The 57,671-nt window shown below is 40.9% G+C and carries 45 protein-coding genes (2 of these 45 running past the window's edge); 16 read left to right on the top strand and 29 right to left on the bottom strand.

The window, feature by feature from the left end:
- From VK179_15200 to VK179_15145, 12 genes are all read right to left on the bottom strand, one after another.
- A protein-coding gene (locus VK179_15200) for a glycosyltransferase (GenBank protein ID HLO60094.1) crosses the window boundary here: on the bottom strand, positions 1 to 399 show its start. It extends 573 nt beyond the left edge of the window; only the first 399 of its 972 coding nucleotides appear in the window; its start codon is at positions 397 to 399; the stop codon falls past the left edge of the window.
- Positions 400 to 438: 39 nt separating this feature from the next.
- A complete protein-coding gene (locus VK179_15195) occupies positions 439 to 1,920 on the bottom strand; it encodes an O-antigen translocase (protein HLO60093.1) in 1,482 nt (493 codons plus the stop codon).
- 2 nt (positions 1,921 to 1,922) lie between these two features.
- Positions 1,923 to 3,050 (bottom strand): DegT/DnrJ/EryC1/StrS family aminotransferase, encoded by a 1,128-nt coding sequence (locus tag VK179_15190; protein ID HLO60092.1) that lies wholly within the window; start codon positions 3,048 to 3,050, stop codon positions 1,923 to 1,925.
- Entirely contained in the window at positions 3,043 to 4,284 is a 1,242-nt protein-coding gene (locus VK179_15185; protein HLO60091.1) for a DapH/DapD/GlmU-related protein, read from the bottom strand. Before VK179_15185 ends, VK179_15190 begins: the two co-directional genes overlap by 8 nt.
- 4 nt (positions 4,285 to 4,288) lie before the next feature.
- The gene (locus VK179_15180) at positions 4,289 to 5,203 is read right to left on the bottom strand and encodes a DegT/DnrJ/EryC1/StrS family aminotransferase (protein HLO60090.1); all 915 of its coding nucleotides are present in this window, start codon (positions 5,201 to 5,203) and stop codon (positions 4,289 to 4,291) included.
- Positions 5,204 to 6,136 (bottom strand): hypothetical protein, encoded by a 933-nt coding sequence (locus VK179_15175; GenBank protein HLO60089.1) that lies wholly within the window; start codon positions 6,134 to 6,136, stop codon positions 5,204 to 5,206. It abuts the gene before it with no gap.
- Between the two features lies 1 nt (position 6,137).
- A complete protein-coding gene (locus VK179_15170) occupies positions 6,138 to 6,551 on the bottom strand; it encodes an FdtA/QdtA family cupin domain-containing protein (GenBank protein ID HLO60088.1) in 414 nt (137 codons plus the stop codon).
- Positions 6,544 to 6,960, bottom strand: coding sequence for an FdtA/QdtA family cupin domain-containing protein (locus VK179_15165; protein ID HLO60087.1), 417 nt, complete (start codon positions 6,958 to 6,960; stop codon positions 6,544 to 6,546). Before VK179_15165 ends, VK179_15170 begins: the two co-directional genes overlap by 8 nt.
- An 83-nt stretch (positions 6,961 to 7,043) precedes the next feature.
- A complete protein-coding gene (locus VK179_15160) occupies positions 7,044 to 7,589 on the bottom strand; it encodes a UpxY family transcription antiterminator (GenBank protein ID HLO60086.1) in 546 nt (181 codons plus the stop codon).
- Positions 7,590 to 7,593: 4 nt separating this feature from the next.
- Entirely contained in the window at positions 7,594 to 9,996 is a 2,403-nt protein-coding gene (locus VK179_15155; GenBank protein HLO60085.1) for a polysaccharide biosynthesis tyrosine autokinase, read from the bottom strand.
- A gap of 16 nt (positions 9,997 to 10,012) precedes the next feature.
- Positions 10,013 to 10,804 (bottom strand): polysaccharide biosynthesis/export family protein, encoded by a 792-nt coding sequence (locus VK179_15150; protein HLO60084.1) that lies wholly within the window; start codon positions 10,802 to 10,804, stop codon positions 10,013 to 10,015.
- Positions 10,805 to 10,913: 109 nt separating this feature from the next.
- Positions 10,914 to 11,348 carry a VOC family protein gene (locus VK179_15145; GenBank protein ID HLO60083.1) on the bottom strand — a complete coding sequence of 145 codons (435 nt, stop codon included), beginning with the start codon at positions 11,346 to 11,348 and terminating at the stop codon, positions 10,914 to 10,916.
- A gap of 219 nt (positions 11,349 to 11,567) precedes the next feature.
- On the opposite strand from VK179_15145, the gene VK179_15140 reads away from it, so the two are divergent.
- Complete coding sequence (locus VK179_15140; GenBank protein HLO60082.1) at positions 11,568 to 12,503, top strand: SPASM domain-containing protein; 936 nt, start codon at positions 11,568 to 11,570, stop codon at positions 12,501 to 12,503.
- Between the two features lie 5 nt (positions 12,504 to 12,508).
- Here VK179_15140 and VK179_15135 read toward each other — a convergent pair whose 3' ends face one another.
- The 6 genes from VK179_15135 to VK179_15110 form a co-directional block, all read right to left on the bottom strand.
- Complete coding sequence (locus VK179_15135) at positions 12,509 to 13,975, bottom strand: class I adenylate-forming enzyme family protein (protein HLO60081.1); 1,467 nt, start codon at positions 13,973 to 13,975, stop codon at positions 12,509 to 12,511.
- Positions 13,976 to 14,001: 26 nt separating this feature from the next.
- Positions 14,002 to 14,985, bottom strand: a complete 984-nt coding sequence (gene nadE, locus VK179_15130) for an NAD(+) synthase (protein HLO60080.1) — start codon at positions 14,983 to 14,985, stop codon at positions 14,002 to 14,004.
- A 12-nt stretch (positions 14,986 to 14,997) separates the two neighbouring features.
- Positions 14,998 to 16,992, bottom strand: a complete 1,995-nt coding sequence (gene asnB, locus VK179_15125) for an asparagine synthase (glutamine-hydrolyzing) (protein HLO60079.1) — start codon at positions 16,990 to 16,992, stop codon at positions 14,998 to 15,000.
- A gap of 24 nt (positions 16,993 to 17,016) precedes the next feature.
- Entirely contained in the window at positions 17,017 to 17,283 is a 267-nt protein-coding gene (locus VK179_15120) for an acyl carrier protein (GenBank protein ID HLO60078.1), read from the bottom strand.
- Between the two features lie 145 nt (positions 17,284 to 17,428).
- Complete coding sequence (locus VK179_15115; protein ID HLO60077.1) at positions 17,429 to 18,484, bottom strand: NAD-dependent epimerase; 1,056 nt, start codon at positions 18,482 to 18,484, stop codon at positions 17,429 to 17,431.
- A gap of 17 nt (positions 18,485 to 18,501) precedes the next feature.
- Complete coding sequence (locus VK179_15110; protein HLO60076.1) at positions 18,502 to 18,696, bottom strand: hypothetical protein; 195 nt, start codon at positions 18,694 to 18,696, stop codon at positions 18,502 to 18,504.
- Between the two features lie 128 nt (positions 18,697 to 18,824).
- On the opposite strand from VK179_15110, the gene VK179_15105 reads away from it, so the two are divergent.
- The 3 genes from VK179_15105 to VK179_15095 are packed head-to-tail and all read left to right on the top strand — an operon-like array spanning position 18,825 to position 23,199.
- Positions 18,825 to 19,319 carry a DUF6702 family protein gene (locus VK179_15105; GenBank protein ID HLO60075.1) on the top strand — a complete coding sequence of 165 codons (495 nt, stop codon included), beginning with the start codon at positions 18,825 to 18,827 and terminating at the stop codon, positions 19,317 to 19,319.
- Positions 19,320 to 19,355: 36 nt separating this feature from the next.
- A complete protein-coding gene (locus tag VK179_15100) occupies positions 19,356 to 21,983 on the top strand; it encodes a gliding motility-associated C-terminal domain-containing protein (GenBank protein HLO60074.1) in 2,628 nt (875 codons plus the stop codon).
- Positions 21,892 to 23,199 (top strand): tetratricopeptide repeat protein, encoded by a 1,308-nt coding sequence (locus VK179_15095; protein ID HLO60073.1) that lies wholly within the window; start codon positions 21,892 to 21,894, stop codon positions 23,197 to 23,199. The genes VK179_15100 and VK179_15095 overlap by 92 nt, the downstream gene beginning before the upstream one ends.
- A gap of 220 nt (positions 23,200 to 23,419) precedes the next feature.
- Here the strand turns inward: VK179_15095 and VK179_15090 are convergent, their stop codons facing one another.
- The 6 genes from VK179_15090 to VK179_15065 form a co-directional block, all read right to left on the bottom strand.
- Positions 23,420 to 24,193 (bottom strand): prephenate dehydrogenase/arogenate dehydrogenase family protein, encoded by a 774-nt coding sequence (locus tag VK179_15090; GenBank protein HLO60072.1) that lies wholly within the window; start codon positions 24,191 to 24,193, stop codon positions 23,420 to 23,422.
- 125 nt (positions 24,194 to 24,318) lie between these two features.
- On the bottom strand, positions 24,319 to 25,320 hold the full coding sequence (locus VK179_15085; GenBank protein HLO60071.1) for a chorismate synthase: 1,002 nt from the start codon (positions 25,318 to 25,320) through the stop codon (positions 24,319 to 24,321).
- Positions 25,321 to 25,324: 4 nt separating this feature from the next.
- Complete coding sequence (locus VK179_15080) at positions 25,325 to 25,963, bottom strand: type I 3-dehydroquinate dehydratase (protein HLO60070.1); 639 nt, start codon at positions 25,961 to 25,963, stop codon at positions 25,325 to 25,327.
- Positions 25,960 to 26,979, bottom strand: a complete 1,020-nt coding sequence (aroB, locus tag VK179_15075; protein HLO60069.1) for a 3-dehydroquinate synthase — start codon at positions 26,977 to 26,979, stop codon at positions 25,960 to 25,962. The genes VK179_15080 and aroB overlap by 4 nt, the downstream gene beginning before the upstream one ends.
- Positions 26,976 to 28,061 carry a bifunctional 3-deoxy-7-phosphoheptulonate synthase/chorismate mutase type II gene (locus tag VK179_15070; GenBank protein ID HLO60068.1) on the bottom strand — a complete coding sequence of 362 codons (1,086 nt, stop codon included), beginning with the start codon at positions 28,059 to 28,061 and terminating at the stop codon, positions 26,976 to 26,978. Before VK179_15070 ends, aroB begins: the two co-directional genes overlap by 4 nt.
- A gap of 1 nt (position 28,062) precedes the next feature.
- Entirely contained in the window at positions 28,063 to 28,920 is an 858-nt protein-coding gene (locus VK179_15065) for a prephenate dehydratase (GenBank protein ID HLO60067.1), read from the bottom strand.
- A gap of 273 nt (positions 28,921 to 29,193) precedes the next feature.
- Here VK179_15065 and nth point away from each other — a divergent pair, with 273 nt between their 5' ends.
- From nth to VK179_15050, 3 genes are all read left to right on the top strand, one after another.
- Complete coding sequence (nth, locus tag VK179_15060) at positions 29,194 to 29,835, top strand: endonuclease III (protein HLO60066.1); 642 nt, start codon at positions 29,194 to 29,196, stop codon at positions 29,833 to 29,835.
- A 316-nt stretch (positions 29,836 to 30,151) separates the two neighbouring features.
- The gene (locus VK179_15055; GenBank protein HLO60065.1) at positions 30,152 to 31,090 is read left to right on the top strand and encodes a hypothetical protein; all 939 of its coding nucleotides are present in this window, start codon (positions 30,152 to 30,154) and stop codon (positions 31,088 to 31,090) included.
- 13 nt (positions 31,091 to 31,103) lie between these two features.
- The gene (locus tag VK179_15050; GenBank protein ID HLO60064.1) at positions 31,104 to 31,547 is read left to right on the top strand and encodes a hypothetical protein; all 444 of its coding nucleotides are present in this window, start codon (positions 31,104 to 31,106) and stop codon (positions 31,545 to 31,547) included.
- A 70-nt stretch (positions 31,548 to 31,617) separates the two neighbouring features.
- Here the strand turns inward: VK179_15050 and VK179_15045 are convergent, their stop codons facing one another.
- Together VK179_15045 and uvrA are read right to left on the bottom strand one after the other, a co-directional pair.
- Positions 31,618 to 31,977, bottom strand: coding sequence for a four helix bundle protein (locus VK179_15045; protein HLO60063.1), 360 nt, complete (start codon positions 31,975 to 31,977; stop codon positions 31,618 to 31,620).
- A 125-nt stretch (positions 31,978 to 32,102) separates the two neighbouring features.
- On the bottom strand, positions 32,103 to 34,910 hold the full coding sequence (gene uvrA, locus VK179_15040; protein ID HLO60062.1) for an excinuclease ABC subunit UvrA: 2,808 nt from the start codon (positions 34,908 to 34,910) through the stop codon (positions 32,103 to 32,105).
- Between the two features lie 172 nt (positions 34,911 to 35,082).
- Between uvrA and VK179_15035 the strand changes: the two genes are divergently transcribed.
- Positions 35,083 to 35,673 carry a sigma-70 family RNA polymerase sigma factor gene (locus tag VK179_15035; GenBank protein HLO60061.1) on the top strand — a complete coding sequence of 197 codons (591 nt, stop codon included), beginning with the start codon at positions 35,083 to 35,085 and terminating at the stop codon, positions 35,671 to 35,673.
- Between the two features lie 166 nt (positions 35,674 to 35,839).
- Positions 35,840 to 36,064 carry a hypothetical protein gene (locus VK179_15030; GenBank protein HLO60060.1) on the top strand — a complete coding sequence of 75 codons (225 nt, stop codon included), beginning with the start codon at positions 35,840 to 35,842 and terminating at the stop codon, positions 36,062 to 36,064.
- 35 nt (positions 36,065 to 36,099) lie between these two features.
- Here VK179_15030 and mdh read toward each other — a convergent pair whose 3' ends face one another.
- On the bottom strand, positions 36,100 to 37,041 hold the full coding sequence (gene mdh / locus VK179_15025; GenBank protein ID HLO60059.1) for a malate dehydrogenase: 942 nt from the start codon (positions 37,039 to 37,041) through the stop codon (positions 36,100 to 36,102).
- Between the two features lie 222 nt (positions 37,042 to 37,263).
- A complete protein-coding gene (locus VK179_15020) occupies positions 37,264 to 38,118 on the bottom strand; it encodes a sugar phosphate isomerase/epimerase (GenBank protein HLO60058.1) in 855 nt (284 codons plus the stop codon).
- Between the two features lie 230 nt (positions 38,119 to 38,348).
- Here VK179_15020 and VK179_15015 point away from each other — a divergent pair, with 230 nt between their 5' ends.
- Together VK179_15015 and VK179_15010 are read left to right on the top strand one after the other, a co-directional pair.
- The gene (locus VK179_15015) at positions 38,349 to 51,923 is read left to right on the top strand and encodes a gliding motility-associated C-terminal domain-containing protein (GenBank protein ID HLO60057.1); all 13,575 of its coding nucleotides are present in this window, start codon (positions 38,349 to 38,351) and stop codon (positions 51,921 to 51,923) included.
- 13 nt (positions 51,924 to 51,936) lie between these two features.
- Positions 51,937 to 52,923 carry a type IX secretion system membrane protein PorP/SprF gene (locus VK179_15010; GenBank protein ID HLO60056.1) on the top strand — a complete coding sequence of 329 codons (987 nt, stop codon included), beginning with the start codon at positions 51,937 to 51,939 and terminating at the stop codon, positions 52,921 to 52,923.
- Between the two features lie 235 nt (positions 52,924 to 53,158).
- Here VK179_15010 and VK179_15005 read toward each other — a convergent pair whose 3' ends face one another.
- Positions 53,159 to 53,488 carry a hypothetical protein gene (locus VK179_15005; GenBank protein ID HLO60055.1) on the bottom strand — a complete coding sequence of 110 codons (330 nt, stop codon included), beginning with the start codon at positions 53,486 to 53,488 and terminating at the stop codon, positions 53,159 to 53,161.
- A 165-nt stretch (positions 53,489 to 53,653) separates the two neighbouring features.
- Between VK179_15005 and thrS the strand changes: the two genes are divergently transcribed.
- The 5 genes from thrS to dapB all read left to right on the top strand — a co-directional run.
- Positions 53,654 to 55,597, top strand: coding sequence for a threonine--tRNA ligase (thrS, locus tag VK179_15000; GenBank protein HLO60054.1), 1,944 nt, complete (start codon positions 53,654 to 53,656; stop codon positions 55,595 to 55,597).
- Between the two features lie 68 nt (positions 55,598 to 55,665).
- Positions 55,666 to 56,226, top strand: a complete 561-nt coding sequence (gene infC / locus VK179_14995) for a translation initiation factor IF-3 (protein HLO60053.1) — start codon at positions 55,666 to 55,668, stop codon at positions 56,224 to 56,226.
- 34 nt (positions 56,227 to 56,260) lie between these two features.
- Complete coding sequence (gene rpmI, locus VK179_14990; protein ID HLO60052.1) at positions 56,261 to 56,446, top strand: 50S ribosomal protein L35; 186 nt, start codon at positions 56,261 to 56,263, stop codon at positions 56,444 to 56,446.
- A 101-nt stretch (positions 56,447 to 56,547) separates the two neighbouring features.
- Positions 56,548 to 56,892 carry a 50S ribosomal protein L20 gene (gene rplT / locus VK179_14985; protein HLO60051.1) on the top strand — a complete coding sequence of 115 codons (345 nt, stop codon included), beginning with the start codon at positions 56,548 to 56,550 and terminating at the stop codon, positions 56,890 to 56,892.
- A gap of 76 nt (positions 56,893 to 56,968) precedes the next feature.
- Positions 56,969 to 57,671: the 5' portion of a 4-hydroxy-tetrahydrodipicolinate reductase gene (gene dapB, locus VK179_14980; GenBank protein ID HLO60050.1), read on the top strand. The gene runs 14 nt beyond the window's last position; 703 of the gene's 717 nt are visible here — the first part of the coding sequence; the start codon lies at positions 56,969 to 56,971; the stop codon falls past the right edge of the window.

Below are 57,671 nucleotides of genomic sequence, written 5' to 3'. Positions count from 1 at the left end.
TTCAAAATTATCCTTATACACTTCAAGCTTCGAGAAAAGTATTTTTATTTGTGGGTTCTGAGCGATGAAATCCATATTTTGCGCGATACAATTTGGTTTTAGTGTATCGTCAGCACCTAAAAATTTAATCCAATCACCATGGGCAACTTTTAAACCACGATTGGCATTAGCTGCAATTCCGGTATTTCTCTCGATTCTGAGCACGGTAGAGCTTTCAAATCTTTTATGGTTCTCTTTCAGCCAATATTCGCAGAGATCAATAGTATTATCCGTTGAGAAATCATCAGTGATTATTAGTTCAAGCTCTTTCCAGGATTGATTCTTAACACTCTCAAGCGTTTCAATGACAAAAGGAGCAGAATTATAAGTGGCAATAATAACAGAAACAAGATTTGACATGTGAATAGATGGAATTAAGCGTCAAAGCGATTACTTAAATCAGGATTTTCCAAATCTGGATTTCAGGTATGATCTGAAATCAATTAAATCATTTAATTTGTATAATGAAAATGTTGCAGCCAGCGCAAGTATAAAAATTCCGGCAGCATATCTCACAGGATTGTTTTTAATAAAAATGGTTAAAAATGACAACGCTGCGAAACTGTATACCGTTAAAAAAATGAGGTAAAATTTCTTTGGAAAGCTGAAATCATATTTCATTTTCAATACAACATAAGAAAACACCATCCCGAAGAGAAAGCTCACTATAAATGAAATACCCAGACCGTTAAGGCCATAAAAATAATAGAAGACCAGGTTTAACAGCAAAATAATCAATCCTGAAACGATTTCCATAGTAAGGAATAATTTACCATTTCCTTTTGCAAGATATATATAGCCCATAGCCCATGAAATGGCTTTAAACTGCATTCCAAGAACCGTAAGATTTGCAAACATGACAATAGGTATGAATGCAGGAGTGTATAGAATCCTGACTACCAGGGGCATTGTTACAATCAGTAATGCAAGAAGCGGAGTGATAATGAGAAGTGCCGTCTCACTTTGTTGCCTGACAAGTTCTTTTATTTTTTCATTATTCTCCTGAATAGCTGAAAGTCTTGGATAATAATCAGTCGCCATTGCAGTAAAAATAATGCTTGTATATTGACCAACAACGCCCCAGCCGGCATTATACAGTCCCACCTGTTCAACTCCACCCCTGTTGCCAATAAAGGCGTTTAAAACATATGTGGAAAGAGAGCCTATAAATCCGGCCAGAGTCATCGAAATGCCCAGTTTGGCCATACCAATACCCAATGTGAACGTTTCGCGGAAGGAGATCTGCACCTCATCAATAACCACCTTTCTCGAAAAATACCATGACAAAAATAACCCTGTAATAGCTGTAATAATTAATGCCGGAACTATGCCTTTGACTCCCAGCCAATAATAAAGCGGAATTGAAGTGGCTAATCCAAGAGAAGACCCTATTACGGCAGCTTTTGCCATCTCCCGCAATCTCCTGGTGCCCTGTAACAGAGCTGTCTGACCTTTATTAATCGCCTGAAGGAGTAATGTAATTGAAAGCCATACAAAAGCCCATGTATAGTTTCTGTTATTAAAGGTCCATTGACTTAAAAGGGGAGCCAGTGCAAGTGTGAAAGTTGCGCCTAACATGCCCGTGAACCATGACCATCGGCGCAATGTTTTAATGACTATGGCAATTCTCCTTGAATCGCCCGTACCATAAGATTCTGAGACATCTCTAACTGAACTTACGGCGATTCCCAGACCCGAAATTGACATAATAAGATTTAAAGGGGCATTTAATAGGCCCAGCACACCGACACCAAAAGTTCCCAGCAACACGGCAACGAATTTAACGCGTATTACTCCGATAATGATGTTAAAGACCTGTACTCCGCCAAATAGGGAGGTGGCCTTGAATATCTGCCTATATGAAGATTGCTGGTCTGTCAAAGTCAGGATTTAAAAGCGTTAATATGATATACTACCTGTTCAATTTCCGAATCTTTCAGCACCGGACTCATTGGAAGACTTAAAACTTCATTATGAATTTTTTCTGTCAATGAGTAATTCAAATGATTCCATTCTTTATATGCCAGCTGCTTGTGAGGTGGAGTAGGGTAGTGAATCAGTGTTTGTATTTCATGTTCAGCAAGGTAATTTTGAAGTTTCTGACGGTTTGAACAACGCACAACAAACAAATGCCAGACATGTGATTTATTATCAGTTATCTTCAATTGTTTACTGGTTAATGGAAGAATGATATCCGGATTTTTTATCTGGTCACAGTAAATTTGAGCAATTTCGCGACGACGCTGATTATCAGAATCAAGACGATTTAGCTTTACGCGCAATATGGCAGCCTGAATCTCATCAAGCCTGGAGTTTAACCCCATATATTCATGCACATATTTTTTTGTTGAACCGTAATTGGCTAACGACCTGATTATGCTGGCAAGCTGATCATTATTTGTTGTTACCGCACCACCGTCTCCCAGTGCTCCCAGGTTTTTGCCGGGATAAAAGCTATGGCCTGAGGCGTCCCCCAGAGAACCGGTGCGTCGTAATGCCATTGACTCAATAGCTCCTGAGGCCTGTGCATTGTCTTCAATGATTTTTAAATTGTATTTTTTTGCGATTATTTCAAGCTTTTCAGTCCAACAAGCATATCCGTATAAATGAACAGGCATAATAGCCTTTGTACGGTCGGTTATATAGTTTTCAAGTTTTTCTGTATCAAGGTTGTATGTTCCAATATCCGGTTCTGCTAATACAGGGATTAACCGATTGTCAGTAATGGCTAAAATGGAAGCTATAAAAGTATTGGCAGGAACTATGACTTCATCATTTTCCTGAATATCTCCCATGACCATATACGATTTAAGTATTAACCTTAAGGCATCCAGTCCGTTGGCAACGCTAATGCAATGGGATGTTCCTATATATGAACCGTATTCCTTCTCAAATGAGGCAACCTGAGTTCCCTGCAAATACCATCCTGAATCCAATACTTGCTGAATTGATCTGCTTAATTGCGGCTCAAAGGAGTCGTTAATAGCTTTAAGGTCAAGAAATTTAATCATTTATTGTACATAAGTTCCACAATTCAGATCCAAGATCAGGCATATACTCAATCATTTGCTCCAATCCGTCAAGATAAGAGTCATTTATTATTTTTTTTGTAAGGAGTTCACTCATTTTATCATGCGTAAACGGTTTTACAAAATATGAACCGTTCATTAATACATTAAATCCGTTATTTATAAATAGTTTATTGAAAGTATCACTGTCATAAACATTCTTTCGGTTGAACAATTCGTCATGACCCGATTTTTCATAAATATTTTTAATAATGCCTGTTTTATGGGCCAATAACCTATGAAATGACTTTGCATTAGGTACAAAAGAATAAACCAGTGTGTGCTTCCTGCAGATGTTTCTTATGCAATACAGAACTTCTGATGGATTATCTATTTCGTGTAAAAAACCACCAATAACGATAACATCGAAATTTTCATTTTTCAGTTTGTCAGTTAGATTTTCAATCAAATCATTGTATATCAATACATTATCAACCTTGTCAACTAAAGGCGTTACCATTTTATAAAACGCTTTACCAGGCTCAACCACCACCATTCTTTCAAATTCGGTAATAGTTTGGAATAGAGGATCAGGACCGCATCCAATTTCAAGAAATCTGGTATGTGAATCAGTTTTTAACGTATCTAGTATGTTCTTTTTTCTATATTTTCTAAGGGTATCTTCAAAAGGTAAATCGAGGTAATTATCCTCATATGAGCTTATTTCATTATTCTGACCAGCCAATACTTTAGCCTTTTCTTCTTGAGTGAAAGTACGGATAAGCCTTGCAGGAGTTCCTCCGATTATTGAAAAATCGGGAAACGATTTATTGACAAATGAATTAGCTGCAACTATACAATAGTTTCCCAAAATTACATTGGGCATTATAATAGAACTTGCACCAATCCAACAATTGTCGCCAATATGTATAGGCCCTTTAATAATGGGAAAAAGTCTCTGAAGGCTAACTGATGCATTAGGGCCGGAGTCAACCATCATATTAACATTCTGAGATATGCTTACATAATCTCCGATTGTGATTTTTTCAGCAAAACCATTTAATATACTGTTCATTCCAACATAACCGTTGTAACCAATCTCAAGAATATTATTCGGCCCTCCGTATATGCTGCATCTTTTGGCAATCCTTGTTTTATCCTTAATGGTTACGTTGTTTATTGACGTTGAAGGGTCAATTTCTACATTTGATCCAAGGGTGATATTTGCAAAAATCATCTTACTACCTGTTTATAAAGGACTTGACTACTTCATAAAAGTAAAGCATATCTTGTTCACTCAGTGCCTGATGGACCGGAATAAAAAACGCTTCTTCACCATAAAATACGCTGCACTGAATCCCATGTGCGTAGAGAAAGGTTTTCAGTTCGGGAAGGTTAAGATTCTGACTATTATTTCGGAACATAAAAACGCCTGGAATGATATATTCGTCTAAATCAAAACGTTCAAATAAATCAAGTTCTGCAAATTTTGATTTTAGAAAATTATAATTGTGGATTCTTTTCTTTATTATCTCATCTTTAAAGGCAATATGATAGGAAAGTACTTTTTTAATATATTTAAGTGTTTCATATTCAACCTGATCATCAATGTTTAACTTACTTTGAAGATTCGATACCAATATGCCGCCGATCTGAATCGGGAACATTTTGGGAAGGCTGTATACCACAAAATCACCTGTATGTCCTATTTCATTCCTGTGATCACGGGAGAAAAACGAATTGGCACAATCTTCAATAATGGGCAGATTATATTGTTTGAGCTTTTGAATATTGTTGTAAGGATAGCCGAATTCGTGATTAACAAAAATAACTTTTGTTTTATCAGTTAATTTTCTGGACCATTCGCAGAATTTTTCAATCTCACGGGTAACGCAACCGCTAATATAAAAGTTTTCTGTAGTGGTCAATATTGTAACCACGTCATCTCTCTGCAAACCGTAGTGGCTTAATGCAATGTTTATTGCCTTTCTTGCATTTTGAGTAAACTGGTAATCTTTCCCCTGAAATCTTTCGTTTAAATAATCATCTATTTCATCACTATCCTGCAAACAATGATTAAATGAAAGATCCTTTGTCTGAAAAGGCCCTATTCTGTAACAAGGTAGGCTGTAGGGATCTGGGTTTAAAACAAACATTTATTTAGGATTTATTCTTCGTGAGAATTTATATTTTAATGAAGAAACGGCATCATGACTTTCCTTGAACCGTAATAAACCTTCATTTGGTATTCCTGATTCAGTTGAAATTCCGAGGTCAATATAATGGAAGCCCTGGTTTTTATAGTATTGCCATAAGTTATATGAAAGAAAATCCATTGCCCTTAAAGGTCTGCCTTCCTCATTATCACCCCAAAAAGTCGCATAAACAATCTCACTGTGATTTCTGTAAAATATGGCAGATGCAACCAGGGAATTTGAAACTGATACTTTGAAGAAATCTACAGGCCATAGGTTGCCTGTTTGAATAACATCATCGAAAGACATATAAATCGGGCGACCAAATTTCTCCCTGTTGCTTTTAATCAGGTTATATATTTTAATTTTATCATTCAAATCTTCAGCTTTTTCAAATACCAGATTATTTCGTAAAGCCTGCCTGTAATATTCTCTGCTGTTCTTTTGACTAAATTCTCCACTGAACCTATGAAGGTCAACCCAATTGGTTATTTCAGGAACATTAGCATGAAACTCGTTTCTAAGAAGTGAAGATGAGATCTTTGAATTAAAGGTTTGATGATAAATATCCGGTGGAAGGACTATATCAATGCCTGATAAATCATTTTCCACCATATAATTGTTAAGCGATTTAAGAAAAAAATCCAAATCGCTGATATAAACAATTTCATTGCGAAAATGAAAACCACCAAATGGTGCCGAAAAGTGAGAAAGTAAAATTCTGTTCTTCATGCCAGTTACAAGTCCAACAGAAGGCTTTTCAGGATTTGCAATCAAATAAATGATTTTTTCGGTTTTCGATTTATTAAGATTAATAAAAGGATCTGAAATGAATGAATGGGGATTAACAGGGAAAAATTTATAATATGTGGCCGCATCAACTTCCAGCAACATGTCAGTGTTTTTTCAGTGTTAAGAAATCGGAATAGCTTCTAATATAATCGGTTTCAGAATATTTCATTGATGCCAGAACAAGGCAAATAGCACCGGATGAAAAGTTCAACAGTTCACGCCAGATTCCAGGAACGATATGAATGCCTATATATGGCCTGTCAAGGTATATAATTTTTTTATTGATACCATCATTAAGTAAAACTTCAAAAGCACCGCTGACAGCAATAATAAACTGCTGTAACTGAACATGTGCATGCCCGCCTCGGTCTTCACCACCGGGAACGTCATACAGGTAATAGACCCTTTTAACATCAAAGGGTATACTTGTATTATTTTCAAGAGCTGTTAAATTTCCAGCTCTGTTATGTATTTTTGACAAGTACACAACACTGCAATCGTAAACTGTGCTATTCATTGGCAATAAACCTCAGGTATTCGGTAAAACTTCTCACGTAATCAGTTTCTGAAAATTCAGTAGACGAGAGTATCAATACCACTGAATTTGTACTAAAGTTTTCCATATGCCTCCACAGGCCGTTTGGAATATACAGACCAAAATATGACCGGTTGAGATTATACCTCACTGCATTTTCACCGTTATGAATAATTACTTCAAAACTGCCGGAGAGTGCAACGACAAATTCCTTCTGTTCCTTAAATGCGTGACCGCCTCGTTGTTCACCTCCGGGAACATCATAAATCCAATAAACACGTTTTATTTTAAAGGGGATATGATTTTCTTCTTCTATAAATGATAAATTTCCCCTGAGATCTTCAATTTTGGGAAGATTTATTAAAAGTGGTTTATCAGAGTTTATATCCATATTTCAAAGCTTCGCCTAGCCAGTCACAATTTGTGATAGCCAGATTTTTACTATTTAGGATAATCAGATAAATCTGATTCTAATTAACTCACCAAACGCAGCAAGTTCATAGGGACATGTATTACCATGGACTTATGAATTGCACTAATTCGGATAATGACTCTTTTCTTATCCAAATTTACCAGTTCACCAAATATTCCTGATAAGGGACCACTGACAATTTCAACAGTAGCTCCCTTATAAAAATCGTACTGGATCTCTTGTGCTTCAATTTCGTGTTGAAGGAGATTCATTACGACCTGGATCTGTTTTTCAGGGATGGCAACTGCTTTTCCTTCGAATGTTATGAACCGAACCACTCCTGGAATATTTAAAACCCTGAAATAATCATCATAGGTTATATATACAAAAACATAGCAATTAAAAAGTGGCAGTTTTATTTTCTTTTTTCTGTCACTCCATTGCCTGATTGTAGTTATAAGCGGAAGATAGCCCTTGATACCAAGTTCATTTAGTTTTTTGAAAACATCCTTCTCATGATGAGGCTTGGTATAAATGGCATACCATCGGGCGCTTTTACCTGGATTGCCTAAATCTTTATCCTTGCTATATGTTCTGATTATTTCCAAAAAATCAAATTTTAGGGTTCTTGTTCTTTTTTATAATTGGATCCTTCTTTCTATTATTATAGCCATATCCATAACCATATTGATCTACACCTATTCTGTTGTCATTCAATACTATACATAGATTTTCAACTTTCTTTTGCTTTAAATCATTCATGATCAAGAAAAAGATCTTCTTTAGTGTATAATTATATCTGGCAATTATAATTTTCAAGTCAGCATCATCCATCAGCAAATAGGCATCAGAAACCTGAGCCAGTGGTGTTGCATCCAATATTATATACTCGTATTGCCCCTTTAATTGATTAAATAGCTGCTTAAGGTCATTCGAGGCCATCATTTCAACTGGATTTGGGGGAATGGGGCCTGAGGGAATATAATCTAATTTGTTATGGGGTGATTGTTGAATTATATCCTCCAGGCTGATAGCTTCAGCAAAATATGAACTCAATCCAACAGAGGCTATGCTTTTCTCTGAAAAATAACCGGTTGGTTTACGAAGATCGAAATCGATTAAAATTGTTTTACGACCCAGATGGGCATAAACCATAGCCAAATTAAGAGCATTAAATGATTTTCCTTCACCTTCAATACTTGAAGTAACCAAAATTACTTTGTGGGGTGTGTCCTTAAACCGGTATTCAATATTTGTCCGGAGTGCACGATAAGCTTCAGCTAACGTTGATTTTGGGTTTTCATGAACCACATTATTACTTTTCTTTCTGCTGTGTGGAATTTTACCTAGAATTGGAGCATCGGTAAATCGGTCGATTCGTTCATTATAATCAAGTTTTTCACTTATCATTCCTTTCAGGAATAAGAAGCCATAGGGGAACATTAGTCCCAGTATAAATGCTATAAGGTAATTCTTACGGGTATTAGGCGAAACCTTTCCTGCAAAATTTGCAGATTCAATGATAACGTTATCCGGTAAATTTGATGCCTGTGAAATTTTAGCTTCGGCTCTTTTTTCAAGAAGGTAATTATATATGGCATCATTCAACCTGTACTTTCTTTCAATACCGCCTAATTGACGTTGAGTTTTGGGAACACGACTGATGTCAGATTTTATTTTGTTAATTCTTTTATCCATTTCATCAATTGCGATCTCTGTGGTCTTCTGAACGGCTGAAATATTTTCGCGTATTGTTTTTTTGCTGTTTTCAATTTGAATACCAAGTCGCGGCACCATTGGATTTCTTTCCTGGTGATTGCGGATTAAATTTGAACGTTGCGTTTGTGCAGTAATCAAAGTAGCTACTAAACCGTTAAGTACTTCATCATCAACTCCCATAGAGGTAGGGACTATAACATTTGAAACATCATCATTATTTGCTAAATACTCTGACAGATAATCATAATAGCGCTTTTTGGTAATCAATTCTGCCATCTGATTCTGAAGGTTCATATATTGTTCCGACATCCCGTTGGCTTGATCGTTTACATCAAGCAGTTCCCGTGACGATCTGAAACGCTGTAAATTGTCTTCAGTCATATTAAGAGAATCAGATATTTCACCTAATTGTCTTTCAATATATTCGATAGTAACTTCGGCAATATGATTTTTACGATTTACGTTAAGAGTCGAATATACATCCATTAATTCTGTTATAATATCATTCCCTTTCAGATAAGAAGTAGTATTAACACCAATTTCGACAACGGTAGCATCGCGGTCAATTATACTGAAATTAAGTTGATTTTTAATTTGGCCTATTAAACTGGGAACAGTCGAGAAAGAAAATGCGTAAACAAAATAATCCGGTATATAGTTTTTTGCTATGCTGTCTTTGAATATTACAAAGGCGAGATCATTGGTCTCTATCAAATCACCATACTTTCCTGTTTTCTCAAAAGTCCATCCTTCTTTAGAATAAGTATTGTTTTCGGTATACAGATTTGTAAATAGTGCATTAGTCTTTTCTACTTTTACCGTATATTTATTGCCTTTATGCAAAGAAACAAGGAATCTAACGTTTACAGGCTGAACGTGTTCTTTTAAAAACACTATTTTAAAGGGTAAATTCTTATAGGCATCAAAATAGCGAAACCTGTTTTTAAGAAGGTAATTTACACTCAAATCAAGATTCTTAATTGTTTGTTCAATTACAGGAGTTGATTTTAAAACATATAATTCATTCTGAAAACTTTGGTTACGTCCGAAAAGATCCATGTTGATATATTCCTCTGAACTCGAACCGCCTCTCATTTGAGGTTGATCATTATTTTCAATCAACAAAGCCGCTTTGCTGTAATATACAGGTACGGCTATCCGATTATAAAAATAGGCCAAAGCAATTGAAATTACCGCACATATCAAAAGTAACTTATAATTTCGGGTGAATAATCCTAAAGCCCTTTTAAGATCGGATTCTTCCTGAACAGCAATTTGAGATTGTGCCTGATACATATATAGCCTATTGTAATTATTGCTGAATGATGGTGTATATTAATAATCCGGTAGTAATTGTTGAGAAAATAACAGCAAATGGTACCGTTTCCATTCCCCAGATACGTTTTCTCAACGGCTTAACATAAATTACATCGTTTGGCTGGATGTAGAAATAATTCGATGATAATATTTCTGGACTTGTCAGGTCTAGTTTTATTCTATTCGTTTTTCCATTTTCATTCCTGATAAGCGTTATCTCTTCACGGTTTCCTGTGGCTGAAATATCTCCTGCAAGCCCCAATGCATTGAATACATTAAATTTATTCTGAGAATAGACATAATGGCCAGGAGTTCCAACTTCTCCCAGTATTGTAACGTATTGGTTCACCAATTTAACTGTGATTACAGGCAGACTAAGAATATTCTGCACAGAATCTTTAATTAAATCGGTGACTTGGTTGGTTGTGATTCCGGATACCTTGATTTTACCAATGACAGGTAATTGAACAAATCCCTGTTCATCAATTACATATGAATTTAAATAGGCACTGTAAGGATCCAATGTTGTTTGACCACCAGCTGCATTCTGAGCAAAAATATTGGACGCAGCATCATCAAGACTGTTTATTTGAATATATAAACCATCATTAGGTTGTAATTTGTATTCAGAAAAGGGAGCTTCCTTAACGACGGCCGGAACCCGTTTATCCTTTTTCATATATTCCAAATCCCGTTGTGTTACGCATGAGGCAGAAAGTATAATAAGGGATATTGAAAAAGCCAGAATTTTGGCCATTTTATCAGAAAGTCTAACGTTCTGGTACATGAGTGAAATTAGGGTTTGGGACAATTAATACAAAGATAATTCCATAAAATCAAAAAAATCCGGATAGTCATATTATTTTGATGAATAGAATAATTCCTGGGTTCAACATTTACTTATGGTCGATTATATTATCTATGATACCCGCTTTTTCATCGGTTTGTATTAATTCAAAGTTAATTCTGTTTTTGGCCCAGAAGAATGCAATTTCATTATTGGCAAATGCCTCACCGGGCTGAGGAGGAACAAGCATTCTCACGCCTAATGAATTGAGTTCTGATATCTTGGTCCCTAAATTGTCACATTTAAAGCAAATATGGTGAAAACCTCCACCTTGTTCCACAAACTTTTTCAGTGAGTTATTATCATCAGTGGGTTCAATAAGCTTCACCATTATGCTTTGATCTTTCTTTAAAAAAACAACTTTTACTTTCTGCCTTGTATTTAGAACTGGAATTGTCATTTGAGTGTATCCAAATATGTTGGACCAATACTCAATTGATTCAGTTAAATTGTTTACTGCAATACAGATATGATCAATGACCATTTGACTATACCGTTTTAGGGTTTATAAATTTAACTCTTTTGGATTGTTAACCAATACTTTGACAAATATAAAGGTTTGCTCAGACAAATCTGAGTAAGATTTTGTCATTTTTGATTAAGTTCTTCTTTATTGTGGTAAATCTATATGTTAGAGTAAGAATATTTAAGGATGATTGCAAAACAGAATATCTATTAGTATCTTTGACCTGCCTAAATCTGTATGATGAAATCCCGCCAAACCATTAAACAATGGAAGTACAAGCGCTATTTCCAATTTATTCGTCATGCCTCTGCAAAAAAAGTATACAATTTACTTAGAGCTGCCTTCTATTGGATAAAGGGTGACGGAATTCTTAAATCAAAACCTGCGTTTTTACGTGTTGAAATCAGCCGGAAATGCGAAGTCAAATGTCTGTATTGTCTTGAACCCAAGGAGAATCTCTTTTATCCGTTTGAAGATTATAAAACATTGATTGACAAATTACAAAACTATATTTTCCTCGTCTCATTATATGAGATTGGCGAACCGCTTGAAAATGAGAATATAGTAGATTATATCAAATATGCCAATAGTAGGAATATTGGCACCATTATTTCTACAAATCTATCAATATCAAAACCGGATACTTTTTGGAAGAACCTGGTACTTTCCGGACTTGACCGAATTGTAGTTGCTATAGACGGGATAACAGAAGCTGTTTATAAACAGTATAGAACAAATGGCAATTATGAATTGGTGATTAGTAATCTTAAAAAAATCATCATGTTTAAGGAAATTAATAAAAGCCACATCCAAATTGAGTGGCAGATGATTGACCTTCCATGGAATAAATCTCAACAGAATGATGCAAGAAAGTATTCAAAGGAAATAGGTTGTTCAGAATTTAGACTGATTGAAGAGGTCACCTCGATTAGAAGAAAATACAAATTCTCAGACTACATAAGGAAGAAAAACTGTAAGCTGTCTTTTTTCACATTTAATGTGACTGCTTACAATAAGGTAAGGCCTTGCACTAAAATCTATAACGAGAATGTTATTGTAGGTGATTTGTCTGTGAATTCATTTGATGATATTTGGAATGGAAAGGAAATTCAAGCGATACGGAATAAAGGAGCTATTATGAACAGACCTGGATGCAAAACTTGTCATGAATAGAAAACTTATGACTGTTTTTTAAGTTTCTTCCCGGTTGCTGTAATGGTAATATTATCACTGATCTGAATAATTTGAGGTACTTTATAGGTTGCAAGCCTTTCATAACACCAGGCTTTAAGTTGTTCTATGCCAATAGGTGATTCAAGGTTTTCCTTCAAAACAACAGTCGCTTTTATGGCTTCTCCCAATAAATCATCATAAACGCCTTCAATGTTACAGTCAATTACCTCAGGCATTGAAACTATAACCTCCTCAATTTCTTTGGGACTTATTCGTCGGCCACCGACTTTAATGATTTCCTTTTTGCGGGCTGTCAAATAAATAAAACCCTCATTATCAACGGTTGCAAGGTCCCCGGTACGCAGCCAGCCATTTATTATTGCCTGAGCTGTAGATTCCGGGTCCCTGTAATATCCCTGCATGATGTTATCTCCATAGGCAAGTATTTCCCCTGTTTCGCCCGGTTTAATATCTTTTCCTTTATCATCGCTTACCCTCAAGGTTACACCGGGGATTGCTTTGCCACATGAACCGATCTTACCGGGAAGCATTTCCGGTGGCAACCATGCTAACCTGGCAGTAGCCTCCGTTTGTCCGTACATCACATTAAACTTTATCGATGGGAATGATTCGATGAACTCGCTTATAAATGCGTTATGCAACTTTCCACCTGCCTGGGTTACATATTTCAAATCCGGGAATGTGCTGTTTTTAAAACTGTTCGATTTTCGCAACAGAATCTGAAAATGGCTTGGCACCCCTGCAAATCCTGTGCATTTATATTTCTTGAGATCATTGATAATCCCACCCAGCATAATAAACATATTGTTCAGGACTATACTTCCTCCAACCCGTAAATGTGTGTGAAGCAGGGACAGTCCATAACAATAATAGAATGGCAGAACTACAAGCATAGTATCAGAACTGCCTAATACAAGGTATTGAATAATGGACGCGGTATTGGCAATCAGGTTTTTATGACTTATCATTACACCCTTTGGTTCTCCTGTAGATCCGGAGGTAAAAATAATTTCAGCAAGCTGATTGGAATTCGTATCGGATTTTAGAGGTTGAAAGGACTCATTAACTTCCGTTATTTCGTTCAACATTACTTCGTCAATGATTCCAATATTTCTTAACTCAAAACGGGCTTTTATGCGGGAGGTGGTTAAGACCAGGGGGGATTGACATTTGTTTTGAATGTAATCAAGGTTAGCTTGCTCAACTTCCGGGTTTAAAGGAACAACGGTATTGCCTGATTTCATTATACCCAGGTAAGCAATTATAAAAAAAACTGAATTAGGAGCAATTAAAAGGATGTTCTGATTTTCACCGATCGTTTTTTGCAAATATATTGCCAGATTATTGCTTTGGCTGTAAAGATTTTTGAATGTTACTTTCTCTTTTGAACCAATTACAAATTCCTTTTCTAATACAGAAGAAGTTTCAAAAAAATAATCGACCGCATTCATAGTTGTGGAATTTGGATGAAGTGTTCTTACATTTTGATCGGAGGCATTCGCAAATAACCTGTTGTCTTGAGTTTTCTTTCAAAATTTACAAAAACACTTTTCACCTGTTCTGTTGTCATTCCCATAACCGGTGCTACTTCCCCGATATCAAAGTTGTTTTCGAAGCCATACCAAAGCAGATCCATTTGGTGGAATGGCATCTGATAAAAGAATTCTTCCTGCGTCTGCTCTGCACTGTATGTATCAGTTGTAGGAGTCCTGTTGATTATTTCCTGCGGAACTCCCAAATATCGGGCCAACTGGTATACTTGTGTTTTATACAGATGAGCAATCGGCATTACATCAGCGCCTCCATCTCCGTATTTAACAAAAAATCCCTGCTCCACCTCATGCTTGTTGGGTGTACCAATAACCGCATAATGAAGTCTTTCGGCATGATAATACAACATGGACATCCGGCAACGCTGTTTGAAGTTTGAAGCACCCTCAATTTGCCGAAATTCAGATGCAGGCAAACGTTTGCTTTGTTCCCTTCCTTCTTTATCTACAATAACTACTGAGAACAGGGGAGGAAGATTAGTATACAAACCGGATGTCTTAACCACAATTTTCATCTTGTGAGTTGCCGGATCATATTCGGGAAAAACTCTTTTAACTGCCTCATCACGCCTTAAATAGCATCCAAAACCTGTTAATGCACCGGTTATGTTTTCGGTTATTGCTTTAACACCAAATTTTTCAGCCAATTTCTGCGCAAAAATGGCACTGTCGTCACTTGAATCTTTTTCAGGAAGCATTATGCCCAGTACATTTTCAGCTTCAAAAGCCTTAACCGACAAGGCCAGGCAAACAGAAGAATCAATTCCGCCGGAAATACCAACTACGCCTCCGGACCGGTTAAGTGTTTTATAGACATTTTCGCGGAGAGTTGCAACAATTGTATCACAAACTTTTTCGATATCGGGAATAACGAGAATATCCTTGTTGAATTTTACTTTAGGTTGACTCATATGATTAATTGTTTAGGTATACATTGGATTGGTTTCTCTAAAAATACGGAGATTAGTGAGTTTATTCCCTGAAGGCCTGAAACTGTCTTTAAAAATGTATTGATGATAGAGAATTTGCATGGAAAGTATTCCGCACAAAGCCATATTGTCGTTCTCAGTTTGTATTTCTGAGCTTTTAATTTTCTCAACCAAACCATTTACTTTTAACGCATTAAACAACCCTGTTCTTTTTATTTCATGTTCTGATAACAGGTCTTCAGTATAATTTTTTGCTGTATTAGAAAATAAACTGCCCGAAATTGGTGACCTGTAAGCTTGCTTAGGCCTTTTCAATACACTTAATGGCAACCTGTCTTTCATGATTTGCTTCAGAATGTATTTTTCGTTTAAACCATGCATCTTAAAACCAGGCGGCAGTTTGGCAGCAAATTCCATAACCCTGTAATCCAGAAACGGATATCTTCCTTCAACGGAATTTGCCATTCCCATTCGATCTCCCTGGGATGAAAGCAGATAACCAGACATGAAAATGACGGATTCCAGCCATTGTGATTTACCGAGTCTGCTGTATTTATTAAATTCACTGGGTAACACTTGCATAACTTCATCAAATCCTTCATTAACAGCAACCAGAGATTTCAATTCCTCTGAGAAGTAGTTGCACAGGTTTGAAGTATTATGCCAGCGTAATAAATGTGAATAAAAAGGTGATTCCGTTTCCAGAAGTTTATATCCAAAAAAGAATTTTAGTGCATTTTTATTTCTTCCGTGGAACTGGGCAATATAAGGATATAGTTTCTGAAACAATAATGGCCGTAGCCTTGACTCTGGTTGCCTTGACCAGAATTCACGGATAATTCCCTCTTTAAAAATATCGTAACCTGCCAGCATTTCGTCCGCTCCTTCACCCGTTATAACCACTTTAATATTGTTTTCCCTTACTTTCTTAGAAAGACAATACATTGGAACAGGGGCCGTACGTAAAAGAGGTATTTCAGAATGCCAAACAACGGCAGGAAAACAGTTACCAATTTCCTCACGGTTGCATGTAAATGCTGTATGTTTTGTATTAAGATAATCCGATACTTCTTTCTGGTACCCTGATTCGTCAAATTCGGCATCTTCAAAACCAATGGAGAAGGTTTGAAGATCAGAAGGAGCAATTTTTTTTATCAGTTCAGTAGTGGCACTTGAATCCAAACCACCGCTAAGATATGCAGCTACCGGTACATCAGCCCTTAACCTGATCCTGACAGCATCCTCCAACAGGTGCTCAAGATGCATAGAAGCATCCTTAATTGAACCCTTATAGATTTCAGAATCGTCAACAGGAAATTGCAGTGACCAGAATTTCCGGATTTTTAACTCAGTTCCGGAAAGTGTTAAATAATGACCAGGTGGGACCTCCAAAATATTCTTAAAGATAGTCCGGGGAGTTATAGTAGTCCAAAATGTGAATATCTGAGAAAGAGCCAGGGGATCAATTTCTGCCCTTGTGTCGGGATGTTCAAACAGGGTTTTTATTTCAGATCCGAATACAAAATGACCTCCCGACCAAGTGTAAAACAGAGGACGAATACCGACACGATCACGGGCCATGAAAAGTTCCCTTTTTTCATTATTCCAGATAGCAACGGCAAACTGGCCATTCAAACGGTTAAGTCCTTCAGGTCCATATTCCATGTAGGTATGAAGCAATACCTCAGTGTCACTTTCGGTTATAAAAGTATGACCTGCCTTTAGCAGCGATTGCCGTAACTCAATGTAATTGAAAATTTCACCATTGAAAACAATCCAATATTTTCCGTCGGGTGTAGATAGTGGCTGTTGCCCGGTTTTTACATCAATAATACTTAACCTGACGCTGCCTAATGTCACTTGATCATTAGTATAAATTCCGCATTCGTCAGGGCCGCGGTATTCAATCTTAGCAAGCATGTTGCTCACTATACTGATTACACCATTTATTGACCCAGAAGGACTATAAATTCCGGAAATTCCACACATCGTGAGTTTGTTGGATGTAAAATCCTATTCTACAAATACACCCTTCTTGCGAAGAATATATTTCGATATAGCTTCAATAGATTCGAAATTTTCTTCAATCAAGTCTTCATCTGAAGCTTTAATGCTGAAACCTTGTTCCAAATAATCAATTAATAGTACAAAAGCCATGGAATCAAAAATCCCTTCCTTGAACAACAATGTTTTGGAAGTTATCTTGTTAAGATCATAATGCACATTTCTGGCAACGTAATCACGAACTGCCTGTTCTGTTTGAGAGTATTCTGGCGTCATTGTGAAATTTATAATTGGTAAATTCTTGGTGGATTTTGATGTAAATATCTAAATTATATACGGAAATGATTTCTCAAGGTTGATATTTTTCATAAACATTGGCTTTCAAATGACTAACCCAATGATTTTAGTGACATGCTACTAATCATGATGGTTTATAAAAACTAAGATACCATTCTATAAAATTACCTATACCCTTCTGAATGGACGTATCCGGTTTAAATGATACTTCTTCGCCTAAACTGCTGACATCAGCCCATGTTTTCTTTACATCACCTTTCTGCATCGGTAAATATTCTATTATTGCCTTTCTTCCCAAGGCTGTTTCTATGGCATGAATAAAATCCATCAGTTTAACCGGATTGCTGTTTCCGATATTAAATATCCTGTATGGCGACGGGGAAGTGGATGGATCAGGATGAGCACTATCCCATGCCGGATTTCCCAAAGGTTGTTTTATTAGTAATTTATATATTCCCTCAACAATATCATCGATATAGGTAAAATCTCTTTCCATTTCACCATTATTGAACACCTGGATCGGTTTACCTTCAATTATAGCTTTGGTAAAAATAAACAACGCCATATCAGGTCGGCCCCAAGGACCATATACTGTGAAAAATCTCAGACCGGTTGAAGGAAGACCAAACAGGTGGCTGTAAGTGTGAGCCATTAGTTCGTTACTCTTTTTTGAAGCTGCGTATAAACTTATAGGATGGTCAACATTATCCTTTTCAGAGAAAGGAATCTTTCCATTTAGCCCGTAAACACTGGAACTGCTTGCATAAACCAGGTGTTGAATATTATTGTACCTGCAGGCCTCCAATATATTCATAAAGCCAATTATATTGCTTTCAATATAAGCATGTGGATTAGTAAGGCTGTATCTTACTCCGGCCTGGGCTGCAAGGTTGCACACCCTGTCAAAGCGTTCATCTTTAAAGAGCTTGTTAATATTGTCACGATCATCCAGCTTCAGTTTAATGAAACGATAATTCCTGAATTTAGAACTCTTAAGAAGTTTGTTATATTCTATATCATTCTGATCAATCCCCGCTTGCAATAAACGCGCATATTTCAATTTTATGTCATAATAATCATTGATGATATCCAATCCAACCACCTGGTGCCCTTCCTTAAGGAGACGGTTTGCCAGGTGAAACCCAATAAAACCAGCGGTACCAGTGATGAGTATTTTCATTTTTATCATAATATGGTTCAGAATATATTTCCAAAGTTAATGATCACAGCAAAACTATTATCGAACAATTCACCATTATCAAATTTTATTAACATACAGGTTTTTACGCCAATAAAATTTCTCTGTGCTTCCAGGTACACGGAAAAGATCCGGGTAAATACAGTAAGCAGGAGCAGAATAAAGGAAACAAGCCTCATAAATGTGAAAAGCATAAAATTAAAGTAAAATAGACATCCGCTTCTGATAACTTGACAATTACCATGATATTTTTGATAAAAGCAACTAAACGGTGGTCAAGGAACGGAATAATTTTTGTTGTAAATTTGCTCAAAACCTGAAGATGTCATTCTTACCTTCTCTGATTCTTACAGCTGCTGTATGGATGCATCCGTTGCATGTGGCCTACACCAATATTGAGATTAATGAACAGCAGAAGTCAATTTCTGTTACTCATAAAATGTATACCAATGACTTTACCCTTCTTTTCTTTCATCTTTTTGAAAAAAATATTATACCGGTTGATTCCGCAGACTTCAGGCCGTCCGAAATTGATCTGATCAATCATTATATGAAATACAGGTTTTTCCTTGTGGCTGATAATGACACTCTAAAGCTCGATTATAAAGGCAAACAGCTGGACGACGAATATATATGGCTTACTTTTTCAGGGAAATTTGACACCGTGCCACAGGCAAATCTTGAAATAAATGACATGCTGTTACTGGACCTGTTTATGGATCAGACAAACCTTGTCATCGTGAACAACGGACCTGTCGAAAAAGGCTTCAGTTTTAACTGGGATAATCGGCAGTCAGTGCTGGCCCTCAAAGAATAAATAAAAATCTCAAGCAGAAATGTTAGCTTTGTAATAATGAAAAAGCTTTTTATAACCTGTCTCCTGATCCTGACTCCGTTGTACATGTTTGCCACACACAACAGGGCCGGTCAGATTACATTTGAACTCATTTCAGGATATACTTATAAGGTGACCGTAACAACATTTACCTATACCAAAAGTGCAGCCGACAGACAGCAATTGCTTGTTAACTGGGGCGACAACACTTCATCAATGGTTGACCGCGGTGAAAATAAAGTTCTCCTGCCTAATGATTATTTCCACAATAAGTACATCACTACCCATACGTTTCCTGGGCCGGGCGTATATGAGATCCTCATGCAGGATCCAAACCGGAATTACGGGATTAACAATATCCCGAACTCCGTTAATGTAATCTTTTCAATAAAAACCACACTTGTAATCAGTCCTGAGATAGGTAAGAACAGCTCACCGGAACTCTTGAATTTCCCTATTGATAAAGCCGCAGTCGGCCACCTTTTCATACATAACCCGGCAGCCTACGATCCGGATGGTGACAGCCTGTCTTATAAAATGACGGTGTGTACAGAACAGGACGGGCGGCCAATCGCCGATTACCAGATTCCCAAAAGCAGTGATACCATTTATGTGGATCCTGTTGTAGGAGACCTTGTTTGGTTTACGCCTGTTGATACCGGCAAATACAATGTGGCCATTAACATCGAAGAGTGGCGTTACGGAGTTAAAATCGGGAATATTACCCGCGACATGCAGATTAACGTTTACCAGACCGATAATAATCCGCCTGTCAATCCTGCATTGCCAAACCGCTGTGTGGTTGCAGGTGACCTGGTTGAACTGCAAATCACAACACTCGATGCGGACAATGATTCGGTACATCAGATGATGACAGGAGGACCTTTTGCCATTACCTCGTCTCCGGCAACATTTCAAAGAGTTGCAAAAGGAAGAGGTTTTTCAACTTCCAACTTCAAATGGCAAACGAATTGTGATCATATCCGAAAGCAACCCTGGCAATTAACTGTTAAAAGTGAGGACTTCGGCCCGGATATTCAATTGGTGGATATCGATAATTTTACAATTCGTGTTCTGGCACCCCCGGTTCAGAATGTCACCACAGCAGCCACAAGCAACCAGATAACGCTGAACTGGAATCAGAGCCTTTGCGGTAATGTAGCCGGGTACTACATTTACAGGCATGAAGGCAGTACAGGTTACACACCAGATAGTTGTACCACTGGCGTTCCTTCATCCACAGGTTATGTAAAAATAGCGGCCATTAAAAATCCTTCAGATACTGTTTATGTGGATGATAATAATGGTGAAGGACTTGTCCAGGGAATCGATTACTGTTACATTGTTACTGCCTGGTATCCTGACGGCTCTGAAAGCATCGCTTCACAGGAAACATGTAATTCACTTGTACCGGGATTCCCGTCTCTCATGAACGTAAGTGTAACCGGTGTAAGCCAGACGAATGGAAGTATTTATGTTTCGTGGGCAAAACCTCGCAATTTTGACGTTACACAGGCTCCGGGTCCTTATGTTTTTGAAGTTTACAGATCCTCGACCGGCAATGGGAATGACTTCCAACTTGTTGGTTCAATTCCTACCTCGGACTTACTGGATACTTTTTTTATCGATTCACCCTTAAATACTACCATTTTCCCGTATTATTACACGGTAAAAATGTTCAACAACACTCCTGGTAACCGTTTTGAAATGCGACCGGGTGAAAATGAAACGGCCTCATCGCTTTACCTGGATATACAGTCGGATGACAACCAGATTACTCTGAACATACGCAAAAAGGCTCCCTGGATAAACAACCAGTATGTGATTTACAGAAGCACCGATCCTGCGCTTCCTTATGATTCGCTTTCCATGGTAGACAGAAATGTATACGTGGACCAGGGTCTTAGAAACGGGGTAACCTATTATTACCAGGCTAAAAGTATAGGATGGCGCCCGATCGATAGTGTGATTTACCGTAATTCAAACATGTCTCATATCAATTCTGCAGCTGCTGTGGATGTTACTCCGCCGTGTGCCCCGTATCTTTATGTTCAGTCGATGTGTGACAGCAATGCTATGAATGTTCTGAGATGGACAAACCCCAATAAGAGTTGTTCAAACGATGCAGTTAAATATAAGATTTATTATTCCTCCGCGTTGGATGCAGCCATGGATACTATAGCCACTGTTGCGCCGGCCACTGATACGATTTTTGAACATCACTTCACTGAAGGTATGTCACTTGCAGCCTGTTATGCGGTTACTGCAATCGATTCATTCGGGAATGAAAGTGCACGTTCCACTGTAATATGTGTAGACCAATGTACCTTGTACAGTCTTCCGAATGTATTTACACCCAATAATGACGGAATCAACGATGTATACACTTCAATCAACCTCAATCATGTTATAGAAAAAGTGGATATGAAGATTTTCAACCGGTACGGGCAATTGGTATTTGAGACAGCTGATCCGGACATTAACTGGGAGGGAACACTGAAAAACACTGATACAAGGCTTAAATCAGGGGTATATTATTATATATGCGATGTGTATGAGCCACGGATCAGTGGCACAGAAATACGAACACTTACAGGATTTATCCATTTATATGCTGATGGCAATGCTCAACCGGTTACCAAATAAAATGAAGAAGAGTCTTACTCCTCTTTTTCTTTTAACCGCAGGCATGTTATATGCTTCCGGACTTTTCGCGCAGTCACCTGATGAAATGTATCTGGCCGGAAATGCCAGTCTTAAGAAAGGCGACTATAATAAAGCAGTTGAAAACCTGTCAATGGCAATTTCACGTGATAATGCAGATGAGAGGCTATTTATTCACAGGGGTGATGCATTTCTGAAATTGAACGACCCTGAACAGGCAATCAAAGATTACAACGAGGCTAATGAAATTAACCCTGGAGTTGCAGATTTTTCTCTGGCACGGGTTTATGCCCTGCAGGGCGATGTCGTGAAAGCTGTATCCTGTTTGAAGGATCATCTTGGATCAGCGTTCAGAATCGAAGAGGACAGTATTAAAAAGGATCCTGCTTTTAATCGTATCCAGGAAAGTGCCGAATGGCAGAATCTATGGCAGAATGAGTGGTATAATGATTCGGAGAAATCGGTTGCTGATGCAAGATATTATTTAAGAAAAAGGAATGTTGACCAGGCAATCTCTATTCTGGATAAGGCTCTTAGTAAAGATCCTGCGAATACAATGGTTTTGCTGGCCAGGGCAAATGCTTTCATAAAGCAATCAAATTTTGGTGCTGCCGCCGGAGATTATTCGTCAGCAATAAGCAAAGACAAAATGCTGACCGAGGCATATGCCGGCAGAGGTAAGGCCAATATATACCTGGGACGGTTTAAAGAAGCTGTATCTGATTTTAACCGGGTGCTTAAGGATGATCCTTCAGATTTTGAGACTTACCTGAAAAGGGCAGAAGCCAACGCCGGTTTGTCCAACTGGGATGCTGCTGTTAAGGATATGCAGGTTTATCTGAAATATTTCGATGACGATTTGCATGCCGTTTACGTATGCGGTGGTTATTACTATTCGGCTGGCGATTATATCAATGCATTGAAATGCTTTAACCGCAATTTGAAAGAAGACCCTAACAATGCACAATATTTTAAGGCACGGGGAAAGACTTACCTGAAAACGAATACCTATAAATATGCAGTCAGTGATCTGTCCATGTCACTTGATCTGAATGCTGAAGATTCGGAAACATGGATGTACCACGGATTGGCGGCAATCAAGACAGGTGATGCACAGAATGGTTGTTCAAGCCTTCGAAGAGCCCAGGCCATGGGCAATACAGATGCAGTGAAATTAGTTTTGGAAAACTGCCAGTGAGTGCCAGCGCGTCATTGCGAGGAGCTTGACGAATCCTTAGATTATATCAAAAATTATTGTCGACGAAGCAATCTGCCCGAACAGGCAGAGCGCTGCAACAACCTTCTGATCAATGCTTGTACTCTTGGCAATGTCCTGCCTGTGCTAACAGATTGCTTCGTCGCGATACTTACTGCAATAATCATTAATCTTCACGCTCCTCGCAATGACGTTTCATATATTAATGTATATTCCTCCTGAGTTGATTTAAAAACTCTCTCAATTTGATTTCATCCTTTTCCTTAACAATGTCGCGGAGATAATCAAGCCTGTCGCTAATTTTTTCAAGTTGTTCAAGAGTAAAAGGACTGAAAAGAACTTCTGACAAAAGAAAATCATCTTCTGAGAAAAGTCCTTTGGCAATTTCAAAATGCTTTCTGAATGTAGTTCCCGGCGCCTCCTGTTTTTTCATGCAGGCGGCAAATACCATTGTTGAAGCGAATGGAATCGAAAGGGAATAGGCTATCGTCTCATCATGCTCAAGAAAAGTATATTCAAATATCCGCAGATTAAACGATTCAAAGAAATTCCTGAAAAAAGCCTTTCCTTCACTATCCGATTCGCCTATTATGATGGCACTTTGTCCTGAAAGATCTCTCAGATTTGCGAAAGTAGGACCGAACATCGGGTGAGTGGAAACAAATCTTCTTCCTGTTTCCGGGTAGAATTTCCTTAACCCGTTTTTTACCGATGTGATATCTGCAAGGATACAATCTTTACTGAGGTAGGGCAGAACCTCCCTGAACACCGGAACCGTAAGCTGAAGGTTTACGGCGTTGATCACAAGATCAGGGTTAAATTCTCTGATTTCTTCATAAGAAACTAGCTTAACTGTGTTGAAAAAGTATTTTAAACGCGACAGGTCATTGTCAAAAGCAGCCACTTCATAATCCAGGCAAAGAGATTCAATAAGCCATGAACCCATCTTACCTGCACCAAGAACGAGAATTTTCATTTTTTGTCTGTTAGTCTGTTAGTCTAATAATTTTAGGGACTTTAGGGACCTTAGGGACTTTATGGACCTATAAGATTGTGTCACCTCTCACATTTACTTACGCCTTACTCCTTACCTCTTACTCCTTACTCCTTACTCCTTACTCTTCTTCCCACCCTCTGTTCCTGCAGCATGAAATCCGCAAGGACAATGGCAGTTGCGGCTTCAACCACCACGGGCACGCGGAGTGCTATGCAGGTATCGTGTCTTCCTTCGATTTCGAGATCAATCATTTCTCCTGTTTTAATATTAACTGTTCTTTGCACCTGGTGTGTGCTGGATGTAGGTTTAACGGCCACCCTGAAAACAAGATCATTGCCGTTTGAAATTCCTCCGTTTATTCCTCCGGCATGGTTAGTCGATGTTTTGCCATCCGGTGATATCAGTTTGTCGTTATGTTCGCTTCCCCACATCCGGGCAGCAGAAAACCCCGAACCAAATTCAACACCTTTTATGGCGGGAATTGAAAATATTATATGGCTCAGAACGGCTTCAATTGAATCAAAAAAAGGCTCTCCGAGGGCTACAGGCATATTAGAGGCTGCACATTCTATGATTCCTCCGATGGAATCTTTTTTCTCAACAGCAAGGTCAATTGCTTTTTCGATATCGGTCATACCACCAACCTCGAGTATTTTTGCCTCCACCTGTACCGGTTCAATTAATTTTTTGGCAATAACACCGGCTGCAACCAGTCCAAGAGTCAGCCGGCCTGAGAAATGACCTCCACCCCTGTAATCTTCATATCCGCCAAACTTTTTCATTGCCACAAAATCGGCGTGGCCGGGGCGGGGTGTCTCTCTGAGCTGGGTATAATCGCGTGAACGCGTATTATTGTTATCGAAAATAATAGTCAATGGGGCACCTGTTGTAAAATCATTAAACACGCCTGAAATAATACGTGGCAGATCGGTTTCCTTCCGAGGTGTTGTACCCTTGCCACCACTTCTGCGTCGGTTAAAATCATCAGTAAAATCATTGAAAGTAAGTGGTATACCGGCAGGACAGCCGTCAATGGTTACACCTACATTTATGCCGTGAGATTCACCGAATATGCTAATTCTGAAAGCCGTTCCAAAAGTATTCATGACATCAGATTTGCTGTATCTCAAGGATGAACTGGTTCAGTTTTTCATAGCTTATTTGACCCGGGGCAGTTGCTGAACCGTCATTTAAAGAAGCATATGTGAACTCGGCACCCAGGAAAGGCGCCACTATACGGCTGATCCTGCCCAGATCGCCCATACCTATTGCAACCAGCCGACCCGGAGCTTTGTAAAGAGATAAAATTTTTGAATTGTCCCTGTTCACGTTGATATGTGTGGCTACTTTGGCCAGGTCTGCTCCCATGGCATAACATTTTTCAACAATTTTCTCAAGTTCATCCAACTCGGGTGTCCTGTCATAATTATGATAGGATATGATTACATCACACTGGTGATGGTGAGCGAAATCGATAATCTCGTTCCTGTAGATATCAGATGATTCAAATTCAATATCCACGTAGGTGGCGCCTGCTTCAATGGCTGTTTTAAGAAGTTCCAGGCGGCTTTGATCCTTTATTTTTCCGGGACGGCAGGTGGCAATGATTTTTTTACGGACTGAGAAGACCTTTTTTATTTCTTCGATAGTAAAGCCAGTGAGATCGATCCTGATCTCAGCAACCTCTACTTTACCGACAGCCTCAAGGCATTTTTCGACATCCTTTTCAATAATGCTCGCACAAATCATAAATAGATCTTTTCAAGTTGGTTAATAGATACGGGTTTAATCACTGCATTTCCGATCCGGTCGAGGAAGACCATATTCAGGTGATCCCCCTGTCTTTTCTTATCTTTCTTCATTGCTTCAACCAATGCAAGGTTATTTATTTCAGATTCCAGAGGAAGACCGAATTTTCTGATCAAACGATTAAGGCGGTCACATTCATCCTGCCTTAAAAGTCCGAGAGAAACTGACAGATCAGCCGCCAGTTTCATTCCGATACTCACAGCTTCGCCATGTAACATGCCTGTTAAGTGTTCAATAGAATGCGCAAATGTATGACCAAAATTCAATATTTTGCGTTCTCCTTTTTCTTTTTCATCGGCTTCCACCACGGATGCCTTAATCTGAACGGATTCAAAGATTATTCTTTCAAGTGTTCCGGGATCTTTTGCCAGCGCTTTATCAACATTTTCTTCAAGATAAGTGAAGAGAGACTCATTTCGGATAGCTGCAGCTTTTATAATTTCTGCAAAACCAGAAACAAATTCTCTCTGATTCAGGGTTTGAAGCATTGTAACATCAACGAATACAAAAAGGGGCTGACTGAAGACGCCAACCATGTTTTTGTAGCCCAAAAAATTAACGCCGTTTTTACCACCAACACTGGCGTCAACCTGTGACAGAAGGGTAGTGGACACAAAACCGTAATTCAGCCCCCTCATGAATACCGACGCGGCAAAGCCACCCACATCGCAGACGATCCCACCTCCTATAATGAGAATAAAGGAAGAACGATCGGCTTCATACTTTATAAGTTCAGTAAATATATATTCCAGGGTGCCCAGTGTTTTGTTTTTCTCACCGAGGCCGATTGAAATGACAGGACAATCAGGAAATTCCTTGCCATACAGGTTTCTTATGTTGTCATCAGTGATGATAATGGTTTTACCGGGGGGCAAATAGTCCCTGACATTTTTCAGGGATTCTCCTATCAGGATTTGTGATTGTCCCGATGGAGTGTTGATGCTGATTGTTTTCATCCATTCATCACTTTAGTCTGATGGTTGATTGATTCTTCATGGATAGCGCGGAATACCTTAATAATAAACTCTTCCCCCAGGCCTTTTTTTGCTGCCTGGTCAATTTTATTCCTCAGTATCTCATCCCACCGCTGGGTTTGCAGAATCGTTATGCTGTTAGCCTTTTTATACTCACCGATCTTTTCTGATATGGCCATACGGTGTTCAAAAATATCCATTAATTTATCATCCCATTTATCGATCTCATGCCTCAGGTCTTCAAGGGTAGATAAAATTACATTGTTTTGCACATTTGCAGTCCTGAGAACAAGTCTTTTAATCATCTTATTCAGATTTTCAGGAGTAAGTTGCTGCTGAGCATCACTCAGGGCTTTATCCGGATTGCAGTGCGATTCAACAATGAGGCCATAGAAATCAAGGTCCATAGCACGCTGCGATACTTCATACAATAATTCACGGCTTCCGCAGATATGGCTCGGATCGGTAATGATCGGCAACTCAGGTATAAGTCTTTTCAGTTCAATGGGTATCTCCCATTGAGGATTGTTCCTGTATAAAGTACGGTTATAAATCGAGAATCCCCTGTGTATGGCAGCCATTTTTGTAATACCTGCGCTGTTGAGTCGTTCAAAAGCACCAATCCAGAGTTCGAGATCGGGACTCACAGGGTTTTTTATCATCACGGGCATGTCAACCCCCTTAAGCGCATCTGCGATTTCCTGCACTGCAAAAGGATTTGCCGTTGTGCGGGCGCCTATCCAGATTATGTCGATACCGGATTTCAGGGCATCATACACATGTTTAACATTGGCTACTTCAGTTGCTGTAAGCATGCCAAGTTCTTCTTTTACCCGGCGCAACCAGGGAAGGCCGTCTTTACCCACTCCTTCAAAAGCGTTTGGCCTTGTTCTTGGTTTCCATAGGCCGGCACGATAGATCTGAACGCCTATATCTTTCAGTTGGCGGGCTGTTTCCATGACCTGTTCCTCAGTTTCAGCGCTGCAGGGTCCAGCCATGATCAAAGGCCTTTCACTTGAAATACCTTTGAATTCGAACTTGTCTAATTTCAGTGATACTTTCATATTATTCCATTATAGATTTTCCTTTTAAATATTCTCCTAAAATCTGAAGGCCGCTTGTAAATGGCCGTATAGCTTCTATTGCCTGGTAATAGTGACGGTAGCTGTCGATTTCAACATCCACGAAGAACTGGTACTCCCAGTCCTTACCGATTATCGGCATAGATTGTACCTTGGCAAGGTTTATATCATAGTACGAAAGGATGGAGAGAACCTTTGACAGCCCGCCTATTTTATGGGCCAACGCGAAAGTAAGGGAGGCTTTATTGATAGATGTGACATCCTGGCGATCTCCGTTTTTACCTTTTAATATAAGGAAACGGGTGTAATTCTTTTTATGGGTCTCGATTCCTTCTGCTATAATCTCAAGCTTGTATTGATCTGCAGCGCGGCCCGATGAGATGGCAGCCGTATTTTTAAGCTTTTTATCCGCAATTTCTTTGGCACTTAAAGCCGTATCGATGCTGTCAATAAGCCTGATATCCGGATGATCATCAAAAAACCGCTGGCATTGAAGGATTGCCATCGGATGTGAATATACTTCACGAATGTCGGCAATCGTTTGTCCCGGCAGAGCCACCAGGTTCTGTTTTATGCGAAGGTAAATTTCACCGATTATTTCAAGATTTGATTCAAGCAAGAGGTTATAATTCGGAAGTATACTGCCGGCTATAGAATTTTCTATGGCTGTGATTCCGAAATCAACTTTTCCCTGTTTCAGTGCTTTGAAGAGGTCTTTGAACGTGTTCCTCGGTACAATTTCAATTTCTTCATTCTCAAAATAACCGTAGGCGGCGATTTCATGGAAGGCGCCATATCCGCCCTGTATGGCAATACGTTTGGTTTTGGGAGAGTCGGTCATGTTTTAATTTGTTAGCGTGTAAAAACAAAAAAGCCCCGATTTTCGGGGCTTCCATTATATTTTGAGTATATGCAAAACAAGCCCCTTCAGGTTACCCGGAAATAAAAGTAAAAGAAGAAAGCGTTGCTGGCAATACGATTCATATTCTTACAAATGAGATGCAAATATAATTACTACTTATTGAATATGCAAATTTATTATGATTTTTGTCATTCATTTGATTCAACCAGGCTTTTGTTTTTTTATATTTTTGACACTATAACCCATAAAAAGATGACTACAAAACAAAGATATGAGCATATAATTAAATGGTTCATTGATAATATGCCGGTGGCTGAAACAGAACTTGATTTTGATGATCCGTTCAGTTTGCTTGTATCTGTAATCCTGTCCGCCCAGTGTACAGATAAAAGAGTGAATATGATCACCCCGGCCCTGATAAACAGGTTTCCGACAGCCGAAGCTATGGCAGAGGCAGATACTGAAGAGATATTTCAGTATATTAAATCCTGTTCCTACCCGAACAGCAAGGCACATCATCTGTCAGGCATGTCAAAGATGCTTGTCAGTGATTTTGGTGGAAAAGTTCCGGAGAAAATAGAGGATCTTATGAAACTGCCGGGCGTGGGAAGGAAGACAGCCAACGTGGTTACCCTTGTAGCTTTCGGGAATCCTGCTATGCCTGTTGACACTCATATCTTCAGGGTAAGTGAACGCCTGGGCCTTACCACTCATGCAAAAAATCCTGCCGATACAGAACGGCAGCTGTTAAAGTACCTTCCCGATAACGCTTTGCCTGTTGCCCATCACTGGCTTATTCTGCACGGCAGGTATATTTGTGTTGCGCGTAAGCCGAAATGCGGTGAATGTGGATTGAGGGAATGGTGTCGGTGGTACAAAATAATGTGCAAATGAGTTAATGTGCTAATTTGCTAATGAAAAACACTAAATTGTCAGTAACACAAACACATTAACACATTAGCACATTAGCACATTAGCACATTAGCACATTAGCACATTAGCACATTGGCACATTGGCATTGTGTTAATATCTCGTTAACAGCTTTCGTTAAAAAAAAAACGAAAACAGTAACTTTGAAAATAAATCATCGTTAAACAAAGCTGAACTGACATCCAGACATATTTGGATATTTATGTTGAAAAAAAGATTACATTTATTATAACTTTGATTCTTATGCTTTTAAGAATACAACCCTTAAACCTTTAACTCATGCAAAAGCATTACATTTCCTTATCATTGGTCAGTATTGTGTTCATCTCTGCTTTAACAATACTGGGCAATTCTTGCAAGTCAAATAAAAATAAGGAGGGCAGGGATGTTGGAATTGAAAATTACCTAACCGAAGAAGATATTTTTGACGATATTGATAAAGCAAAAAAGATCTTCTATTCGCTGCCTTCTCCGCTTGAAACAGCTATGCTTTTGAAATCAGCAGGCGTTAGTTATAATGAATCGATCCTTAACGCGCTGAATAACGTTGAAAAATATTCAACCAACAGGAGCAAAGCACTGAATCTGGGAATTTATACAACCGATCTGAGTTTTGCCTGCCTGTTTGATCAGCCGCAGACTTCATTGAAATATATGGATGTAACCAAGCGACTGGCTATGGAAATGGGAATCAATGATGCCATTGACGATGAAACAATGAAACGCCTGGAACAAAACCTTGATAAAAGGGATGTGGTTATGGACATTATTTCCGAAACTTTTCTCAATTCAAGTTCTTACCTGAAGGAAAATGATCAGCAGGATGTGGCCGCAATGGTTCTGGTAGGTGGCTGGATTGAAGGGCTTTATATAGGCACTCAGATGGTGGGTGATAAGCCTGTCCAGGGTAATAAGCTTGTCGACCGCATTGCCGAACAAAAACTGTCATTCAGCATTGTAGAGCGGATGCTCCAGGATAATACAAAGAACCTCCGCGGTGAAGAAAACAGGGACATTATGGAATTAATCAATGAACTTCATTCTCTAAAAACCGCTTTTGATAAAATTGAAGTACAGACAACAGCTGTAAAAATAGACGCAAATGATACCGCGTCCGTTACCACTCTTAAATCTCAGACGAAGATTACTGTAACACCTGAAGCTTTCTCTGAGCTGCAAACTGCTGTGAAATCATTAAGAAACAACTTCGTTCAATAATAATACAAGAGTTATGAAAAAGTTCCTTCCCTATATAGTTTTGCTTGCCGCATTAGTGATTGCCAGCACCCAGGCCGAAGCCCAGTGTAAAGGCTTTGCCAAAAAGTTGTGTAAACTTGAACTCACCGGTTACGTTCATGATGGTAATTATCATGCCGCTATCCTCACTGAAGGAGAAGAAGCTGAATTATATAAAACATTTTATTCCGGTCAGAATTACAGACTTGCCGTATGCGGTTCAGAAACGTTACCGCCGATTGAATTCCAGGTGATTGACGCTTATAAAAATGTTCTCTATGACAACAAACAGCATGAATCCTCTGGTACCTGGGATTTTAAGCTTGAATCCAGCCAGCAGTTGAAAATTGTTGTAAAAGTTCCTGTGTCCGCTCAAAAAACTGAATTTCCAAACAGTGGCTGCGTAGCTATAATGTTTGGGTTTGAGGATAAGCAGTAGGAAGGGCTGTAGACTGCAGGCTATAGGCTGTAGGCTGCAGGCTATAGGCTGTAGGCTGTAGGTGGATGGTCTATTCCATACTTTTTAAAAGAGAAGCTAACACTTTCTGAGTTTCAATAAATTTGTTTTGTATAATATCAGAGGCTAATTCTTCATTGCTTATAGTATATCCAAGTCTTACCGATAGATTGTATTGATAATCCGCTTCTCTGAGCGAACCATATGCCATTTCAAGAAATCGATGGTATTCGATTTGAGTAGATCTGGCGCATCCTTCGACTATATTAGAGACAACTGAGACTGATGCTCTTCTGAGTTGAGAGGTTAGTCCATAGATTTCATACTTTGGAAAATATCTCGAAATTGAATACACAGCCAATACAAGATTGTCTGCTATTTCAAAAGCAATTAATTTTTTGTGATCTCTCATTTTTAAGGGGTTTTAGTTTTGTAATAAATTTCAAATATCGATTTTGCTATAGCCTTAAGTCTACAGCCTACATTCTTAACAGCCTACAGTCTACAGCCTATAGCCTACAGCCTACAGCCTACAGTCTACTTTTTCAGCTTCTCAACCAAAAACTTTCCCGTATACGATTTCTCACATTTCACCAGGTCTTCCGGTGTGCCTTCAAACACCAGGTAACCACCGTTGTCACCGCCTTCGGGGCCGAGATCTATCACCCAGTCAGCTGTTTTTATTACCTCCGGATTATGTTCAATAATCACAACGGTGTGCCCGTTAGCGATTAATGCATTAAAGGAATCAAGCAGTTTTTTTATATCATGAAAATGCAGCCCGGTGGTTGGTTCATCAAAAAAGAAAAGCACCGGATCATCGCTTTTGTCGGCACCCAGGAATGAAGCCAGCTTCACACGCTGACTTTCGCCTCCTGAAAGAGTGCTTGATGCCTGTCCGAGTTTCACATAACCAAGTCCTACATCAGCAAGCGGCATAAGTTTCCGTGCAACCGTCTTTTCGCTGGTTCCCTTATGAGAGCCAAAAAAATCAATTGCCTCGTCAATAGTCATTTCAAGAACATCATAAATATTTTTCCCGTGGAACTGAACATCAAGGACATCTTCTTTAAACCTTTTTCCATGGCAGCTTTCACACACAAGGTGTACATCAGCCATAAACTGCATTTCAACCTTTATTTCCCCTTCTCCCTGGCATTCTTCACAACGACCACCGTCGATATTGAAAGAGAAATGTGAAGGTGTAAAACCATTGTATTTAGCGGCTTGCTGGCTGGCAAAAAGCTTTCTGATTTCATCGTAAGCTTTAATATATGTCACTGGGTTTGACCGGGTGGATTTGCCGATTGGATTCTGATCAACAAACTCAACAGCAGTTATCAGGTTGAGATCTCCTTCAATTTTTCCGAACTTGCCTGTCTTTTCACCTGCACCATTGATCAGTTTGTTCAGTGCAGGGAAAAGAATTCCTTTCATAAGGGACGATTTTCCGGAACCGCTGACACCGGTAACCACTGTCAGCACATTTAAAGGAAACTTCACCTGCAGATTCTTAAGGTTATTTTCCCTGGCTCCTGTTATTTCAATATAATTATTCCATTTTCGCCTGAAAGGGGGAACTTCAATTTTCATTTCACCTCTGAGGTACTTTGCTGTGAGTCCCTCGTTTTTCTTAAGATCTTTCAGGTTGCCCTTGAAAATAATTTCACCTCCCAGTCGACCTGCATGAGGGCCGATATCTATGACCTCGTCTGCAGCCCGGATTATTTCTTCCTCATGCTCAACAACGAGCACAGTGTTTCCGATATCTCTCAGGTTTTTAAGCACTTTTATCAGCAGACCTGTATCACGGGGATGCAGGCCAATACTGGGTTCATCAAGTATGTATAACGAACCGACAAGACTGCTTCCGAGAGTTGTGGCCAGGTTAATACGCTGAGATTCTCCTCCTGACAGTGTGGACGAAAGCCGGTTAAGGGTTAAATAACCAAGACCCACATCTAGCAGGTAATGCAGGCGGGCTTTAATTTCAGTGAGAATCCTGGAAGTAACCGCCGTATCATGCCTGTTTAACTTAAGACTATCGAAAAAACCGGTCAATTCGGACACGGGCATCAGAACAAGATCTGTGATTGATTTATCGCCGATCTTCACCCACGAGGCCTCTTTCTTAAGACGTGCTCCGCGGCATTCAGGGCAGACCGTTTTGCCCCTGTAACGTGAAAGAATTACACGGTACTGGATCTTGTATTTTTTGGACTCGACATATTCAAAAAAGTCATTTATTCCGTGAAAATGCCGATTCCCGTTCCACAACAGGCTTCTCTGTTCATCTGTAAGTTCGAAATAAGGTCTGTGGATAGGAAAATTATGTTTATCCGCATTGTAAATAATCCGTTCCTTCCATTTGGTCATTTTTTCGCCTTTCCAGCAAACAACGGCATCATCATACACCGAAAGGTTCTTATTGGGAATAACAAGGTCTTCATCAATGCCTATCACTTTGCCGTAACCTTCGCACTTAGGGCAGGCACCAACAGGATTGTTAAAGTTGAACATATGGACAGAGGGTTCCTCAAAAAGAAGGTTATCAGCTTCGAATTTATCGCTGAAAATTCTTCCCTTATCGGGCTCATCTGCCTTCTTTATAAGGCAGTAACCATCACCGGAATAAAATGCCATTTGTGCAGAATCGGCATAACGGCTTTTGGAATCATCATCGCGGGCAACTACAATACGATCGATAACAACATACACTTTGTCCTTTGCAGTAGGTGAATACTTAACAACAGCCTCTTCAAGTTTGAGGAGTTCGTCATTTATTTCGAGTCTGGTTATTCCCTGGTGTTTAAGATCTTCGAGTTTCTGTGCAAAGCTCACGGTGCCACCGTTTCCTAACGGGTATAGTATCATGAGGCGTGCCCCTTCAGGAAAAGTTTCGATATAATCGACTACATCAGTGACCGTTTCTTTTTTTACCTGCTTTCCTGATACCGGAGAATAAGTTTTTCCGGCCCTTGCATACATCAGTTTTAGGTAATCATATATTTCGGTTGAAGTTCCTACAGTTGACCGGGGGTTCCTTGTGTTTACCTTTTGTTCAATTGCAATGGCAGGGGGAAGTCCCCTGATAAAATCGACTTCCGGTTTGTTCATACGACCCAGGAACTGCCGGGCATATGATGAAAGGCTTTCTACATAACGCCGCTGTCCTTCAGCATAGATTGTATCAAAAGCAAGCGATGACTTTCCCGAACCGGATAACCCGGTGATTACTATAAATTTATCGCGATCAATTGTAAGACTAAGGTTTTTCAGATTATGTACCCTTGCGCCTGAAACCTCAATAGCATTTTTATCGTATAACAACTCGTTTTCCGGCATTGTGAAAAAACAAAAGAATATTGTGTTTGTTTGTAAAAAAAAGTTATTTTCGCAAAAGTATTGTTTTCTTTTCTAAAAAAACGGTAAAAAAGTTTAATTAACTACATCACAGGAGGACAGCCTATCGCCACAAATCTACTCTAACTTTTTTCACATCAAAAAGGAGGTAGTTTTGAATAACATTTATTTAGCTGACAATGAACTTGTAAGCAGGTTCGTCAGTGGCGATATGAACAGTCTTGAACTGCTCATCAACCGATACCGGAAACAAGTTTACACCTACATTTTCTTACTGGTAAAAAATCAGCATTTGGCTGAAGATATTTTCCAGGATACATTTATCAAGGTCATTAAATCGCTTGATTGCGGCAAATACCAGGATAACGGAAAATTCCTCGCATGGGTGCTCAGGATTGCGCATAACCTTGTAATTGATCATTACAGGAAGGAACGCCAACTGAATGCCACATCACGTGAAGATTTCGGACTTGACATTCTGAATTCGCATAAATATGCTGATAAGCCTGCTGAGGACGTGATAATTGACAAGCAGATCCGGAAGGATATACGTCTGCTGATCGATAGCTTGCCCGAAGAGCAAAAGGAAGTGCTGATTTTAAGACAATATTGCGAACTCAGTTTTAAAGAAATAGCCGATCATACAAACGTCAGCATCAACACCGCTTTGGGACGGATGCGTTATGCGCTTATAAACCTCCGGAGAATGGTGAAAGAAAAGAATCTTACATTAACTGCCTCCTGAATCGATTAATTTCAGCCCTTCAACGCCCATTAAGCTCATGAAGGGCTGAATCATAGCCTCCTTCATCGATTGTTGGCTGGAATAAATATTTTATTATCTTTATCACAATTTGGATAAGTTTCCGACGTTCTTTCTTAAACTTATTTATTAATTTATTTTTTTACCTATGAATAGAACCTTTACCATGTATGGTTCGACCAAATTCGAAGATGATAGTGAAAATGAATTGATAAAGCTTGCGGGGTTCCTTGAAAGTGAGGAACTTGAGGCCGTAGGATATTACCTTAAAGGCCTTCAGAGTGATGTAGATGATGATGTCGTGCGCAGGATAGTGGATTTCTCAAGAAATTATACCCGAAACCCACGGAAAGAGAAGAATGCAGCTTATTAAGTCATGGAACGAACTGTTAAACCGTTAGATCCCCTCTAACGGTTTTTTTCTTCCAGTTTGTCAAGTACCTCCATCATTTCTTTTACTGCTCTGGCACTTTCATGCAACATTTCAGTTTCCTTATCAGTAAGGTTCAACTCAATGATCCGTTCAATGCCGTTTCTGCCAAGAATTACAGGTACCCCTACAAACACGTTTTCAAGTCCGTACTCACCTTCAAGTTTTACACAGCAGGGGAAAACCCTCTTATGATTCCTGATTACAGCTTCTGCCATTCGCGCAGCTGCTGATCCGGGTGCATACCAGGCAGAAGTGCCCATGAGTTTTACCAATTCGCCTCCTCCGAATCGTGTGCGTTCAACAATGGCATCGATTTTTTCTGCAGGCAGAAGTTCAGTAACGGGTATTCCTGAAACGGTTGTGTATCTTGGAAGAGGAACCATGGTATCGCCATGTCCTCCAAGCAAAAGAGCACTGATATCTTTGGGCGAAACATTGAGCTCATCTGCAATGAAAGCTTTATATCTTCCGGTATCAAGGATTCCGGCCATACCCATAACACGTGTTCTCGGAAACTTTGAAGTAATATAGGCCTGGTAGGTCATAACATCAAGCGGATTCGAAACAACAATGATTACTGCACAGGGAGAATACTGGATCACCTGTTCAGTAACATGTTTAACAATGACAGCATTGGTTTCGATAAGGTCATCACGACTCATACCCGGCTTACGGGGAAGTCCTGAAGTTATCACTACAACACTTGAATTTGCAGTAGGAAGGTAGTTGTTGGTGACGCCTATAGGTTTTGAGTTAAACCTGTCGATCGGTGCGCTTTGCCATATATCAAGGGCCTTACCTTCAGCAATCCCGGGTTTTATGTCAACCAGCACTATTTCATGAGCTGCATCCCTGTGCGCCAGTACATCGGCACATGTTGCACCAACGTTTCCCGCTCCAACTACTGTAATCTTCATACGCTTTTAAAAATGTTTAGGCTTTTATGTAAAAATAGTGAATAATATGTAAGAATTAACAACAGATCAAGGGTTCTTAAGTTCGTTTTATTTCAAGGGGGATTGTTCAACTTCTGTATGTCGGGGCTTGAATCCAGGGGCACAGAGTAATCAGGCAAATAAAAAAAAGCCAAAATAAAACCCCGGGTGAAGTACCGGGGTTTTTATTTTTACTTAAACAGATTATTTTACATATTCCGCTTGATTGAGAAAATCAAAGGATTGTTTTACACCTTCATAAGGAGTTTTTTCAAATGCTTCCTGCTCAACAATGTAGTATTTCATTCCTGCAAGGGCAGCATTTTCGAAATACGGTTTGAAATCCATAATTCCGCTGGCGCCGACTTCAAGGCTGTCCTTTACATGGTATGAAAGGAACCTTCCGGGATATTTGTTAAAATAAGAGATTGCATCAGCACCGCCTTTTTTGATCCACCATAAATCAATCTGGTAGAAAACCTTTGATGAATCGGTGTGCTGGAGCATGTAATCATATATTACCTGTCCTTCAACGGTTTTGAATTCTTCTGAATGGTTATGATAACCAAAGCGTATACCCTGCTGACGGCATTTTTCGCCAATAGCATTGAAATAGTCACAATACCTTTGCAGGCCTGCCAGTGACTGGTAACCTACACTGTCCATAAAAGGTTGAACCATGTAGGGAATTCCGGCGGCTTTGTGAGCTGCAATGCAAACATCCCATAGACCCATCACAGAATCCCATTTTGTTGAATCAGGTACAGGAAATCCGCAATGCGAACTGATAATGGTCATTCCGCTCTTTTCAACCACTGATTTGATTTCGGCCGGATCCATCTGATAAAACTTACCGTTTGAATAACCGGCAAGTTCAACAGTTTTGTAACCGATTTTTCCAACTTCCTCAATAGTACTTACCGGATTTTTATCCATACTATCACGAAGTGAATAAAGCTGCAAACCAATGCTTTTCTGAGCAACAGGTTTACAGGCAAGGGGTAGGGTAATGATTGCCACAATAATAGGTAGCAGGTAATTAAAACTATGTTTCTTCATTTTTTTGTTTTTTGGTGCGGCAAAGTTAACAGAAAACTTTATTTGTTGTAACCGCTATTTTAAATGGCCGGTACATCCTTTGTTAAAACCGTTATATACAGTTAAACTCATTGTAATTCTTTATATATTGCCGGAATTCTATTAATAAAAAGTTAATAAGTTATTCGCTGTTTTTTTTCTTTATGCCTTGTGAAGTAATAACTTGCAACAATCCTTAACCGCTACCAGTCATGAAGGCTAAACTTTTACTTTTTCTCCTTTTCATCCCAACCGTCATTTTTTCGCAGACAACCTGGTACAGCTATCAATCAGGAAATTGGGCTGTTGGTGGAACAAACTGGAGAACATGGACCCTTGATCCTTCCGGAACTACGCTGATCAATCCTTCAATGCAAGCACAACCTGCGGCGGGAGAAAATGTTGTCATTCTTAACGGCAGAATTGTAATAATTCCAACCGGAGAAGCCGCAAAAACCGTTGCCTCCGTTACAATACAGGAAGGGGCTGTTCTGGATATCACAACAACAACAGGACATAATTTCGGTGGCATACTAAACGGTTCCGGCATGCTGAGGATTTCTTCTGCTGATTTCCCGGATTTTGCAACAGGTACTTTTATAAAACCAGGAGGAGGTACTGTTGAATACCGAAACATGGGAGGATTCACATTACAACAGTTTGAATATAATAACCTGATAATAAACCTGAATAATAGTACTGACAGTGTCCTTTACAATAATGCCACCACATTGATTATTAATAACACTGCCACAATTGAAAAAGGGAAATTAAAAATTGGCGATGATGCATCAATCGTTCAGAGGATAGTGAATTTTAACGGCGATGTGATAGTGAATCAAAACGGTCGCATCGGAGTCGGGGTCAGAAATATCGGAAGCAGCACAGCAACCACTTCCGGAGGACGAAGTCATCAGATTACAATAAAAGGTAACCTTTATAACAATGGAGGAATAGTCCGGTTCACGAATATGACTTCCCCGGTTTACGGGGGCAATCCCACCGGGGGAACCCAGGCCGGATGGTCTGATGTGATCTTCAATAATGGCATCAAGGATCAGTATGTTGTATGTGACGGGCCAACTGTCTTCTATCGTATTGAAATTGCCAAGGGTACTGACCAGACTTTTATACTTCACATTGATGCTGATAATAATACACGGTTCCAGCTTATGGGCCGAAATGAGCGTACTACCTACAATCCGGGAACACCCCCGAATCTGCCTAATTACAATGCATTGGGACTGCTTTCGGGTACACTGCGACTCGGTCCTAATATTGTCATTCCATCACTGAGTACGGATGCATATGTTGTGGATGAAGATGCCGGGATATGGTTTGACGGATCTACAATTACAATGAATTCCTCAACCTCATACAGCGCACTGTTCACCTATGGCACGGTCCGTTTTTCTTCCAATTGCCAGGTTACTTTACTGGGCCAGATAGGTATGGTACTGCGCGAATCAGGCAATTTTATAATCGAAAGCGGTAATATTCTTACACGGTCTTGCAGGCCATCCGTTTTGGCAAACCCTGATCTTCACCGTGGTGCTTTTAAAATGTACGGAGGTACACTGACTTGTGGATCCTATGATATATCAGGGGCAACACCACAACATGCTACCTTTTCAATCGCCTATCCGGATAATGTTTTTATAATGACAGGCGGTACCATTGATATTCAAACTTCATATGGCGGCGCCGGAAATGCAACTAATTTCAGCCTTCTTCTGGGATGTCTTCCAAAAAACGTGGAAGTAACAGGAGGTACAATCCGGATAAGTACAACGGCCAGGCCAGCATATGTAAACTCAACAGTGCCCCTGCCAAATCTCGAAGTATACGGTACAGGTAACAGTTTCCAGGTCAGAGGGATTGCAGGCCTTACCACTCTGGTAAATCCTTTACCCTTAGTGGTTCAGAAAAATTTTACTTTGCAAAACAGCGTAGTTTTCAATAACGTACAAAATGTAAATGTTCTGGTAGGGGGAAATTTTAACATCAATACCGGCACAACCTATACTCCAGGAACAAATACAACCATATTCAACGGTAGTGGTGCTCAAACGTTTGATATTCAGGGTACCATTAATGGTAACCTCAATAACTTATCCCTGGCTAATGCTTCAAATCTTACGATTAATAATGCTAGCCCTGCCACTCCTGTGGTTGTAAACGCTAACCTGAACATCGACAACGGTTGCACATTCACTGACAATGGACGTATACTGGAAGTAAGAGGGAATATTGTTAACTCGGGGACCCATTTTAAGCCCGGAACCGGACCCGGAAGTATCCAACTTACCGGAACAGGGAATCAGACCATATCGGGAGACGGAACCGGCAGATTCAACAACCTCACTCTGAATAAAACAGGCGGTAGTGTGACCCTGCAGAGTAATATGACGGTTACCGGGGACCTTAGGCTGGCCAATACAATGGCCAGGTTAAATATTGGCACAAACAATCTTTTATTTACTGAAACAGGAGATATATTCGATAACCTGACGGGATCGGGTAAGTCTTTCGGGACAGGACGGATGATACAGACAGCAGGCCTTATGTCGGACGGCGGTGTCAGCAAGAAGTATTCCGGAACAAATGCATTTGATTTTCCTTTTGGGTTCAACCTTGCAGGTACCTATTATTACTTGCCGGCCTCCATTCGCTTTGGTTCAACCCCATCATCCTACGGAACAGTTACAACCCGTCCGGTAAGTATAAGGCATCCCCTGGCTCAGACTCCGAATTCTCTGGCTTGTTACTGGGAAACCACTTCATCCGGTTTTTCCGGTATTGTCTCCGGTTCAGTGACTCATGTTTATACCTATCATGCTGCGACGAATTTTTTCGTCAACGGCGATGAAAGTATTTACATCCCTGCTGTTTACAGGAGTTCTGCCGGCGATTCATGGAATGTAATCAACAATCAGGTGCTGGTGAACGACGGTTTGAATACGGTTACTTTTGACAATGCATCGGAAGCCGACGGGGAATACACAGCCGGCGAACCTGCTGCATTCGGTGTCATTCCGGTACGTTATAGCAGCGGTTTAAATACCGATTGGGACAATACGGCTACATGGTCTTCCACAGCCGTCGGAGGGCCGGGAGGAGCCAGTGTGCCGGATGCCAACACCATTGTTATAATCGGTGATGCCACACACAATCACACTGTTATTATAAACCAGGCTAATCGGGTATGCGGAAGCCTGACTATTTTTTCAGGATCCGTCCTCGACCTCCGGACTTTTACAGGACACAATTTCGAGGCACTTCCTGAAAAAGGAATTACCGGATGCGGAACATTACGGATTGCGGCCAATAATTATTTTCCGCAGGGCGATTTCGGAGATTTCATAGGACCAACAGGCGGAACTGTGGAATATTATACATCAGGCGCCAATGTTTTAATTCCTACAATTTCAACCGGAACCGGGCTTGTACTGGACCATTATTTTAACCTGAAAATCAGTCCCGAAGCAGGCCGGAACATCACATTACCCAACTGCAACCTGAATATTTTCAATGATCTCACTGTTTCCGGGACCGGAACGGGACAGGTAAATACGAATACAACTGCTACTCATACTATAGTAACTAACCACAATTTCAATATAGAATCAGGCATCTTTGAGGTTCAGAATACAAATATACAGACTATCAGGGTAATGGGAAACCTCCTTGATAATGGTATATTCCGCGTGAATAACAGCGCATCAGTTAATCATATTTTAGAACTTTACAACAGCCTGACAGGTTCGGGCACGTTTAATCTGAATCCCGGAACCGGTCGAATGCTTACCTATTTTAAAGGTACAAGTGATGCCAGTATCAGGGGAGCTTTAAAAGCTTTTTATTCTCTTACTATAGACAAGGGTACTACGCAGAGTCCTGTTCTGAATGTCAGGGCTGATATTTCCACAAGCGCAACCTTTGATCCTTCAGTTTCTATTAAGAACGGAACTTTCAGAATCAAGCAAAGCACATTTAACCTTTCAACCAACAGGAGCGTCATAATCCCTGAATCGGCATGCCTGAGCGTTGACAGCGTGGCTAATGTTACAGTGGTTAATAATAATGCCAATGACAGCACTCTTTTCCTGGTGGGAAAACTTGAAGTATTGTCAGGCACGCTCAACGTGGGCAACAATTCATATAACCGGAGAAACTGCATTGAATATTCTTCAGATGGCTTGCCAACGATTGAAATTAGCGGAGGAACGTTGAATGTAAACGGCCAGATTAAAAGAAGTTCTAAAATTACACAAGGCGCCCTGAAATTTTATCAAAGCGGAGGCACTCTTTATGTTTATGGTAAAAACCAGGACAATACAAGGGCAAAACTTGAGATCTGCAATGCAGGCAGCGTATTTGACGTATCCGGAGGAACTACCAACATTATCAGAGGAGGTGGCGTCGATTTCGGCGATTTATACATCAGGCCGGATATAGCCAATGTGACAGCCGGAAGAATTAACCTGGCACCCCTTGCGGCTATCGGTAACCAGGTTTACAATATAGATGCGTCCTGTAACCTGTTTGATCTTTACATTACAGGGTTTAATGCTACTAATACCTCCACAGCCAATATCATGGTCAATCCTCTTGTACTTAAGGGTGACCTTATGATAGCAGGCAATAGCACTTTAACCTGTAACAACAGGAATGTTTCAATTGCCGGCAATTTTACAAACAACGGAACCTATACCACCGGTAATAACATCACCTTTTTCACCGGAGGAAACTCACAAACTGCCCAATTTGGAACAAATACTACATTTCGTAAACTATTTATAGATAAAATTCCCGGAACAGCAGTCACTTTTACAAGCGCAACGATCTCACCGGTAGTTGCCGATTCACTTGCGATTCTTAACGGAACCCTTACCAATGCCGGCATATTGAATATAGTGGCCCAAGGAAACATTATTAATAATGGTATACATTCATCATCAGGAACCGGAAGCCTGAATATCCAGGGATCGGCAAACCAGGTGATTTCAGGGGACGGGAACGGGCAATTCGGAAATGTGAATATTACGAATGGTGCTGCCAATGGTGTTACGCTTAAAGCTAATGTCACCATTAACGGTTTACTCACCCTTACTTCAGGATACTTTTATATCGACGATAACCTTCTTACGCTGGGTTCTGCTGCTACAATAGGGGGAACGCCGGGTATTACGGTAAACCGCAACTGGATTATTACAAATGGTGCGCTTAGCGACGGTGGCGTCCGCAAAAACTATCCTTCTGTTTCACCTGCTGTTTTTGAATTCCCTGTTGGTGTAGCCGGTAAGTATACACCGGTGCGTTACACGGTTACTTTTTCTTCTGCTTCACCGGGTAGTATAACACTGAAACCAGTAAATTCCCGAATACCTTCTGTAACGAATGCATTAAGCGACGAACTGCAATACTATTGGAATGTCAGCAGTACAGCGTTCGGAGGTATGACGTCTGTTCAACATATTTATAACTACAGAGATGCAGATGTAACAGGAACGGAGACGAATTATGTGGGAGCCAGGTATTACGGAGGTGCGTGGACGAATTATGGTTCGGGTGTTATGAACACAACCGCAAATACAATTACACTGAACCAGAATTATATAGATGGCGAATATACATGTGGTGAACCGCCCAACTTCGTTACAAAACCTGTTTATTATAGTTACAATCTTGCACCGAATATTACGACCACCGGAGCTGACTGGAATACATCAGGATCATGGTCTGTGGTTGGACACGGCGGCCCCGCTGCCTCCGCGCCTCCTGACGGAAATCCTGTTATTATTGCATCCGGACACCGGATCAATGTTTCAACTCTTGACCGGTCTGCCTATTCCATTCAGAATAACGGAATTCTAAATCTTAATACAACTACCGGCCATAATTTTGGTCACGTTTCAGGAAGCGGCCGGATTATTATGAGCAACACCGATGCCGGACAATTTGTATTCCCGGGTGGTGAGTATGTTTCATTCATGAATACTACCGGCAGTACAATAGAATATAATGGTTCCAATCCCATTTCTCCGCTGGCAAGTATTTCACCAATAATTAAGGAATACCAGAACCTGGAGTTTACCGGGATCTATTCAAAGTATATGTCGAGCATGAATATCGTTGTTAATGGCAATATGCTTATTACCCAGAGTCAGCTCCTGAATAATGTATACAATAAGAATATTACGATAAAAGGTAACTGGACGGACAACTGGCTGAATGGATTTGTACCCGGAACCGGTCTGGTCTCTTTTTCAGGTACAACTCAACAGCAGATCACTGCAAATGGTACAGAGAGTTATTATAATCTGCAGATTAACAATTCAGCGAATCTATTGCTGAATTCTCCTGTTCAGGTAGCTAACCGACTATACCTGACGAATGGAAATATTCTTACAACAGACGTGAATTTGCTTACTCTCGCAAGTTCGGCGATGAATGTTGTGACAGGAGGAGGCGATGCCTCATTTGTTGATGGTCCTCTCAGAAAAAGGATTCTTGCCGGCCAGTCCTTCAATTTTCCTGTAGGTAATTACAATTCTTCAGCTGATAAGCCGACCCGGTATGGTAATATACTTTTGTCCGATGTTTCTGCGACCACTTATTGGGCAGCACGCTATGTGAATAATGATCCGAATAGTTTGTATGACAGGACAAGTCTTTTTACACCACTTACATCGGTAAGCGACAATGAATACTGGGTTGTAACCAGGCCGGGGGCCAACAGTGCCAATGTGCGGCTCAGGTGGGATGCAAACAGTGAAATCGCCTCCGTAAATTCAACAAGGGTTTCACAATGGGTCACGCCTGCTAACCGTTGGGAGGAAGTTGGTGCTGCAGCAAGTGGTAATCTCAGTGCAGGAACTGTAGCCACTACAAGTGCGGTGACATCGGATAATTATGTTTTCACCCTGGGAATCAGCGGTGTAACAGCAAAGATTGTAAGTGTAAGCCCTGCTGAAATCTGTAACAATGGTGAAGTAGTAACCGTGAGAGTTTTACTTACTGGGTCACCGAAGTGGACCCTGTCATATACAGCAGGCGGCAATCCTTATACACAATCAGAAATCACCACTTCCACTTATGATATACAATTAACCGGAGCTGAGTTGGGAGGTCCCGGTGTGAAGACAATTCAGCTAACCGCAGTTTCAGATGCAACAAAGCCGGGAACTATATGGGGAAATTCCATGGATGTAACTGTAAAGCCCACATTTCTCCCGGATATAAGCGGAACCTTCACTGTAGGTGCCGGTGAAGTAAGGAACTACCTTACAACAGCCAATGGAGGAAGTACCTATTTATGGAGCTGGAGTGGAGCATCGGGAGGAACTATTTCATCACCCGCTTTGTCTTCAACTAATATTACAATTACTACACCCGGAGCTTTTCCGGCTACGTACCAGCTTCAGGTAACCGAGACAAGCTCTAATGGTTGTAAAGCTTCGGATATTCAATCAATTACTGTTGTCAGTACACCGTCGCCGGATATAAGTCCTGATAACCCGAATCAGTGCGAAGGGAATATTGTTAACTATTCGACGCCCTCGATTGCAGGTCACACATACTTATGGTCGGTTATTGGCGGTTCACCTGCCTCAGGAACCGGCAATTCAATTAGTGTTACATGGGATACTCCCGGTAATGGCTCTGTTGCTGTTACCGAATTTAACGGACCTGTCAAAGGAAAAGACAGTATAAATGTTGTAGTGGATCCTCAACCAGTTACCAGTCTTGTAGTAACTGCGCCGGTTTCGGTTTGTCATAACAGCCCGGCGATTATCACCGTGCATAATTCCGAATCGGGTTTTAATTATCAACTAAGGGAAGGAGCCGTAAATGTTGGCTCAGCCGTTGCAGGAACGGGTGGTGACATTGGCCTGCCTTCAGATGAGATTGTGGCAAGTACGCTATTCAATGTACTGGCATATAACAATGGTTGCAGTTCTCAATTGACGCAAACTGTGACTGTAGATCCCGAGGATCCGGTTGCTCCTTCAGGAGATCCCACCCAGGATTTCTGCGCATCGGATGCTCCCACAATTGCTGATCTTACCGCTACCGGTACAGGGATATTATGGTATTCTGCAGCCACTGGAGGCTCACCTCTCACTGCCGGGACTGCACTGACTGACGGATACATTTATTATGCAAGCCAAACGGTTACCGGGTGTGAATCAACCGGCCGTTTTGCTGTAACTGTTTCAGTGAGTACTGTATCAGCACCCGTTGTGGGTTCTGTAACTCAACCTACCTGCATGGTAAATACAGGCAGTGTTGCATTGAGCGGTCTTCCCGGAACGGGCACATGGACAATCACTGCATCACCCGGCGGACAGGTCTTTAACGGTAGCGGAACAACAACAACCCTGACAGGACTTACCGCTGGTAACACATATACCTTTACTGTCACCAATTCATTGGGATGCATATCACCTGCTTCAGGAAACGCAATTATCAATGCATCACCGGTTCCCCTTTCTGTAGGTAATATCACAGGAGAGACCAGTTCAACGCAGTGTTCCGGTTATGACCCGGCAGCGATGACGATAAGTCCGAGCGGTGGTGCAGGTACTTATAATTATAGGTGGTCAACCAGCATTGACAATGGTACAACCTGGAACCTGGTTGCGGGAGCCAATGCCGCTACTTATAATTCGGGCGCTATTACACAAACCACATGGTACAGGGTAGAGGTTGATCCGACAGGAAGTCCTGATTGTGCAAGTTGGACAGTCAGTGGAAACACTATTCAAATCACCATTCAGGCGGCTCTTACAGTGGGCAACATCACCGGTGAAACAAGCGCCACCCAGTGTTCAGGTTATGATCCGGCAGCAATGACGATCAGTCCCACAGGCGGTGCCGGAACATATAATTATAGGTGGTCAACCAGTGTTGACAATGGAACTACCTGGAACCTGGTTGCAGGAGCGAATGCAGCAACCTACAATCCCGGTGCCATCACACAAACGACATGGTACAGAGCAGAGGTTGATCCGACAGGAAGTCCGGATTGTGCTACATGGACAGTCAGTGGCAATACTATACAAATCACCATTCAGGCTGCTCTCACAGTAGGCAACATCACCGGTGAAACGAGCGCTACCCAGTGTTCCGGTTATGACCCGGCAGCGATGACGATAAGTCCTACCGGCGCAACAGGAACCTACAGCTACAGGTGGTCAGCCAGCACCAACAACGGAACTACATGGAACCTTGTTGCCGGAGCTAATGCAGCTACCTATAATCCGGGCGCTATTACACAAACCACATGGTACAGGGCAGAGGTGGATCCGACAGGAAGCCCGGATTGTGCAACATGGACAGTCAGTGGAAACACTATACAAATCACCATTCAGGCTGCTCTCACAGTGGGCAACATCACCGGCGAAACGAGCGCCACCCAGTGTTCCGGTTATGATCCGGCAGCAATGACGATAAGTCCCACAGGCGGTGCCGGAACATATAATTATAGGTGGTCAACCAGTGTTGACAATGGAACTACCTGGAACCTGGTTGCTGGAGCGAATGCAACAACCTACAATCCCGGAGCCATCACACAAACGACATGGTACAGAGCAGAGGTTGATCCGACAGGAAGTCCGGATTGTGCTACATGGACAGCCAGCGGCAATACGATACAAATCACCATTCAGGCAGCTCTCACAGTGGGTAACATTACCGGTGAAACGAGCGCCACACAGTGTTCCGGTTATGACCCGGCAGCGATGACAATCAGTCCCACAGGCGCATCCGGCACATACAGCTACAGGTGGTCGACCAGTGTTGACAATGGAACCACATGGAACCTGGTTGCAGGAGCCAATGCCGCTGCGTATAATCCGGGCGCTATTACTCAAACCACATGGTACAGGGCTGAAGTGGATCCGACAGGAAGTCCTGATTGTGCTGCATGGACAGTCAGTGGAAACACTATACAGATTATTATTCAACCGGCTCTTACCGTTGGCAATATCACCGGTGAAACAAGCGCCACCCTGTGTTCCGGTTATGATCCGGCAGCAATGACAATCAGTCCTACCGGCGGTGCAGGTACATATAGTTATAGGTGGTCAACCAGTACTGACAATGGTACAACCTGGAATTTGGTTGCAGGCGCCAATGCAGCTGCATATAACCCGGGCGCTATTACTCAAACCACATGGTACAGGGCTGAAGTGGATCCAACTGGCAGTCCCGATTGTGCAAGCTGGACGGTCAGTAGCAACACCATTCAAATCACCATTCAGACAGCTTTAACGGTTGGCAACATCACCGGTGAAACAAGCTCTATGCAGTGTTCCGGTTATGACCCTGCTACGATGACAATGAGTCCCACAGGCGGATCCGGTACCTACAGCTATAGGTGGTCAATCAGTACTGACAATGGCACAACATGGAACCTGGTTGCAGGAGCTACTGCAGCTACCTATAATCCCGGCGCGATTACACAAACCACTTGGTACAGGGCAGAAGTAGACCCAACAGGCAGTCCTGATTGTACAGGCTGGACGGTAAGCGACAACACAATCCAGATCACAATTCAACCGGCTCTCACTGTAGGCAACATCACTGGTGAAACGAGCGCTACCCAGTGTTCCGGTTATGATCCCGCAACGATGACGATAAGTCCCGGCGGTGCAACTGGCATATATAGCTACAGGTGGTCAATCAGTTCTGACAATGGAACAACGTGGAATCTTGTACCAGGAGCCAATACAGCTATTTATAATCCCGATGCCATCACACAAACGACATGGTACAGGGTTGAAGTGGATCCGACAGGAAGTCCTGATTGTGCTACATGGACAGTCAGTGGCAACATGATACAAATTTCAATTCAACACGCTCTTACCGTTGGCAACATCACCGGTGAAACAAGCTCTTCGCAGTGTTCCGGTTATGATCCGGCAGCAATGACGATCAGTCCGACTGGCGCATCGGGCACCTACAGCTACAGGTGGTATACCAGTGTTGACAATGGAACCACATGGAACCTGGTTGCAGGAGCCAATGCAGCTACTTATAATCCGGTTGCTATTACACAAACCACCTGGTATAGCGCAGAAGTGGATCCAACGGGCAGTCCGGATTGTTCAGGCTGGTCCGCCAGTGGCAATACAATACAAATTACAATCCAACCGGCTCTTGCAGTGGGTAGTATAACCGGTGAAAGCAGTTCAACGCAGTGCTCCGGATATAACCCGGCAGTAATGACGATAACTCCCACAGGGGCATCCGGCACTTACAACTATCGCTGGTCAACCAGTACGGATGGCGGAAGCACGTGGAACCTGGTTGCAGGCGCCAATGGAGCCGGCTATGATCCGGATGCTGTCACCCAAACCACATGGTTCAGGGTAGAAGCGGACCCGACAGGAAGTCCCGATTGTTCAGGATGGACAGCCAGTGACAACACCATACAGATCACGATACAACCGGCACTTTTAGTCGGCAATATTACCGGCGAAAGCAGCGCCACCCAATGTACAGGCTATGATCCTGCAGCCATGACAATCAGTCCCACAGGGTCATCGGGTACCTACAGCTACAGGTGGTTAACCAGTACAGACAATGGAGCTACCTGGAATCTTGTAGCCGGAGCTAATGCCGCTACATTAAATCCGGGGGCGCTCACACAGACCACATGGTTTACCGCTGAAGTGGATCCGACGGGCAGTCCGGATTGTTCAGGCTGGACATCATCAGATGATACAATTAAACTTACCATTCTGCATAATGTGATGATCCCTGTATTTGTTGCCGGTGATAGTTCATCACGCTGTGAAGGTGCAGGAACAGTGATTTTTACGGCCAATTCGGATTATTCCAATTCAATTAGCTACAGCCTCGATAATGCTTCGGTTACTGAAGGAAATACAATTGATTCTCAAACCGGTGCGGTTACTTTTACCGATCATTGGACAGGTCCTTCAATCATTACAGTTGTGGCCGAAGGTTGCGGTGGTCCTCTTACAGCAACTCATAAAGTATACTCCGATATACCGGTGACATCTGCAATTACAGGTGAAAGCCAGCCGCTTTGCAGCGCTAAGGGTGAAAATTACAGTGTTCTATTAAAAACGGGTTCATCCTATGAGTGGATGGTTCCGGCCGGCGCTGTCATAACATCCGGTGAAACAGGTCCCGAAAACAATTCGATCCTGGTGGACTTTACTATTAACAGCGGCGCAATAAGGGTTATTGAAACTAATAGCAACGGATGTAAAGCAGATACGGTTTCCCTTGATATTGAACTGCAGGGTTGTAATCTGACAGCTGATTTCACAGCAGATGATACTGTAGTTTGTCCGGGACAAACAATAACCTTTACAGATGCATCAACCGGAGTTAATGCTTTCACTACTTATACGTGGATATTCGGTGAAGGCGCTTCGCCTGACAGTGCAACAGGTTCAGGACCTCACCAGGTTACTTTCCTTACCTCCGGACTTAAAACGGTTACTTTAATTATCAGTAATGGTTTGGCAGATACGTTAACAAGGGTTGATTACATTTCAGTGTCAACGCCTGCAGTATCAATTAGTTCAGAAAACCGCTGTGGTGAAGGATCTGTTGATTTTCTTGCATTGACAACCGGCGACCAGGTTGAGTTTTCGATCGACGGAGGAAGTTCAGTTATATCAAAAGACCAGACGGTACCTTATACATATAGCACAACAATTCCTGAAGGTTCAACACTACAGGTTTGGGCACGTGCTTATAATTCTGTTACCGTCTGCCTGGGTACATGGGACAGCAGTGTGGTTGTAAGAGCATTCGCAGTTCCGGTTTCAGGTCCTATTATGGCTCAACATGCCGGTGATTATGAAGATGGTTATGTTGATGTGATTTGTGCCGGAACTGAAAATTCAGGATACTATGTAAATAAAACGCCTGGTTCAGTTTATAACTGGTATATTCCGGAACTTGATATAACAATTTCAGATACAGCTGCAATTGAAGTTGACTGGCCTGCAGCATCTGCAGTTTACCATCTCGAGATTACTGAAATCTCTGCTGAGGGTTGTTCAGGTGAAGTAAGTGATACCCTGATCAGGGTTTCTCTGCCTGATCCTTCAATGGGTGCCGATGTTTCACTCTGTACAGGGCAAACTCACCTTTTTGAACCGGATGGTGATTACATCTCCTATGAATGGCAGGACCATTCGACCGGTTCGGCATTTACCGCCACAGCAACTGACACAATTACTTTGCATGTTATTGACGAATATGCGTGCGAAGGGTATGACACAGTAATTGTCACAATGCATGACAATCCCGTTGTAAACCTGGGTCCCGACACAGTTTTATGTGAAGGCAACACCCTGATGCTGGACGCAGGCGGTTTTGAAAACTACGAATGGTCAACAGGCCAGACCGGTAATCCGGTTGAAATACATGAGGGAGCCGGTGTTGTCAGCGTTATTGTAACCGATATCAACGGATGTGAAGGAACTGACCAGGTTACCATCAGAGATTGCTCACCTGAAAATCTGCTTGTCATTCCTAATGCTTTCACTCCGAATGACGATGGACATCATGATACATGGTTAATTAAGAATATTAACATGTTCCCGGATGCGGATATACAGGTATTCGACAGGTGGGGAAGAAGAGTTTACCAGTCCGACGGTGGTTCAGGAAGAGAATGGGATGGTAAAGGACCTAACGGTAAGGATCTTCCTGTCGAAAACTATTATTATGTTATTGATTTGAAAGTGCCGGGCTATGGAGTTTTGACCGGTACGGTAAGTATTATCAGATAGTAAAATGCTGCCTATGTTAAACAGATACCTGAAAACAATTGTGCTGTTCTCCCTCATAGTTCCTATAAGGTTTGCAGGGGCACAGCAATTACCGGTTTACAGCCAGTATACGTTCAATAAATTTTTGTTGAATCCGGCTACTGCCGGAAGTGACGGCTACACAAGTATAAGCCTGGTAGCGCGAGAACAATGGGTCGGTTTTAAAGGTACGCCGAAAACACACGCTATCACCATTGATTCACGGCTATTGCGAAACAGTTTTATCTCAAAAAATGCCTCAGTAAGGAGAAAGAGAAGGCTGAGTTCGAGATCAGGAAGAGTCGGCTGGGCAGCGCATGTTTTTAACGATCACAATGGCCCTCTTGACCGAACGGGTATTGAGGGCACCTATGCATACCATATTGCTATTGACCAGGGCCAGTTGTCGTTCGGACTTTCAGGACTGTTTTACCAGTTCAAGCTGAATAAAGATAAAATTGATCTTGGTGATGAGGATATTGATCCATTGCTTGACGGACTTAAAGGAACTCTTTATATTCCGGATGCCAATTTTGGTATTTATTATACATCAGCTACAATTTACGGAGGCGTATCCGTGATGCAATTGTTTGAATCGTCGATCCATTTTGGCGATGATAACGGAAGCACCTACAGGATAAAGCGAAATTATAATCTACTGGCAGGTTATTACTATTCCATAAATCGTGACTTCGCCATTGAGCCTTCAATGCTGCTGAAAATGCCTACGGCTTCAAAGCCACAGCTCGACATTAATGCCAAAGTTTATTACAGGAATAATTATTGGGGTGGAATGGCTTTCAGGACAAACAATGCCTTTGTTATTTATGCCGGCGCCCGCTTTGACCGTTATTTTATCGGGTACGGTTTTGATTATAATTTCAGTCCTATTGGCCGGCAAACCTACGGGTCACATGAAATCATGGCGGCCATTAAATTCGGTGATACGGCACGACGGTACAGGTGGTTGAATACCTATTAATAAAGCCTGGTGGATTTCTTTTAATACCCCCGGATGGTGACTGGCGGATCTTTGACAATAGCCCCGGACTTCAGGCCGGGGTTTGGTATGTCACCTCTTTACAAACACAAACCAGGCCTTAAGGCCTGGTTTGGGAGTTGGGGATCAATTATTGGCTACCCGGCCTGAAGTCCGGGGCAAGTGAATGTGGAATAAAGAAAGTGATCTTGAATTCAATAATAACATCATTTATTCTTTAAAATAATCCCTTATCTTCTTCTGATTTAGGTTCTTCAGAAGAGGAAGCAGACTTTTCCTTTTCTTCCTCCTCTTTTGATTTCTTAACAACAGGAGCTTTCTTGGCTTTGGCTTGTTGTTCGTTACCTGCAATATCAATTCGATTTTCGCGGAGGAACATACCCGTAGTAACGGCCGTTTTTATATCCTTCACAAGTAAGTTGAATTCCCAATCGGTATCCGGAAAGGCCTGCGGACGAACATTAAATTCAATTTTTTCTTCGATACAAAAATCAACGAGAGTAGGGATGGATTTCTGTTTTAATATCACCTTAATTGCTTCACTCATAGTAAATTGTATTTGAAATGGTTGTGTTGTAAAAATATATTTTTATTACCAGCTTACCATATAAGTCGGTCACATTTTTGAATTTTTGTTTTGTGAGTTACGGATGCCAGCCCAAAAGCATACATTTTTTTTTATCTTTGCACCTCTTTTACATTAGATTACGAGATGATAAAGATAACTTTTCCTGACAATTCAATCCGTGAATTTGAACCGGGCATCAGCGGACTTGATATAGCCAAGAGCATAGGCAATAGTCTGGCCCGTGAAGTAGTAGCTGTAAGTGTTAATAATGAAGTATGGGATGCCACACGCCCCATCACCTCCGATGCCGCACTGGTTCTTCATAAATTTGATACACCTGAAGGAAAGCACGCCTTCTGGCATTCTTCTGCTCATTTGATGGCTGAAGCTCTTGAAGCGCTTTACCCGGGAATAAAATTTGGTATAGGGCCAGCCATTGAAAATGGTTTTTATTATGATGTAGATCCGGGCGAGGGAGTTGTTATTACCGAAGCTGATCTGCCTCGCATTGAGGAGAAGATGTATGAGCTGAGCCGCAGAAACAGTGAATATAAACGGGAGGAAATCAGCAAAGAAGATGTGTTAGGTTTATTCAGACAAAAAAAAGATGAATATAAGGTTGAACTGATCCAGGATTTGCAGGATGGAACCATTACTTTGTATAAACAGGGAAACTTCACTGATTTATGCCGTGGTCCTCATTTGCCCGATACAAGCTATATCAAGGCAATTAAGCTTCTTAGCGTGGCCGGTGCATACTGGAGGGGTGATGAAAAACGCAAACAACTCACCCGTATTTATGGCATTACATTCCCCAAAAAGCAAATGCTTGATGATTATCTTGTCATGCTTGAACAGGCAAAGGCAAGAGATCACAGGAAACTGGGGAAGGAACTTGAACTTTTTACGTTTTCGCAAAAGGTTGGTGCCGGATTGCCGTTATGGCTTCCAAAAGGTGCCCAGTTACGCGAGCGACTGGAAAATTTCCTTAAAAAGATACAGGTAAAATATGGTTATTTGCCTGTAATCACACCACATATAGGGCAGAAGGAGCTCTATGTAACTTCAGGCCATTATGAAAAATACGGCAAAGATTCTTTTCAGCCTATTCATACACCTGAAGAAGGCGAGGAATTTCTTCTGAAACCTATGAATTGTCCGCATCATTGTGAAATTTACAGAAGCAAACCCAGGTCATATAAAGATCTTCCCGTCCGTTTTGCTGAATTCGGTACCGTATACCGTTATGAGCAAAGTGGTGAACTTCACGGTCTGACCCGCGTGAGGGGCTTTACCCAGGATGATGCTCACCTGTTTTGCAGGCCTGATCAGATTAAGGAAGAATTTATCAAGGTCATTGATATTATCTATACTGTTTTCAAGGCATTCGATTTCAATGATTTTGTAGCACAGGTTTCGTTGCGTGATCCCGGTAACCGGGAAAAGTATATAGGTTCTGATGAGAACTGGGAGAAAGCAGAAAATGCAATTATTGAAGCTACCCGGGAAAGGAACATGAAAACTGAGGTTGTTAAAGGTGAAGCTGCTTTTTACGGGCCAAAACTCGACTTCATGGTAAAGGATGCATTGGGAAGAAAGTGGCAGCTGGGTACAATTCAGGTAGACTATAACCTGCCTGAGCGATTTGAACTTGAATATACCGGCAGCGACGATCAGAAGCACAGGCCTGTTATGATACACAGGGCGCCATTCGGGTCAATGGAACGTTTTGTTGCGGTTCTGATTGAGCATACGGCCGGAAAATTTCCCTTGTGGCTGACACCTGACCAGGTTGTTGTTTTGCCTATAAGTGAAAAATACCATGATTATGCCGAAAAAGTTTTAAATTTCCTAAATAATTACGATATTCGCACCCTGATTGATTCCCGTAATGAAAAGATTGGTAAGAAGATAAGGGACAATGAGTTAAAGCGCATTCCCTACCTTCTTGTCGTGGGCGAGAAAGAAGAAGCCGAAGGAACTGTAGCCGTGAGGAAACAGGGTGAGGGAGACAAAGGAGCTATGAAGCTCGAAGAATTTGCGGAATTTATCAAAAACGAAGTAAAGAAACAGGAAGCTACGAACTAAGGGCTGAACAACTAAAGCCCCAAAGCCAATAGCTTTAATTATAAACTAATAACAAGGAGGAACGAAGTATAGCAACGCCAGTTTTTAGAAGAGAAGTCAGACGGGAAGAAGTATCTCAGTTTGCAGTTAATTATGAAATTAAAGCACCTGTAGTAAGGGTAGTAGGTGAGAATCTCGAAAATCCGGGGATATTTCCCATTAAAGAGGCTATTCGTATGGCTGAAGAATTGGAACTTGACCTGGTTGAAATTTCACCGAATGCCAACCCGCCCGTTTGCAAAATCATCGATTATCAGAAGTTTTTGTACCAGCAAAAGCGCAAACAAAAAGAGCTTAAAGCAAAAACAGCAAAAATTGTTGTGAAAGAGATCCGTTTTGGGCCCTATACTGATGACCATGATTATAATTTTAAACTGAAACACGCTCAGAAGTTCCTGCAGGAAGGTGCAAAGGTTAAGGCCTATGTATTTTTCAAAGGAAGGTCGATTGTTTATAATGAGGATGGAGAAGCTTTATTGCAGCGTTTTGCCGGTGACCTGGCAGAACTTGGTAAGGTTGAACAGAATCCGAAACTGGAAGGAAAACGGATGATCATGCTGATCAATCCGGTACCTAAAAAAGTGAAATAATTAATTTTTTTATAATAACAGTAGTATGCCAAAAATGAAATCTAATTCCGGTGCCAAAAAAAGATACGATCTTACCGGAACCGGAAAAATTAAACGCAAACACGCTTACAAAAGTCACATTCTTACCAAAAAGACAACAAAAAGGAAAAGAAATCTTGGTTACTCCACTTTGGTTGCAACCACAGATGAAAAGAATGCAAGACTTTTATTAGCTTGTTAATCGCAGATTCTGCGTATTTAATTTTAATTAGTGTTAACCGAGTGAATTAGCTGTAAAGTTTCCGTTGAACGGAGCGCTAACCATTCAAAAATCAAAGAAAAATGCCAAGATCAGTAAATGCTGTAGCATCAAGAGCAAAAAGAAAAAAAGTACTTAAGCAGACGAAGGGTAATTTCCTTTCAAGAGCCAATGTATGGACAGTTGCAAAAAATACATGGGAAAAAGGACTGGGTTATGCCTACGCCGACAGACGTACGAAAAAGCGTAATTTCAGAGCATTATGGATTGCCCGTATCAATGCAGGTGCAAGACAACATGGTATGTCATATTCCGAATTGATCGGAAAGCTCAATGATAAAGGTGTTGCATTAAACCGTAAAGCACTGGCCGATTTAGCCATGAATAATCCCGAGGCTTTCGAAGCTGTTGTTAATTCTGTGAAGTAGTTTATTTAAACACACAATAAGAAAGACGCATTTATTGCGTCTTTTTTTTTACAATTACTTATTTAAACGGTTCAACATGAAAATAGCATTGCTGGGTTACGGAAAAATGGGAAGGGAAATAGAGAAGATTGCCCTTCAAAGGAATCATACAATAGTGCTGAAAATCGATATAGATAATCAACAGGATAACAACGTTGAAAATCTCAGGAAAGCTGATATAGCCATTGACTTTTCAACCCCGGCTTCGGCTTTTGCGAATATTCTAAGGTGCTTTGAAGCCAATGTTCCGGTTGTCTGCGGAACAACCGGATGGACTGATAAAATTGGCGAAGTGGAAGATTTATGCCGACAAAAAAACCAGGCTTTTTTCTGGGCATCCAATTACAGTTTAGGTGTAAATCTTTTTTTTGCTCTGAATAATTATCTGGCAGGGCTGATGAATAATGTGGACGGTTATAACGTAAGTATTGAAGAAATTCATCACATACATAAACTCGATGCGCCGAGCGGTACTGCCATTACACTTGCCAATGGTATTGTCGACAACCTTGAAAACAAAACCAAATGGGAACTGGATCAGGAATCTGAGCACGGTTCAATTAAAATAACTGCAGTCAGAGAAGATGAAGTCCCCGGAACTCATATTGTTACATGGGATTCTACTGTTGACCAGATACAGATAAGGCATGAGGCAAAAAGCAGGCAGGGGTTTGCATTGGGTGCTGTGCTGGCGGCTGAATTTATAAGGGATAAGAAGGGGGTTTATTCGATGAAGGATT

Source organism: Bacteroidales bacterium, from assembly GCA_035299085.1.
In the GTDB taxonomy this organism is placed as follows: Bacteria; Bacteroidota; Bacteroidia; order Bacteroidales; family UBA10428; genus UBA5072.
The sequence above is the reverse complement of the archived record's forward strand: the minus strand, read 5'-3'. Positions and strand labels throughout refer to the sequence as shown.

Bases quoted from the DNA above. Each gene is read 5' to 3' on its own strand.
- VK179_15190 (HLO60092.1), bottom strand. From the start codon at position 3,050: ATGATTAAATTTCTTGACCTTAAAGCTATTAACGACTCCTTTGAGCCG.
- VK179_15185 (HLO60091.1), bottom strand. From the start codon at position 4,284: ATGATTTTTGCAAATATCACCCTTGGATCAAATGTAGAAATTGACCCT.
- VK179_15180 (HLO60090.1), bottom strand. From the start codon at position 5,203: ATGTTTGTTTTAAACCCAGATCCCTACAGCCTACCTTGTTACAGAATA.
- VK179_15175 (HLO60089.1), bottom strand. From the start codon at position 6,136: ATGTTGCTGGAAGTTGATGCGGCCACATATTATAAATTTTTCCCTGTT.
- VK179_15170 (HLO60088.1), bottom strand. From the start codon at position 6,551: ATGAATAGCACAGTTTACGATTGCAGTGTTGTGTACTTGTCAAAAATA.
- VK179_15165 (HLO60087.1), bottom strand. From the start codon at position 6,960: ATGGATATAAACTCTGATAAACCACTTTTAATAAATCTTCCCAAAATT.
- VK179_15155 (HLO60085.1), bottom strand. From the start codon at position 9,996: ATGTATCAGGCACAATCTCAAATTGCTGTTCAGGAAGAATCCGATCTT.
- VK179_15150 (HLO60084.1), bottom strand. From the start codon at position 10,804: ATGTACCAGAACGTTAGACTTTCTGATAAAATGGCCAAAATTCTGGCT.
- VK179_15145 (HLO60083.1), bottom strand. From the start codon at position 11,348: ATGGTCATTGATCATATCTGTATTGCAGTAAACAATTTAACTGAATCA.
- VK179_15140 (HLO60082.1), top strand. From the start codon at position 11,568: ATGATGAAATCCCGCCAAACCATTAAACAATGGAAGTACAAGCGCTAT.
- VK179_15135 (HLO60081.1), bottom strand. From the start codon at position 13,975: ATGAATGCGGTCGATTATTTTTTTGAAACTTCTTCTGTATTAGAAAAG.
- nadE (HLO60080.1), bottom strand. From the start codon at position 14,985: ATGAGTCAACCTAAAGTAAAATTCAACAAGGATATTCTCGTTATTCCC.
- asnB (HLO60079.1), bottom strand. From the start codon at position 16,992: ATGTGTGGAATTTCCGGAATTTATAGTCCTTCTGGGTCAATAAATGGT.
- VK179_15120 (HLO60078.1), bottom strand. From the start codon at position 17,283: ATGACGCCAGAATACTCTCAAACAGAACAGGCAGTTCGTGATTACGTT.
- VK179_15115 (HLO60077.1), bottom strand. From the start codon at position 18,484: ATGAAAATACTCATCACTGGTACCGCTGGTTTTATTGGGTTTCACCTG.
- VK179_15110 (HLO60076.1), bottom strand. From the start codon at position 18,696: ATGCTTTTCACATTTATGAGGCTTGTTTCCTTTATTCTGCTCCTGCTT.
- VK179_15105 (HLO60075.1), top strand. From the start codon at position 18,825: ATGTCATTCTTACCTTCTCTGATTCTTACAGCTGCTGTATGGATGCAT.
- VK179_15100 (HLO60074.1), top strand. From the start codon at position 19,356: ATGAAAAAGCTTTTTATAACCTGTCTCCTGATCCTGACTCCGTTGTAC.
- VK179_15095 (HLO60073.1), top strand. From the start codon at position 21,892: ATGAGCCACGGATCAGTGGCACAGAAATACGAACACTTACAGGATTTA.
- VK179_15090 (HLO60072.1), bottom strand. From the start codon at position 24,193: ATGAAAATTCTCGTTCTTGGTGCAGGTAAGATGGGTTCATGGCTTATT.
- VK179_15085 (HLO60071.1), bottom strand. From the start codon at position 25,320: ATGAATACTTTTGGAACGGCTTTCAGAATTAGCATATTCGGTGAATCT.
- VK179_15080 (HLO60070.1), bottom strand. From the start codon at position 25,963: ATGATTTGTGCGAGCATTATTGAAAAGGATGTCGAAAAATGCCTTGAG.
- aroB (HLO60069.1), bottom strand. From the start codon at position 26,979: ATGAAAACAATCAGCATCAACACTCCATCGGGACAATCACAAATCCTG.
- VK179_15070 (HLO60068.1), bottom strand. From the start codon at position 28,061: ATGAAAGTATCACTGAAATTAGACAAGTTCGAATTCAAAGGTATTTCA.
- VK179_15065 (HLO60067.1), bottom strand. From the start codon at position 28,920: ATGACCGACTCTCCCAAAACCAAACGTATTGCCATACAGGGCGGATAT.
- nth (HLO60066.1), top strand. From the start codon at position 29,194: ATGACTACAAAACAAAGATATGAGCATATAATTAAATGGTTCATTGAT.
- VK179_15055 (HLO60065.1), top strand. From the start codon at position 30,152: ATGCAAAAGCATTACATTTCCTTATCATTGGTCAGTATTGTGTTCATC.
- VK179_15050 (HLO60064.1), top strand. From the start codon at position 31,104: ATGAAAAAGTTCCTTCCCTATATAGTTTTGCTTGCCGCATTAGTGATT.
- VK179_15045 (HLO60063.1), bottom strand. From the start codon at position 31,977: ATGAGAGATCACAAAAAATTAATTGCTTTTGAAATAGCAGACAATCTT.
- uvrA (HLO60062.1), bottom strand. From the start codon at position 34,910: ATGCCGGAAAACGAGTTGTTATACGATAAAAATGCTATTGAGGTTTCA.
- VK179_15030 (HLO60060.1), top strand. From the start codon at position 35,840: ATGAATAGAACCTTTACCATGTATGGTTCGACCAAATTCGAAGATGAT.
- mdh (HLO60059.1), bottom strand. From the start codon at position 37,041: ATGAAGATTACAGTAGTTGGAGCGGGAAACGTTGGTGCAACATGTGCC.
- VK179_15020 (HLO60058.1), bottom strand. From the start codon at position 38,118: ATGAAGAAACATAGTTTTAATTACCTGCTACCTATTATTGTGGCAATC.
- VK179_15015 (HLO60057.1), top strand. From the start codon at position 38,349: ATGAAGGCTAAACTTTTACTTTTTCTCCTTTTCATCCCAACCGTCATT.
- VK179_15010 (HLO60056.1), top strand. From the start codon at position 51,937: ATGTTAAACAGATACCTGAAAACAATTGTGCTGTTCTCCCTCATAGTT.
- VK179_15005 (HLO60055.1), bottom strand. From the start codon at position 53,488: ATGAGTGAAGCAATTAAGGTGATATTAAAACAGAAATCCATCCCTACT.
- thrS (HLO60054.1), top strand. From the start codon at position 53,654: ATGATAAAGATAACTTTTCCTGACAATTCAATCCGTGAATTTGAACCG.
- rpmI (HLO60052.1), top strand. From the start codon at position 56,261: ATGAAATCTAATTCCGGTGCCAAAAAAAGATACGATCTTACCGGAACC.
- rplT (HLO60051.1), top strand. From the start codon at position 56,548: ATGCCAAGATCAGTAAATGCTGTAGCATCAAGAGCAAAAAGAAAAAAA.